This window comes from Pseudoxanthomonas sp. USHLN014 (assembly GCF_037153335.1).
GTDB classification, from domain to species: Bacteria; Pseudomonadota; Gammaproteobacteria; order Xanthomonadales; family Xanthomonadaceae; genus Pseudoxanthomonas_A; species Pseudoxanthomonas_A winnipegensis.
Genome location: NZ_JBBCKO010000012.1, coordinates 1 through 54121, shown reverse-complemented (window position 1 = coordinate 54121; position 54121 = coordinate 1). Strand labels below are relative to the sequence as shown.

Below are 54121 nucleotides of genomic sequence, written 5' to 3'. Positions count from 1 at the left end.
TGTTCCACGCAGATCGCCGCCGACGGCACCTCGATCATCGCGCCGATCTGCACCTGCGCCGCGATTTCGTGGCCTTCCTTGACCAGCTGCCGGGCCAGGCGCTTGAGGCGCTTGCGCACGTCGAGCAGTTCCTCGCGGATGGCCACCATCGGCACCAGCACGCGCACCGGGCCGTAGCCCGAGGCGCGCAGGATGGCGCGCAGCTGGGTATCGAACACCTCGCCGTGCGCGCGCGAGAGGCGCACGCCGCGCAGGCCCAGCGCCGGGTTGGCCTCGCCGCGCAGGGCCAGGCCGGTGCGGTCGGCCTTGTCCGCGCCCAGGTCCAGGGTGCGGATGGTCACCGGCCGCCCGCTCATGCCCAGCACCACGTCGCGATAGGTGTGGAACTGTTCTTCCTCGCTGGGCAGCTCGGCACGCTGCAGGAACAGGAACTCGGTGCGGTACAGCCCGATCCCGGCCGCGCCCAGCGCATGGGCCTGGGCCACGTCCTCGCGCGATTCGGCGTTGGCGTGCAGCGCGATGTCCACGCCGTCGCGCGTACGGGTGGGCTTGCTGCGCAGGCGGCCTAGCTCGCGCTGTTCGCGCTTGAGAACCTTCAGGCGCTGGCGGAACTCGCGCAGGTCCGCGGCGGAGGGTTCCACCACCACCTCGCCGGTCTCGCCATCGACGATCAGCGCATCGCCGTCGTTGATCTTGGCCAGCGCCGCGCTGCAGCCCACCACCAGCGGCATGTGCAGGCTGCGCGCCAGGATGGCGCTGTGCGAGAGCGGGCTGCCGGTGGAGGTGACCACCGCCACCACGCCCTGGGCCTGCAGCTGCGCCAGTTCGGAAGGGGCGACCGTATCGCTGACCAGGATCTCGCCGGCCAGGCCTTCCGGATCGATGGCGCGGCTGTGCAGATGGGCATGGATGCGCCCGATCACATGGTCCAGATCGTCCATGCGGCTTTTCAGGTAGGCGTCGTCCATGTCGCGGAACACGGCCGCCAGGCGGTCGCGCTGCAGGCGCAGGGCGTAGTCGGCGCCGTAGCGGCCCTTGCGGATCAGGTCGTCCAGGCCCTGCAGCAGCTCCGGGTCGTCCAGCAGCAGGGCGTGCAGGTCGAGGAATTCGCCGACCTCGCGCGCCAGCGCGCCGTGCAGGCGCGTGCGCAGCTCGCGCATTTCCGCCCGCGCCGCGTCGATGGCGCCGTGCAGGCGGCCCAGCTCCTCATCGACCTCGCGCGCGCGGATGCGCTGCTCGGCCACGTCCAGCGCGTGCGGCAGGCGCACGCGCGCGCGACCCAGGGCACTGCCGCGCGAAGCCCCGTGGCCCGGCAGCAGTTTCCTCATCAGGCGTCCTCGTCGAAGCGCCGTTCGAACAGATCGACGATGGCCTGCATGCACGCGGCCTCGTCCTCGCCGTCGGTGCGCACGGTGACCTGGGTGCCCTTGCCGGCGGCCAGCAGCATCACGCCCATGATGCTCTTGGCGTTGACCTGGCGCCCCTTGGCGGCCAGGGTCACGTGGCTGCGGAAGGGCGAGACCACCTGGACCAGCTTGGCGGTGGCGCGCGCATGCAGCCCTAAGGCGTTGGAGACGGTGAGTTCGCGCTCAAGCATCGTCGAGGATGGCTCCATTTCGTGAGCCGGCCGCCGCGGTGGCCGGGAGTTCGTCCAGTCCCTGTTCGGGGTAGTTCATCACCCGCAGCAGCATCGGCAGGCTCAGCGCCGAGACGCGCCGTACCGGCGTGCCCAGGCGCGCCACGCGGGCGGCCAGGTTGCTGGGCGAGCCGCCGTAGACGTCGGTCAGCACCAGCACGCCTTCGCCGCCGTCCACGCGCCGCAGCGCGGCCGAGGCCTGCGGCAGCAGCGCGTCCAGGTCCGCGTCGAACGGCACCTCAAAGGCCTCGGCCTTCAACGGCAGGTTGCGCAGCATGCCGCCGGCCACCGCCAGGAGCGAGGGGCCGATGCCAGGATGGGTGATGAGCAGGACGCCACAGGTCATGGTGACAACATTAACAGGCTGATGCCGCGCGCATCGACCTGGGATCACGGTTTTCTCCGTCCCGCGATGCGCCGCAGCACGCGTTGGCGCACGCTTAGCGCGTCAGTCCAGTTCGCGATGGAAGGTGGCGACCTGGTCCCAGCCCTGGGTGCGGGCGTGTTCGGCCAGTCGCTCGGTGAGGAAGACCGAGCGGTGCTTGCCGCCGGTGCAGCCGAAGGCCACGGTCACGTAGCTGCGGGTCTCACCGCGCAGGCGCGGCAGCCAGGTGTCCAGGAATTCGCTGACCTGCTGCACATAGCGCTGCACGTCGTCCTGCGCCTCGAGGTATTCGCGCACCGGGGCGTCGCGGCCGGTCAGCGGGCGCAGCTCGGGCTGCCAGTGCGGGTTGGGCAGCACGCGCGCGTCGAACACGAAGTCCGCATCGGCCGGCACGCCGCGGCGGTAGGCGAAGGATTCGAACAGCAGCGAGGGCGCGTCGCGGCTGTCGAAGGCGAACTCGCCGACCACGCGGCGGCGCAGCTGGTGCACGTTGAGCTGGCTGGTGTCGATCACCAGGTCCGCCTCGAGCCGCAGCGGCTGGGTGACCTGGCGCTCGCGCGCGATCGCCTCGGGCAGCGATAGGCCGGTATGGCTCAGCGGGTGGCGTCGGCGCGTGTCCGAGTAGCGGCGCAGCAGCACCGCGTCCTCCGAGTCGAAGAACACCAGCTTGGCGTCCAGCCCCAGCCGTCCCACCGCCGCGCGCCACAGCGAGAGCCTGGACAGGTCGCTGTGGCGGTTGCGTACGTCGATGCCCACGGCGACCTTCTGCGGCAGCACATCCTCGCGCATCAGGCTGCGGATGAAGTCCGGCAGCAGCTCGATGGGCAGGTTGTCCACGCAGTAGTAGTCCAGATCCTCCAGCGTCTTGAGCGCCACCGACTTGCCCGAGCCGGACAGGCCGCTGACGATCAGCACGAACGGCGCCTGCGCCGGTTCGGCGGGCTTGGCGCCCTCGTCGGTCGGGGCCTGACTCATGGCGTGCTGCGCTCCAGCAGGTTGCTGTGGCGGGCGATGAACATCGCCGCCGGGTCGATGCCCTTGGTGCGCAGGATGTGCAGGCGCGTGGCCGCCTCGGTCAGCACCGCCAGGTTGCGGCCGGGCATCACCGGCAGGGTGATCAGCGGCACGTCCAGGTCCAGCACGTGGCGCGCGCCCGAGTCGCCGGTGAGGCGGTCGTAGCCGTGCACGCCGGGCTCGGTCATCGGCCGGGTCAGGTGCACGATCAGGCGCAGGTACTTGTTCTTCTTCACCGAGGTGTCGCCGAACATGTCGCGCACGTTGAGCACGCCCAGCCCGCGTACCTCCAGCAGGTCCTGCAGCAGTTCCGGACAGGTGCCGTCGAGCACGTCCGGCGCGATCTGGGTGAACTCGGGCGCGTCGTCGGCCACCAGGCGATGGCCGCGGGTCAGCAGTTCCAGCGCCAGCTCGCTCTTGCCCGAGCCGGCCTCGCCGGTGATCAGCACGCCGATGGAATAGATCTCCATGAACACGCCGTGCAGCGTCACCCGCGGCGCCAGCGTGCGCGCCATGTGGTAGGACAGGAAGTTGAGCAGCTCATGGCCGCGGCGCGGCGAGACCCACAGCGGGGTCTCGGTCTCCTCGGCGGTGGCGCGCAGGTCCTCGGGGCAGGACTGGTTCTTGCTGATCACCAGCGCCAGCGGCCGGTCGGCCATCATCTTCTCGATGGTCTCCCAGCGCTGGCGCGAATCCAGCCCGTCCAGCCAGGCCAGCTCCTCGGTGCCCAGGATCTGCACCTTGTTAGGATAGATCGCATTGAGGTAGCCGGCCAGCGAGGGCCGGCGCTTGACCTTGCCGGCGGTGTCGATCTGGCGCTTGCCGCCGGCCCGCCCGGCGATCCAGCGCAGGCCCAGCTTGTCCTTCATCTGCTCGAACAGCTCGCTGGCGGTGATGCTGGAATTCATGGCGTCGGGGAAAGCGGCATCGAAGCCCGATGATACGACGTGCCGGTGACACATCCACGCGCGCTGCCGCCCGGCGCGGCGCCATAACGCAGACGGCGGCCGAAGGGCCGCCGTCTGGTGAGGACGCATCGTGGCCGGGACAGGCTCAGTCGGCGTTCTCGCCGCGGCCGCGCTGGCGGTCGATCTGCTTGCGCTTGTGCTTGAGCACCAGCCGGTCCAGCTTGTCGGCCAGGATGTCGATCGCGGCGTACATGGTCTCCGCGCCGGCATCGGCGTGGAGGGTACGGCCGGAGAAGTTGATCGTGGCTTCGGCCACGTAGTCGGGCTTGGAGAACCCCAGTTGCGTGCGGCATTCGAGCGGCTGGTCGAAATGTCGTTCAAGGCGCTTGAGTTTCGTCTCGACGTAGTCACGCAGTGCCGGGGTGACTTCCATCGACTGGCCGTAGGTCTCGATTCGCATCGCATTGTCTCCTGCAGTGGTTGTTGCGTCGGTTGTTGGGACAAACCGGGCGGGCGTGGGGTTCCTTGCTGCTCCTGTGGTTGGCGGGGTTGGGTTCAAGTTCGCACCGGTCGGCCCGGTGTTCAAGCTGGCAGGTGGCAGGTGAACCTGCCGCCAATCTCAAGGATCAGCCCATCCGCACGCGCTCGTGCGAGGACAGGATGTCCATGGCCTCACGATACTTGGCCACCGTGCGCCTGGCCACCGGCACGCCTGACGATTTCAACAGGTCGGCCAGCTTGGCGTCGGACAGCGGCTTGCGCGGGTTTTCGGACTCGATCAGCTTGCGGATCATCGACTGGATGGCGGTGCTGGAGGCTTCCCCGCCGCCCTCGGTGCTCACCCCCGAGGCGAAGAACGCGCGCAGGGGCAGGGTGCCGCGCGGGGTGCGCACGTACTTGCGGGCGATGGCGCGCGAGACGGTGGACTCGTGCAGGCCGACCTCGCCGGCGACCTCGCGCAGGGTCAGTGGGCGCAGGGCGGCCTCGCCGAATTCCAGGAAGCCGGCCTGCTGGTGGATCAGGCAGCGGGTGACCTTGAGCAGGGTGTCGCCGCGGGCCTCCAGGCTCTTGAGCAGCCAGCGCGCCTCCTGCAGGTGGCCGCGCAGGTAGCCGGCATCCGACTCGCTGCACTGGCGGATCATCGACTCGTAGCCGCGGTGGATGGACACCCGCGGAAGATGCTGGCTGGCCAGGGCCGCGCGCCAGATGCCCTTCTGGCGCCAGACCACGCAGTCGGGCACCACATAGGTGTCCTGGCTGAGTTCGCCGATCTGCACGCCCGGCTTGGGATCCAGCGAGCGCAGCAGCGCCACGGCGTCCTCGACCTCGGCCTGGGGGCGCTTGAGCTCGCTGGCCAGGCCGGCCACGCCGCTGCGCGGCAGCTTCTCCAGCAGGGCGCCCTGGGCGATGGTCAGCGCCAGCGCACGGCCGGGCGTGTCGGCCGACAGCACGTCCAGCTGGAGGCACAGGCACTCGCCCAGCGAGCGCGCGCCGACCCCGACCGGATCGAAGCGCTGCAGCTGGCACAGCACCGCCTGGATCTCGTCCTCGCCGGCCACGACCTCCGGCCGCAGGGTCTGGGCGATCTCGGCCAGCTCGGTGCGCAGATAGCCGTCGTCATCGATGGCGTCGATCACCGCCGCGCCGATGCGCCGGTCGCGCAGGGACAGCTGCGACAGATGCAGCTGCCACAGCAGATGGTCCTGCAGGCTGTCGGTCTGGGCCACGCGCTCTGCCGCGCTGCCGAGGTTGTCGTCGTCGTCGAACGAGCCGCCGGACCCGCCGCCGCCCTCGTTGCTCCAGGGATTCTCGTCGGCCTGCCAGTCCTCGCGCTCGGGCTGGCGCTCTTCGGGCGGCTCGTCGGCGGGGGCGTGGTCGGCGTGGTCGACGCCGCCGGCCTGGGCATCGGGGCCGTCCTCGGCCCAGTCCAGCAGGGGGTTGGTCTCCACCGCCTCGGTGATCTCGGCCTCCAGTTCGGCCGCGGACATCTGCAACAGACGGATCGCCTGACGCAGCTGCGGCGTCATGACCAGTTGCTGGCCCAGCGATGTCTGGAGGCGTGGCTTCATTCGCGAACCGTCAGGATAGCGGACCGAACGCCTACCGCGTTCGCCACGCGCGCCTCACAGCCGGAAGGTCTCTCCCAGGTAGACGCGACGGACGTCCGCGTTGGCCAGCAGTTCGTCCGGAGCCCCCTGCGCCAGCACGCTGCCTTCGGCGAGGATATACGCCCGGTCGCAGATTCCCAAGGTTTCGCGGACGTTGTGGTCGGTGATCAGCACGCCGATGCCGCGGTCCTTGAGGTGGGTGATGATGCGCTGGATCTCGCCGACCGAGATCGGGTCCACGCCGGCGAAGGGCTCGTCCAGCAGCATCAGACGCGGCTTGGCGGCCAGGGCGCGGGCGATTTCCACGCGGCGGCGCTCGCCGCCGGACAGGCTGGCGCCAAACTGGTCGGCGACATGGCTGATCTGCAGCTCTTCCAGCAGCGAGGCCAGCTCGCGCTCGGCGCCGTCGCTGTCCAGGTCCTCGCGCAGCTCCAGCACCAGGCGGATGTTGTCGGCCACGGTCAGCTTGCGGAACACGGAGGGTTCCTGCGGCAGATAGCCCACGCCGAGCTTGGCGCGGCGGTACATCGGCTCGCTGGTGATGTCCTGGCCGTCCAGCACGATGTTGCCGGCGTCGGCCGAGACCAGTCCCACGATCATGTAGAAGCAGGTCGTCTTGCCGGCGCCGTTGGGGCCGAGCAGGCCGACCACCTCGCCCTGGTCGAGGGTCAGGCCGAATTCGCGCACCACCTCGCGCTGCTTGTAGCGCTTGCGCAGTCCCTGGGCCGACAGCATTACTTGGTCCCCGGCTTGGCGGGAGCGGGCGCGGCGCCCGCGGCGGGGGCCTTGTTCTTGGGCTGGATCACGGTGCGCACGCGGTTGCCGTCGCCGCCGCTCTGCATGTTGCCGGTCACGGTGTTGTAGACCATCTTCTCGCCCGCGTTGGTGCCGCGGGGGGAGGTGATCTTGTAGTTGCCGGTCAGGGTGATGATGTTGTTGGTGATGTCGTAGTCGATCCGGTCGGCGGTGGCATCGATGGGCGTGCCGTCATCGTTGATCTGGTGCAGCGTGGGCTGCTTGGTCTTGGTGCCGGTGAACACGCCGCGCGAGACTTCGCCGGCCTTGCGGTAGATCAGGCCCTTGTCGGCATGCACTTCCAGGGTGCCCTGCACGATGACCACGTTGCCGGTCAGCGTGCTGACGCCATCGTCGGCGAAGCTGATGTCGTTGGTGTCCGAGTCGATGGTCATCGGCTGGTCGCGGTCGGATTTCTTGGCCAGTGCGCCTCCCGCCACCACCAGCAGGCAGGCGGCCGCCAGCGCGGCCAGGCCAGTCTTATTGCGCGGATTTGGGCACATAGCGTGTTTTCACCTTGGACTTGAACTGGAATTGTTGGGTCTGTGAGTTGATGACGAAACCGGTGCCCTGCATGATCGCGCCGGGCTGGGTGAGCGTGGCCGGCTGGTCGGTGCTGGCGATGTGCTGATCGGGGAACACATCGAGCCGGCTGGTGGTGAATGTCGAGCGGGTCGCCGCCTCGGGCGGGCTGTTGCCGATCACATCCCCGGTCAGCACGGCCTTCTCGCCCTTGGCCGCCACCCAGGCGCTCTTGCTGCGCAGCTCCCAGTGGTGCCCGTCCTTGTCGGGCATCAGGAACAGCGGGGTGGTGATGCTGAAGGTCTCATCGCTGGCGGTGCGGTGCATTTCCGGGGCGCGCAAGGTCACGCCCTCGGTCCCGTCCTTGTTGAGGGTGACCATCTCGAAGTCGTGCATGATGTAGTCCGACTGCGCGGCCGGGCCACTGGTGTGCGGCTTCTTGCGATTGTTCCAGGCCGACCAGCCGAACAGCAGCAGCGCCACCAGCAGCGCCAGTCCCAGGCCCATGCGCCAGTTCATGCGGCGCCCTCCTGCAGCAGCCGCTCGACATGCCCTTGCGCGGCCAGCACCAGGTCGCAGGCCTGGCGCGCGGCGCCATGGCCGCCGCCGGCTGGGGTCGTCCAGTGCGCCAGCGGCGCCACCCAGGGATGGGCGTTGGCCGGCGCGACCGCCAGCCCAACCCGGCGCAGCGTGGTCAGGTCGGCCAGGTCGTCGCCCATGAACAGGACCTGCTCCAGGGCCAGGCCGCGCTCGGCGCACAGCCGCTCGACCAGGCCCAGCTTGTCCTTGACGCCCTGGTGCACGCCGATGCCCAGTTCGCGCGCGCGGTGCTCGACCACCTGGCCGCTGCGCGCGGTGACCAGCATCACCTCGATGCCATGCCGGCGCAGCAGCACCAGGCCCAGCCCGTCCTGCACGTGGAAAGTCTTGCCTTCACGGCCCTCGGCATCCAGGAACAGCCCGCCGTCGGTCAGTGTGCCGTCGACGTCGAAGCAGGCCAGGCGCACGCGCGCGGCGCGTTGCAGCAGGGCGTCGGTGACGTCGGGCAGGTGGGCATGGGCGGTCAAAACGGGGCGGTCCTTCATGAATAGGCGCAGGTGGCGTGGTTCTTACACCACGCGTGCACGCAACAGGTCGTGAACATTGAGCGCGCCGATCACGCGCTGCTCGGCGTCGACCACGATCAGGCCGCTGCCGATGTTGCGGGTTTCCAGCAGGCGCGCGGCCTCGGTGGCCAGCGCCTGCGGCCCGATGGTGACCGGGTGACGGGTCATCAGGCTGGCGATGGGCGTGGTGTGGATGTCCAGCCCGGCATTGTCCAGGGCGCGGCGCAGGTCTCCGTCTGTGAAGATGCCGCGCAGCACGCGCTGGTCGTCCACCACGGCGGTCATGCCCAGCCGCTTGCGGCTCATCTCCACCAGCGCCTGGGCCAGGGTGGCGTCCTGGGACACGGTCGGCACGTCCTCGCCGGTGTGCATGACATCGCTGATGTGCACCAACAGGCGCCGGCCCAGGCTGCCGGCCGGATGCGAGCGGGCGAAGTCCTCCGAGGTGAAACCGCGCGCCTCCAGCAGGGCCACGGCCAGCGCGTCGCCCATGGCCAGGGTGGCGGTGGTGCTGGAGGTCGGCGCCAGGTGCAGCGGGCAGGCCTCGGCCGGGACGCTGACATCCAGGTGCAGGTCGGCCTGGCGGGCCAGGGTCGAGGCCGGGCGCCCGGTCATGGCGATCACCAGGTTGCCCTGGCGGCGCAGGACCGGCAGCAGCATCAGGATCTCGTCGGACTCGCCGGAGTAGGAAATGGCCAGCACGATGTCCGCGTCGGTGATCATCCCCAGGTCGCCGTGACCGGCCTCGCTGGGGTGGACGAAGAAGGCCGGCGTGCCGGTGGAGGCCAGGGTCGCGGCGATCTTGCGCGCGATATGCCCCGACTTGCCCATGCCCATGGCCACCACTCGCCCGGCGCCGGCCAGCACCATCCGGCAGGCGGCCGAGAACGGGCCGTCGATGCGCTGGGCCAGCGCGGTCAGCGCGTCGGCCTCGATCTGCACCGCGCGACGGCCACTGGCGGCCAGGGCGGCATCGTCGACGGGAACGCTGTGCTGCGCGGTGGAAGGCATCGGTGGCGATGGCCTGGGCTTAGAATGGTCGGCCATTTTAGGAGGAAAGGCCGTTGGACGCCGAAACCATCCGTGAACTCATCCAGACGGGCCTGCCCGGCGCCCAGGCGCGCGTGCAGGGCGATGACGGCGTGCATTTCGAGGCCACCGTGGTCTGCGAGGCGTTCAAGGGCAAGCTGCCGCTGGCGCGCCACCGCATGGTCTACGCCACCCTGGGTGACCTGATGGGCGGCGCGATCCACGCCCTGCAACTCAAGACCGTCACCCCCGACGAAGCCGCCTAAGCGCGGTCGCGTTCCCTTTCGGACATCCCCAAGCTCCATGCAGAAGATCATCGTCACCGGTGGCGCGCCGCTCAACGGCGAAGTCACCATCTCCGGCGCCAAGAACGCCGTGCTGCCCATCCTGTGCGCCACGCTGCTGGCCGACGCGCCGGTGGAGATCACCAACGTCCCCAACCTGCACGATGTGGCCACCACGGTGAAGCTGCTGGGCGGCATCGGCGCCGGGGTCGAGATCGACGAGGGCGGCGACGGCGCGGGGCGCCGCATCACCATCGACCCGAGCACCGTGGACCGCTTCGTGGCTCCTTACGAGCTGGTGCGCACCATGCGCGCCTCGATCCTGGTGCTGGGCCCGCTGGTGGCGCGCCACGGCGCGGCGGTGGTGTCGCTGCCGGGCGGCTGCGCCATCGGCTCGCGTCCGGTCGATCAGCACATCAAGGGCCTGCAGGCGCTCGGCGCGCATATCACCGTCGAGAACGGCTACATCAAGGCGCGCGCGGCGCGGCTGAAGGGCACGCGCTTCGTGTTCGACATGGTCACCGTCACCGGCACCGAGAACGTGATGGCCGCCGCCACGCTGGCCGAAGGCACCACGGTGCTGGAGAACGCGGCGATGGAGCCGGAGGTCACCGACCTGGCCGACTGCCTCAACGCGCTGGGCGCGCGGATCGAAGGCGCGGGCACCTCGCGCATCGTCATCCATGGCGTCGAGCGCCTCGGCGGCGGTCGCCACGCCGTGGTGCCGGACCGCATCGAGACCGGCACCTTCCTGGTGGCCGCGGCGATGACCGGCGGCAGGATCACCGCGCGCAGCGCGCGTCCGGACACGCTGGAGGCGGTGCTGGACAAGCTCACCGAGGCCGGGGCGCACATCGAGACCACGGCCGACACGATCACCCTGGACATGCAGGGCAAGCGGCCCAGGGCGGTCGATCTGACCACCGCGCCGTACCCGGCGTTCCCGACCGACATGCAGGCCCAGTTCATGGCGCTCAACTGCGTGGCCGAGGGCGTGGGCGTGATCAACGAGACGATCTTCGAAAACCGCTTCATGCACGTCAACGAGCTGCTGCGCCTGGGCGCGGACATCCGCGTGGAAGGCCACACCGCCATCGTGCGCGGCGCCGCCCAGCTGTCCGGCGCCCCGGTCATGGCCACCGACCTGCGCGCCTCGGCCTCGCTGATCCTGGCCGGCCTGGTGGCCAGCGGCGAGACCACGATCGACCGTATCTACCACCTGGATCGCGGCTACGAGAACATCGAAGGCAAGCTCGGCGCGCTGGGCGCCACCATCAGGCGCGCGTCATGACGATGATCAAGCGCCGCACCGGAACGCCGGTGTTCTCGCGTCGGCGCCGTGCGCTGCTGACGCTGGTGGGGATCGCGCTGCTGGCGGTGGCGTGGATGGCCTGGATCGGCGCGGCCGGTCTGAGCGGCATCTCCAGCAAGGACATGGACTGGGACGGCAACGGCCAGGTCACCGGCCAGGAGATCGCCCAGTCCTATTACGCGGTCGTCGCGGAGAAGACCACCGAAGGCAATCGCACCTGCACCACCTACAAGTGGCGCAGCAGCGGCACGCAGATCCGCGTCGAATGCCGCACCGAGCTGCATCCGGCGCAAGCGGGCGAGGCGAAGAAGTAGGCGGCATGCGCGGCATCGCGCAGATGTCGCCGGCTTTAGTCGTTCCAAAAAAATGCGGGCGCCGCCACAAGGGCGGCTCCCACTTGTAGAGCGGAGCTTGCTCCGCTGCCTTTCGGCCGGATCGTCGGGAAGCCCTAGCGGAGCAAGCTCCGCTCTACAAGGAGGCCGCGCTCGATCTGAGAGACAGCTGCTCCCACGGGTTCGCTAGGAACTCCCGCTTCGGATCAGTTGAACGAGGTCAAGGTCAGGTCGTAGGAGTCCTGACCGTTCTCCCGCTGCAGCATGCGCGCCGGCACCGGCATGTCCGGCACCACCCACACGATCATCTGCTTCTTGCCCTCGGTCTGGCTGACCTTGGTCGCGGTGACCTGCTTGCCTGCGATGGTGATGGTGTCCTTGCCGGTGACCTGATAGCTCATCGGCGTGGCCTTGCCGTTCTCCAGCATGCGGTAGTTGAGCGTCTGCTTGCCGGCGTGCACGTCGCGCACGATGGCCAGGTTCACCAGCAGTGCGTCCATGTCGCCGGGCTCCAGCGCGACCGGGCCGCGGCGGTTGTCCTTGATGTCGCCGCTCCAGGTGGCCTGCTTGCTGGCCCAGTCGTAGGCGGTCTTCACCTGCTTGCTCTTGACCAGCACCAGCGAGGCATCGCTGGAGGACAGCGGACGGAACTGGCCGTCCTTCTCCTCGAAGGTGGTGGACTGGGTCAGGTTGACCAGCTGGTTGCGCACGTTCAGGTCGTACTTCCACTTGCCGGCGCCCTGGGCGGCCAGGGTCATCTGGCCGTTGCCCTGCATGCCCATGGCACTGGCCTGGTAGGTGGCGTTGAACGGCTGCAGGGCCAGGGCCGGCGCCGCGGCCAGGGCGAGCACGGCGATGGCGGCCAGCGCCTTGAGCGGGCGGATCGGGTTGGATGTCATGTCATTGCACTCCCTGGTAATCGATGAGGCGCAGGTCGATGGCGTCCTCGCCATCGTCGCGTTGCAGCATGCGCACGGGGGTGGGCACGCCGGAGGCGACCCAGAAGATCTGTTCGCGGTCGCCGCCGTTGGTGCGGGCCACGCGCATGGCGTCGTAGCTGAGTTCGCCGACCTGCACGATCTCGGTCTGCGGGGCGACCGCGTACTGGTACTGGCGCGCGCGGCCATTGTCGACCACGCGGTAGTCCAGCGCCGCGCCCGGCTTGGCGTCGCGCATGATCGCCAGGTCCAGCAGCAGCGAGCTCATGTCGCCGGCCTTCAGCGGCACCGGCGCGCGCCGATCCTTGTCGACCTTGCCTTCCCACTGCGCGGTATTGCTGCGCCAGTCGTAGCTGCCGGTCTGCTGCTTGTCGCCGAACACGGCCTTGCGCACCGTGCTCTGGCTCAGCGGCCGCAGCAGGATGCCGGCACCGGTGTCGGTGACGTCGAACACCGTGCTCTGCTGGATGTTCAGGCGCAGCAGGCTGGCCACGCCGCGCTCGCCGCGGATCTCCAGATCCAGCCGCCACTGGTTTCCCTCGCGGTGTACCACCTGCAGGGTGGCATCGCCGGCGCGCTTGCCCTTGTACCAGGCCTCGTAGGTGGCGGTGAACGGCGCCAGCGTCCAGGGCTGGGGGGCGTCCGGCGCGGCGCTGTCGGCAGCCGCTGGCGCGGCGGGCGGTGTTGCGTTGGGCGTCGCCGGCGCCTGCTGGGCCTGGGTTGCGGGCACGGCACAGGCGAGCAGCAGGATGCCGGTCAGCAGGATGGTCTTCACGGGGTCGCTTCGGGGTCGGGCATGCGCCGTTCGAGGGAATCTAGTGTCAGCGGCGTAAATCGCGGCTGACCATCGACGTGGGTCGTGCCATCACGTTCAGACAGGCGCCCGGCCACCGCCAGGCGCAGCACCGCGGGCAGCAGGCGGTGTTCGAGTTCCAGCACGCGCGAGGCGAGGCTCTCGGGCGTGTCGCCGGCCTCGACGGGCAGGCGCGCCTGGGCGATCAGGCTGCCGGCATCCAGCTCGGGAATGACGAAATGCACGCTGCAGCCATGTTCGGCATCGCCGGCGGCCAGCGCCGCGGCATGGGTGTGCAGGCCGCGGTGGCGCGGCAGCAGGGAGGGGTGGATGTTGAGCATGCGCCCGGCGAAGCGCGCGATCAGCGCCTCGCCCAGGATGCGCATATAGCCTGCGCACACGATCCAGTCGGCGCCGGAGGCGGCCAGGGCGTCGCCCAGCGCCTGCTCGTAGGCCTGACGGCTCTCGAAACTGGACGGCCTGGCCGACCAGCGCAGCTCCGCCGGCACGCGCATCAGCGCGCCGGCCTGCGGGCGGTCGGAGAAGACGCCGACCAGGCGCGCGTCCAGCCGACCTTGCGCGATCGCGTCGAGGATCGCCTGCAGGTTGCTGCCGCGCCCAGAGGCCAGCACCGCGATGCGGGGCAGGGTCATGCGCGGCGCCCGGAGCGAGGGCAGGGCAAGCGCCGGGCCGTCAGCCGATCCGCACGCGCTCGCCGGCGCCGGCGGCCACCACCTGGCCGATGCGCCAGTGGCCGATGCCGGCCTGGTCCAGGCTGGTCTCCAGCGCCGCGGCGCTGGCCGGATCGGCGATCAGCACGAAGCCGATGCCGCAGTTGAAGGTGCGCCACATCTCCGCGTCGGCCACCGCGCCGGCCTGCTGCAGCCACTGGAACAGCGGCGGCAGCGGCCAGGCGCTCGCGTCGATGTCCAGGCCCAGGCCGTCGGGCACGACGCGGATGATGTTCTCGGTCAGGCCGCCGCCGGTGATGTGGGCCATGGCGTGGATGGGCTTGCCCGCGCCCGCGCCATGGCTGCGCAGCAGCGCCAGCACCGGCTTGACGTACAGGGTGGTCGGCGCCATCAGCGCATCGATCAGCGGCACGCCGCCGATATCCAGCTCGGCCGGGCGACCGGCGCGGTCGTAGATGCGGCGGATCAGCGAATAGCCGTTGGAGTGCGCGCCCGAGGACGCCAGGCCGATCAGCACGTCGCCTTCGCCCACGGCGCTGCCGTCGAGCATCTCGGCCTTCTCGACCGCGCCGACGGTGAAACCGGCCAGGTCGTATTCGCCCGGGGCGTACATGTCGGGCATCTCCGCGGTCTCACCGCCGATCAGCGCGCAGCCGGACAGTTCGCAGCCCTTGGCGATGCCGCCGACCACGGCCACGGTGGTGTCCACGTCCAGCTTGCCGGTGGCGAAGTAGTCCAGGAAAAACAGCGGCTCGGCGCCCTGCACCAGCACGTCGTTGACGCACATGCCGACCAGGTCGATGCCGATGGTGTCGTGGCGGCCCAGTTCTTGTGCCAGCTTGAGCTTGGTGCCGACGCCGTCGGTGCCCGAGACCAGCACCGGCTCGCGGTACTTGCCGGACAGGTCGAACAGGGCGCCGAAGCCGCCCAGGCCACCCATCACCTCGGGCCGGAAGCTGCGCTTGACCAGGGGCTTGATCCGTTCGACCACGGCGTTGCCGGCGTCGATGTCCACCCCCGCGTCGCGGTAGGTCATGGGCGTGGCGGCGGGCGGGTTGGGCTGGGTCACAAGGCGGCCGGATCTGAGGGAGGCGGGGGCGCATTTTAAGGGAAGTGCGTCCCTCGGCGTGCGCGGCGTGAACGGGGCGTGCTGGCGGTGGCGGGCTGTTCGGGCAACAATCCGCACGATTCGCTGTTGACTTTAGGACGCTCGATGCGCCGTTTGCACGCCCTGGCCGCTGCTGCCGCCCTCCTCCTCTTCTGCGCACTTCCTGCCGTGGCGCAGGACGCGTTGCGCACCGAGGGCGACGTCGCCAAGGCCCAGGGCCTGTACGAGGCCGAGGTCACCGTGCCCAGCCAGAGCGAGGGCGACCGCAACGGCGGCCTGGCGCGCGCGCTCGGGCAGGTGCTGGGCAAGGTCAGCGGCGACCGCAACGCCGCCACGCGCCCCGGTGTGGCCGCCGAGCTGCGCAACGCCAAGAATTATCTGGACAGCTACGACTACCGCCAGGACCAGGGCACCTCGGCCACCGGCGCGCCGTCCTTCCGCACCACCCTGATCGCCCGCTTCGACCCGCAGAAGGTCGACGTGCTGGCCAGCGTGCTCGGCCTGCCGGTCTGGCCGCAGCCGCGCGCCAAGCCGGTGCTGTGGCTGGCCATCGACGACGGCTCGGGCCCGCGCCTGGTCGGCGTGCAGCAGTCCGGCGCGGCGCGCTCGGTGCTGGACCGCGCCGTGGACCGCGGCTACCGCCTGGGCCTGCCGCAGGGCACCGCGGCCGAGGCCGCGTTGGCCGCGGCGATCTGGCGCGGCGACACGGCGGCGGTGGCGAGCGCCTCGGCCCGCTATGCCCCGCCGATGCAGCTGATCGGCAAGCTCTACCGCGGCAAGTCCGGCTGGGTCGCCGACTGGACCTTCGTGGACAGCGGCAAGGTGCTGGCGACCTCGTCCAGCGACAACGCCGACGCCCGCCAGTCCATGGCCACCGGCGCCGACGTGGCCGCCGATGCGCTGGTCAAGCGTTATGCCAAGCAGGCCGTCGGCGGCCAGCCGGGCACCTACCGGATCCTCGTCAGCGGCATCCGCAGCGCCGAGGACTACGTGCGCCTGTCGGCGGCGCTGCAGCAGACGGCGGTGGTGCGCCGGATCGCGCCGGTGCGCGCGCAGGGCGATGTGCTTGAGCTGGACCTGGATCTGCTCAGCGGCGTGGAAGGCCTGCAGCGCATGCTCGGCCAGGATGGCCCGCTGGTCGGCGGCGACGGCAATCCGCCGCAGTTCTACCTCAAGTGACCCGCGCGCTGACGCCCAGGACGGTGCACCCATGATCATCGAGGACCCGCTGCAGGTCATCGCCCAGTTCCTGCGCCGGCTGCAGTGGGCGGCGCTGGCGGCCGCCCTGGTGTGGCTGCTGTGGATTCTCTCGCCTGTGCTGACCCCGTTCGCCTGCGCGGCGATCCTGGGCTGGATGGGCGATCCGCTGGTGGACCGGCTGGAGGCGCGCGGCTGGTCGCGCGGGATCTCGGTCACGGTGGTGTTCTTCGTGATGCTGCTGGCCATCACCGTGGTGCTGTTGCTGCTGGTGCCGACGATCCAGGACCAGATCTCCATCCTGGTGCGGTCGCTGCCGCGCTATCAGCAGTGGTTCTACCAGGTGGCCCTGCCGTGGATCGAGGGCCGCTTCAACGTGCGCGTGGCCGAATACCTGGACTTCACCCACATCTGGGGGCTGCTGCGCAGCAACTGGGAGCGGGCCGGCGGGGTGGCCTATACCCTGTGGGGCTATGTGTCGCGCTCGGGCTTCGCGCTGTTCGGCTGGATGGCCAACCTGGTGCTGATCCCGGTCATCGCCTTCTTCTTCCTGCGCGACTGGGACCTGATCGTCGGCCGCGTGGCGGCGATGGTGCCGCGCAACCAGATCGGCGTGGTCAGCCGGCTGGCGGGCGAGTCCAGCGAGGTGCTGGGCGGCTTCCTCAAGGGCCAGCTGCTGGTGATGATCATCCTGGGCGTGCTCTACGGCGCCGGGCTGTGGGCGGTGGGCCTGGACCTTGGCATCCTGATCGGCCTGATCGCCGGCCTGCTGACCTTCGTGCCGTATCTGGGGCCGACCAGCGGCGTGGCGATGGGCCTGATCGCCGCGCTGATGCAGTACGGCGACGTCAAGCACCTGGTGCTGGTGTCGGTGGTATTCGCGGTGGGGCAGGTGATCGAGAGCTATGTGCTGACGCCCAAGCTGGTCGGCGATCGCATTGGCCTGCACCCGGTGGCGGTGATCTTCGCCGTGCTGGCCTGCGGCCAGCTGTTCGGCTTCCTGGGCATGCTGCTGGCGCTGCCGATCGCCGCGGTGGCCAATGTGCTGCTGCGCTATGCGCACGAGCGCTATACCCACAGCCAGCTCTATGCCGGCGGGCAGCCGACCATCCTGCTCGATCCACAGCGCACACCGGTCGACGGCCTGCATCCACCGCAGGATCCCTCCTCGCCATGAGCGTGCCGCAGTTGCCGCTGGCGCTGCGGACCCCGTCTGATCAGCGCTTCGAAAGCTTCATCGGCGCGCCGGCCGGCGCGCTGGCGCAGCTGCAGGCCCTGGCGCGCGCGCCCGAGGCCGACTGGCTCTACGTCGCGGCCGCGCACGGCGCCGGCAAGACCCACCTGGCCCTGGCGGCCTGCGCGGCGGCCGGCGAGAGCGGGCGCGAAGCCGCGTATCTGCCGCTGAAGGCGGCGGCCGGCCACCTGCAGCAGGCGCTCGACGGCTTGGAGCGCCATGCCCTGGTGGCGCTGGACGGGCTGGAGGCCATCGCCGGAGATCGCGCCGATGAGATCGCGCTGTTCGACTTCCACAACCGCGCGCGTGCGGCCGGCATCGGCCTGCTCTACACCGCCGCCGATGTGCCCGATGCGATCGGCCTGGTCCTGCCCGACCTGCGCTCGCGCCTGGCGCAGTGCGCGCGCATCGTGCTGCGCCTGCTGGACGATGCCGGGCGCGCGGCGCTGCTGCGCGATCGCGCGGCCCGGCGCGGGCTGGTGCTGGAGGACGCGGCGGTGGACTGGATGCTGACCCGCACCGTGCGCGAACCGGCGCAGCTGGTCGATCTGATCGAACGCTTGGATCGTGCCTCGCTGGCGGCCAAGCGGCGGGTGACCGTGCCCTTCCTGCGGCAGGTGCTGGCGGAGGAGTAGGGCCTGCGGTCGCGCTTGGCCTGGAGCACACCTGTGGGCGCAACTGTCTGCTCCGATCACGTCGCGGCCTCCGCTCTACAGGTGGGGCCGCCGTTGTGGCCATTGGCCAATGGCGGCGATGGGCGCTACTTCGAAAGCTCCATCGCCGTTGTGGCGGCTCCCACGCCCTCGGCGCGCAGCCGCGCGTCCAGTTCGGCCAGACGCTGCGGTGTGCCCACGTCGGTCCAGCGTCCGGCATGGTGATGCCCGGTGACCATGCCGCGCGCCATCGCCGCGCGCAGCAGGGGCGCCAGCGGGAAGCGGGGCGGCTGTGCGTCCAGTCCGGGATTGGGTTCGGCCGTTTCGAACGCCGCGCGCCAGTCGCGCAGGATCTCGGGGCGATACACGCCGATGCCCGAATAGGTGAAGTTCTGCGCATCGTCGCGGCGCGGCTGCAGGCGATGCCCGTCGCTGAAACAGAAGTCGCCGCGCGGATGGTGCGGCGGGTTGTCGATCATCACCAGATGCGCGTCACCGGCCGGCGCGCGCGGCAGCGTGGCGAAGTCCAGGTCGGTCCACACATCGCCATTGACCGCCAGGAACGGCGCCTCGCCCAGCAGTGGCAGCGCGTGCAGCATGCCGCCGCCGGTCTCCAGCGGGACCGGGCCTTCGTGCGAGAAGGCGATCCGCACGCCGAAGGCGCTGCCATCGCCCAGCGCGCGCGGGAACTGGTCGGCCAGCCAGCTGAGGTTGATGACGACGTCGGTCACGCCGATCGCGGCCAGCTTGCGCAGATGCCAGACGACCAGCGACGCGCCGCCCACCTCGAGCAGCGGTTTGGGTGTGTGGTCGGTCAGCGGCCGCATCCGCTCGCCCAGACCGGCGCAGAAGATCAGCGCCTTCATGCGCTGCGCGCCGCCAGGGCCGGGCGGATGCGCTGGTCCAGCAGCTGCTGCAGCGGCTGCAGCTGCGGATGGCGCGGCAGCACCTGATCAAGATAGGTAATGAAGCGCGGCAGGTCCGGCAGGTACTGCGACTTGCCATCGCGGTAGTGCAGGCGGCAGAAGATGCCGAGGATCTTGAGGTGGCGCTGGATGCCCATCCAGTCGGCATCGCGCAGGAAGGTCTGCGCCGAGGCCGGCACCGGCACGCCGACCTGCAGCGCCCGCGCGTGGTAGCGCAGCAGCCACTCGTCCACGCGTTCGAGCGGCCAGCTCAGGAAGGCGTCCTTGAACAGGCTCACCGCGTCGTAGGCGACCGGCCCGCGCACGCAGTCCTGGAAATCCAGCACCGCCGGGCCCGGCATTACCGGCATCAGATTGCGTGGCATGAAGTCGCGATGGGTCAGCACCTTCTGCTGGCCCAGGGCGTTGTCCATCAGGCGGCGCTGGACCAGCTCCAGGCCGTCGCTGGCGTCGCAGTCCAGTTCGATGCCCAGATGCCGGCGCAGGAACCATTCCTCGAACAGCCCGGCATCGCGCTGCAGCAGCGCCTCGCCGAACACGCCCGTGCCTTCCGGCGGTGCGATCGCCTGCAGCATCAGCAGCTGGTCGAAGGCGGCGTCGAACCAGGCATCGGCCTGCGCCGGATCGCGCGACAGCAACTGCGCCAGGGTCGGCTGGCCGAGGTCTTCCAGCAGCAGGAAGCCGGCGTCCACATCGCGCGCCAGGATTCTCGGCACGCGCACGCCGCCGTCTTCCAGCAGCGCGTGCCAGGACAGCCACGGGCGCACGTCCTCCAGCCCGGGTGGGGAGTCCATCACGATCAGCGATTCGGCCGCGCCCTGGGTGCGCCAATAGCTGCGCTGGCCGGCGTCCACACTGGCCCGCTGCAGTGACAGAGCGGGCGCATTCAGTGTGATGCGCGCCCAGGAAAGTCGCTGGTCCGCGCGTGCGTGTGGGCTCGAAGGCGAGGACGCCTCGTTCATGGAACGTGCCGCATTCAGGTCGGGGTGCGCAGGGTACACTGAGCCCGATATCCCCCACGGAAGAGACTCTGACACCATGAGCAAACTGCAACCCGTCCTGTTGTCGGGCGGCTCCGGCACACGCCTGTGGCCCCTGTCGCGCGAAGCCTATCCCAAGCAGTTCCTGCCGCTGGGAGACGAAAAGACGATGGTGCAGGCGACCTGGCTGCGGGTCGAACCGTTGACCTCGCTGCCGCCGCTGGTGGTGGCCAACGAAGGGCACCGGTTCCTGGTGGCCGAACAGCTGCGCGAGATCCGCGCGCCGCAGCCGCGCATCCTGCTCGAGCCGGTCGCGCGCAATACCGCGCCGGCCATCGCCGCCGCGGCGCTGTGCGCGCTGGAGGACGGGCAGGACCCGCTGCTGCTGGTGCTGCCCTCCGACCATGTGATCACCAACCCCGAAGCCTTCCGCAACGCGGTCGAGCAGGCCAGCCCGGCCGCCGAGGCCGGCGCGCTGGTGACCTTCGGCGTGGTGCCCAGCCATGCCGAGACCGGCTTCGGCTATATCCAGGCCGGCGGCGGCCAGGGCGTGCAGCCGGTGCTGCGCTTCGTCGAGAAGCCCGACGCGGACACCGCGGCCCAGTATCTGGCCGAGGGCGGCTACTACTGGAACAGCGGCATGTTCCTGTTCAAGGCCAGCCGCTACGTCGAGGAGCTGGAGAAGTTCAACCCGCAGATGGTCTCGGCGGTGCGCGAGTCGCTGGCCAAGGCCAAGCGCGACGGCGACTTCATTCGCCTGGACAAGGATGCCTTCACTGCCTCGCCGTCCGATTCGATCGACTACGCGGTGATGGAGAAGACCGCCGACGCCAAGGTGCTGCCGCTGGACGTGGGCTGGAACGACGTCGGCTCGTGGTCGGCGCTGTGGGACGTGACCGAGAAGGACGCCAACGGCAATGCGGTCGAGGGCGACGTGATCACCGTGGACACGCGCAACAGCTACGTCTACGCCGAAAGCCTGGTCGCGCTGGTCGGCCTGGACGATGTGGTGGTAGTGGAGACCGACGATTCGATCCTGGTGGCCAAGAAGGACCGCGTGCAGGACGTCAAGAAGGTCGTGGCCCAGCTCAAGCACGACGAGCGCAGCCAGGCGGTCCTGCATCGCAAGGTCTATCGCCCCTGGGGTGCGTACGACTCGATCGACATGGGCGCGCGCTTCCAGGTCAAGCGCATCACCGTCAACCCGGGCGCGACGCTGAGCCTGCAGATGCATCACCACCGCGCCGAGCACTGGATTGTGGTGAGCGGCACGGCCGAGGTCACGCGCGGTGACGAGGTGATCCTGCTGACCGAGAACCAGAGCACCTATATCCCGCTGGGCGTGACCCACCGGCTGAAGAATCCCGGCCGCCTGCCGCTGGAGCTGATCGAGGTCCAGTCCGGCAGCTACCTGGGCGAGGACGACATCGTCCGCTTCGAGGACCAGTACGGCCGCACCTGAGCCGCCGCTGCGGCATAGCCAATAAGTCGAAGGCCCGCCCCACAGGCGGGCCTTCGGCGTTTATAACGTTCGACTGCCCTCGCGCTGCGCTCACGGCCCAGGCCGTCAGCATGGCCCAAGCCGTCCGGCGCCAAGGCGCGAAGGCGATCCATTTCCCCCTCATCACAGCGAGGCCCGCATGAGCGTACCGACCGCCACCACCGCCGATCCGATGGCGCAGAGCCACCACAGCCTGAAACGCTCGATCTCCAACACGCTCAAAGGCTCGGCCGGCAACCTGGTCGAGTGGTACGACGTCTACGTCTATTCGGTCTTCGCGACCTACTTCGAGTCCAAGTTCTTCTCCGCCGGCGACAAGAACGCCACGCTGTACGTGTGGGCGATCTTCGCGGTGACCTTCCTGATGCGTCCGATCGGCGCCTGGTTCTTCGGCCGCTTCGCCGACCGCCACGGCCGCCGTGCCTCGCTGACGCTGTCGGTGACGCTGATGGCGATCTGCTCGTTCGGCATCGCCATCGTGCCGACCGCCGCGACCATCGGCGTGTGGGCGGCGGTGTTCCTGGTGCTGGCGCGTCTGCTGCAGGGCTTTGCCACCGGCGGTGAATACGGGGCCAGCGCCACCTACATGTCCGAGGCGGCCGTGCCGGGGCATCGCGGCCTGTTGTCCTCGTTCCATTACGTCACCCTGGTGGGCGGCCATGTGCTGGCCCAGCTGACGCTGTTCCTGCTGCTGACCTTCTTCACCCGCGAGCACGTGGTGGAGTGGGGCTGGCGCGTGGGCTTCGCCATCGGTGGCGTGTCGGCGATCGTGGTGTTCTGGCTGCGCCGCACGATGGACGAGTCGCTGTCCAGCGCCGCCATCGAGGACGCCAAGTCCGGCGCGGCGCGCAAGTCCGGCTCGCTGCGCGAACTGTTCGTCAACCAGTGGCGCCCGCTGCTGCTGTGCTTCCTGATCACGGCGGGCGGCACGCTGGCCTTCTACACCTATTCGGTGACCGGCCCGAAGATGATCCAGACCGCCTTCGCCGGCGACGACATCATGAAGGGCACCACGCTCAACCTGGCGGCGCTGACGGTGCTGATGCTGCTGCAGCCGCTCGGCGGCTGGCTGTCCGACCGCATCGGCCGCAAGAGTCTGCTGGTGTTCTTCGGCGTGGGCAGCGTCTGCTACACCTGGTACCTGATCACCGCGCTGCCGCAGCAGACCACGTTCGGCGCGGCCTTCGCCATCCTGGTGATCGGCTTCGTGATCCTCACCGGCTATACCTCGATCAACGCGGTGGTGAAGGCCGAACTGTTCCCGACCTACATCCGCGCCCTGGGCGTGGGCCTGGGCTACGCGCTGGCCAACTCGGTCTTCGGCGGCACCGCGCCGATGCTGTACCAGTGGGCCAAGGGCGCCAAGCAGATGGACGCCTTCATCATCTACGCCACGGTGGTGATGTTCATCTCGCTGCTGGTGTACATCTTCTTCCTGAAGAACAAGGGCGAGAACTGGCTCGACCACGAGCACGCGATGCACGCGCGCCACGGCAAGCGCTGATCGCGACAGGCTCAGAAGAAAAAAGGAAGGCCATCCGCGAGGATGGCCTTCCTGGTTTTCAGGGCCTGCCGTGCCGTGGACTCAGCGGCGGGTGAACAGACTGGTCAGCCCCAGGATCACTACCGCGCCGAGCAGGGCGCCGAAGAAGCCGGCGGGTTCGCCGGCCGCATACCAGCCCATCTGCCGGCCGAACCAGCCGGCCAGCACCGCGCCGACGATGCCGAGGCCAATGGTCAGCAGGCAGCCCATGCGCGCGCTGTGGGGCGTGATTAGCCGTGCCAGCAGGCCGACCACGAAGCCGACCAGGATGATGTAGAGCCAGCTCTCGCTGCCGAACAGTCCGCTCATGCGCATGCTCTCGGGGATGATCGGCGCAGCCTAGCACCGCCACTTGGGGCGAAAAATGGCGGCGGAGGGCAGGCCGCCGACGCGCGTTCCTCCGCGTTCATGCCTCGCCTCAGCAGCAGCCGTGCTCGCCGTGCGCCTCGCCGCCGGCCACCGCCGCGGTGCCGCTGGTCAGGCCGGCCACGCTGGCGGCGTGGTGCGCGGCCAGCACATGCGACACGCAGGCCGTCACCCGCTTGCCCATCGGGATGTGCAGGAACTCGTTGGGCCCGTGCGCGTTGGAATGCGGCCCCAGCACGCCGGTGATCATGAACTGCGCGCCGGGGAACTTCTCGCCCAGCATGCCCATGAACGGGATGGTGCCGCCTTCGCCCATGTACATCGCCGGCTTGCCGAAGGCCGCCTGCGAGGCGTCCTCGATGGCCTGGGTCAGCCACGGCGACTGCGGCGGCGCGTTCCAGCCCGTGGAAGACTTCTCCAGCTTCAGCTCGACGTGGGCGCCATTGGGCGGATCGCGCAACAGCACCTCGTCCAGGATCTCGCCGGCGCGCTTGCCGTCCAACGTGGGCGGCAGGCGCAGGGAGATCTTCACCGAGGTCTGCGGGCGCAGCACGTTGCCGGCCGAGGCCAGCGGCGGCAGGCCGTCGGCACCGGTGATCGACAGCGCCGGGCGCCAGGTGCGGTTGAGCACCAGCTCGGTCAGGTCGTCGGACATCGGCGTCATGCCGTCCAGGAACGGGAACTTGTCGTAGACCTCATCGCCCAGTACCTGGGCCACCTTGCCGGCCTGCTCCAGACGCTCGGGCGGGATCTCCACGAACAGTTCCTCCACGCGGATCCTGCCGGTGGTCTCGTCCTCCAGGCGCGAGAGCAGCTGGCGCAGCAGGCGGAAGCTGGACGGCACGATGCCCGAGGCATCGCCCGAGTGCACGCCTTCGCTGAGCACCTCGACGGTGAAGTTGCCGCCGGCCATGCCGCGCAGCGAGGTCGTGCACCACAGCTGCTCGTAGTTGCCGCAGCCCGAATCCAGGCACACCACCAGCGAGGGCCGGCCGATGCGCTCGGCCAGGTGGTCGACGTAGGCGGGCAGGTCGTAGCTGCCCGACTCCTCGCAGGCCTCGATCAGGATCACGCAGCGCGCATGCGGCAGGCCTTGTTCCTGCAGCGCCATGATCGCCGCCAGCGAGCCGTAGATCGCGTAGCCGTCGTCGGCGCCGCCGCGGCCGAAGAGCTTGTCGCCCTTGAGCACCGGCTTCCAGGGCCCCAGGTCCTCGTCCCAGCCGGTCATCTCCGGCTGCTTGTCCAGGTGGCCGTACAGCAGCACGCAGTCTTCGCCGGTCCCCGCGCCGCTGGCCGGGATGTCCAGGAAGATCAGCGGCGTGCGGCCTTCCAGCTGGATCACCTCCACCTGCAGGCCGGCGATGGGCTGCGCGCGCGCCCACGTCTCCATCAGCGTCACGGCCTTGGCCATGTGGCCGTTGGCGACCCAGTCGGCGTCGAACATCGGCGACTTGTTGGGGATGCGGATGTATTCGACCAGCTGCGGGACGATCTGTGCGTCCCACAGCTGCCCGACGAAACGGTCAAGGCGTGCGGTATCCATGGCGCTCAAGCTTTGAAATGAACGCCTATGGTACCCCCGCCGCTTCCGGTACCCGATCGGGCCGGCCTGGGGGGTAGGACTTTTCCTACACGCCGACGGGGTGTTGCCCGGCAGCCGTGGAGGCGCTGCGCCGATATCGTGGCGGTGCGAGGAGGGAGGAGACTGGCTGCACCGGTAAGGCGTAGGGAACCGCCCCGGCACAACCATCCTCATCGCACAAGGAGTGTCGCCATGAAACCCGTTTCGATCCTGATCAAATCGCTGATCCTGTCGCTGGCCTTGTCGGCCGGCGCCTTCGCCGCCGAAAGCCGCGTCAACATCAACACGGCCGATGCGGCCGCCCTGGACGCCACGCTGTTGAACGTGGGCGCCAGCAAGGCGCAGGCCATCGTCGACTACCGCAAGGCCAACGGCCCGTTCAAGAGCGCCGAGGAGCTGGCGATGGTCAAGGGCATCGGCCTGAAGACGGTGGAGAAGAATCGCGATCGGATCGAGGTGGGTCGCTCGGCGGCCGCACCGAAGAGGCCTTCCGCCGCGGCTGCACCGGCCAAGCCGGTCACCCGCCGCTAGAAGGCAAGCATGGTCACGGGGCGAAGCGGTGCCGGATGCATCGCTTCGGTCTGACGGGCAGGACGCTGCGTGACAGGCATGGACGCCGACAAGGACGTAGCCCGTTGACGAGGGCAGGGCAGGACGCCAGCAAGCTGGGCACGATGCCGACAGGGATGTACCGCCGCCCGGGTGCGCCGCACGCACCCGGGCGGTTTCCTTTTCTGCGTGCCGAAAATGGCCAGGGCCTGCAGTCCCAAGGCAGCGCACGCTCTAGACTGGCGCCCCTGTCCACGCTCCCTGCGGCCATGCCGACCAGTCGCGTCATTCCCGCCAACGAGTACCGCCGCGAACGCTGGCGCAACCAGCTCGGCTGGACGCGCCAGATCGCCACCGGCGGGCGCGACGACCAGGACTGGGACTGGCGCCTGTCCATCGCCGAGATCGAGCGCGACGCGCCGTTCTCGCCGTTCCCGGGCATCGAGCGTGAGCTGGTGCTGCTGCGCGGCCAGGGCCTGCGGCTGTGCTTCGAGGGCGGTGAGCAGGTCACCCTGCACCCGCCGCACGACCGGCTGCGCTTCAGCGGCGCACGCGGGGTGCGCGGCGAGCTGCTCGACGGACCCACGCACGACTTCAACCTGATGTGGCGCCCGGAGGCGCTGCAGGCCGAGCTGCTGCTGCGGCCGCTGGTCGGGCCGATGCTGTTCTTCGCCGATGCGCGCACGCATTGGGCGATCCATCTGATCGGCGGGCAGGCGCGTTTCGACGCGGCCAGCGGCCTGCCGCCGCTGTGGAGCGGCGACAGTGCCCTGCTGTATGGCGCGCCGGGCCGCACGCGCTATGCGCTGGAGGGCGGCGGTGAGCTGATCGCGGTGAAGTTCACCACGCGCGACGCGTCCGACGATCCTCAGTAGACGTCGCGGCGATAGCGCCCCTGCAGGCGCAGCGACTCGACCGTCTCATCTCCGAGCGTCTCACGCAGGACTGCATCCACGCCCGGGGCCATGCCGTCCAGGCTGCCGCAGACGTAGAGCGCCGCGCCGTCGCGCACCCAGGCCTGCAGGGGCTCCCCCGCGGCGCGAAGCGCGTCCTGCACGTAATGGTGTCCGCCCGGGTCGCGCGAGAACGCCAGGTCTACCCGCTCGAGCCAGCCATCGTCCTGCCAGACCACCAGATCCTCGCGGTAATGCAGGTCATGGTCGCGCTGACGCTCCCCGAACAGCAGCCAGTTGCGGCGCGCGCCCTGCGCGATGCGGGCCTTGAGCAGCGCGCGCAGGCCGGCGATGCCGGTGCCGTTGCCGATCAGGATCAGCGGCACGTCCGCCGCGGGCGGATGGAAGTTGGGATTGGTGCGCAGTCGCAGCGCGATCGGTGCGCCGATCGGGGCGTGATCGCATAGCCAGCCGCTGGCCAGGCCCGGACTGCCGTCGGGGCGCTGCATGCGGCGCAGCAGCAGGTGCAGCGCGCCGTCGGCGGGCAGCGAGGCGATGGAGTACTCGCGGTGCGGCAGCGGCGCCAACGCCTCGATCAACGCCTGCGGACCAATGCCGGGGTCTACGCTGTCGGGCAGCTGGCGCGAGGCGAGCGCGTCGGCCAGGGCGGTGTCCTGGTCGTCCACGCGCACCTGCGCGCCGCCGTCCACGCCGTGTGCATGCAGCCAGGCCGCGACCGTGGCCGGTGCATGGCGGGGGCCGATCTCGACCAGGTCGCCGGCCTGCCAGTCCGGCATCGGCTCCGGCGGCGTCAGGGCCAGGTGATAGACCGGCCCGCCGACGCTGCCGGGGTTGCGCAACGCGCGCTCGGTCAGGGTCCAGGCCTGGTAACGCGGCGCGCTCCAGTCGCGCAGGTCCGCATCGCCGGTCAGCAGCGAGAGGTGATGCTGCCAGTGGCGCAGCGCCGCCTCGTCGGCGTTGTCGACCTCGACCCGGTCGAACAGCGGCCGCGCGCCATGCGTGCGCAGCCACGCATCCAGCTGCCGGCCGAAGGCGCAGAACTGCGCATAGGTCGCATCGCCCAACGCCAGCACGGCGTACTGCAGGTCCGCCAGGGCGGCCGGCCGCGCCAGCACGTCGCGCACGAAGCCCAGCGCCGGCTCCGGCGGATCGCCTTCGCCGGTGGTGCTGACCACGAACAGCGCGCGCCGGTAGCGGGCCAGCCGCGCGCCATCCAGCGCGGCCAGGTCGAGCAGGTGCACCGGCGTGCCGGCCTGCTCCAGCGACTGCGCGGTGCGCTGCGCCAGCTGCAGCGCGAAGCCTGTCTGACTCGCATATGCGACGAGCACCGTGTCGGTGCCGATGGCGCTGGCCGGCGCGGCCGGCGTGCGCCGCGTGCGCCACAGGATCCAGCCGGTGAAGCCGACATACGCCGCCAGGCTGGCACCGGCCCAGAGCCAGCGCGACGGACGCGGCGCGCCTGGCCACCAGGTGCCCGGCTGCCAGGCGAACAGCGCCGCCGCCAGCGCCGCCAGCAGCGCGAGCACCAGGGCATTGCCCCAGGCGGCGCGCGGTATCGCAGGACGCGGTAGGGCGCTCATGCCGCCAGCGCGGCCTCGAACTGCGGCGTCATGTGCTCGCTGGCGCCGTGCGCGCCGCGCACCACGAAGCGCGCCGCCAACCCATGCGCACGCGCGAACGCCAGTCCTGCCTCCCATCCCATCACCGTCAGCGCGGTGGCCCAGGCGTCGGCCTCCATCGCCGTGGCGGCCAGCACGCTGACCGCGGCCGCGGCCTGTTCGACCGGACGGCCGCGGCGCGGGTCGAGGGTGTGCGAATAGCGCGTGCCGTCCTGTTCGAAGCGGTGCCAGCGATCGCCCGAGGTCGCCACCGCGCAGGCCTTGAGCGCCAGCACGCGCGGCGGCAGGCCGCCGTCCTCGTCGGCACCGGTCTCGACCAGCACGCGCCAGGGCGTGCCGTCCGGCTTGCGACCGCGACCGGCCAGCTCGCCGCCGACTTCCACCAGCGCATCGCGCAGGCCGCGCGCGTGCAGTGTGTCCAGCAGCAGATCGACCGCGTAGCCCTTGGCGATGGCCGACAGGTCCAGCTGCGCGCCGCCGGGCTGCAGCAGCTGCGCCCCCTGCGCGCGCCATTCCAGGTCGCGCCAGCCGGGGCGCTGGCGCACCTGCTGCAGGGCGTGATCGGCGGGGCGGCCAGGCAGGCCCGCGCCGGCGCCGAATCCCCAGGCCTGGACCAGCGCGCCGCAGGCCGGATCGAAGGCGCCGTCGCTGGCGCGTGCGATGCGCAGCGCCGCCTCCATCACCGTGGCGAACTCGGCCGGCAGCGTATGCCAGGTCCCGGCCGCGGCGCGGTTGAAGCGGCTCAGGTCCGAGCCCGCCTCCCAGGTACTCATCTGCGCGACCACGCGGTCCAGCTGCGCCTGCAGCGCATCGTGCAGGCGATGCAGGCCGGCGCCGGCCGCGACCACCACGCGCGCCGACCAGGTCGTGCCCATGGTCTGTCCACCCAGGCGGGCCAGTTCGAGGGGAGAGGCGACGGCGGCAACCATGCGTAGGCGGGGACTCGGGACACACAGGGCGTAGGCGCATCCGCGCCATGCGCCCATCGCGGCTTACTGCGGCATCACTTCCAGTGTCGCCACGTAGTTGAGACGGCGCTGCTTGGCCTGCGGCAGCGAGGTCTTGTCGTCCTCGCTGCTGGCGTTGAGCCAGTACATGCCCGCGTCCGGCCAGGTCACGGAGAAGGCGCCCTGCGCGTCGGTCTTGGCCTTGATCTCTTCCTGCGCGTTGCGATAGCGGGTGCCGCCGCGGATCACGGTGACCTCCACGTTCGGCGCCGGCTTGCCGTCCAGCACCAGCTTGAAGCTGGCCGCCTCGCCGGCGACCAGATCGCTGGGCGCGGTCACCGGCACCAGTTCCAGGCCCTCGCCGCTGGGCTTGAGCGCGGTGGCGGTGGGGGCGCCATGGGTGACGAAGGTCTCCACGCGCGAGGCCATCTGCGAGACCTGCAGGTTCTTGGCGTCCTTCGGCACCTCGGCGGCGAACTTGGCCGCGTCGCCGCGCCAGCGCTTGCGCTGGCCATCGGCGGTCTCGTAGCTGGCGAACAGTCCGTTGCTGACCGAGGCGATGCGGTAGGTGCCTTCCTGCTTGAGCTCCACGTCGAACACGCTGCGGTACTTGCCGGTGGAGGCGTTCTCCGGCTTGACGGTCGAGCCGTCCGGCGCGGTGATCACCAGATCGTCCAAGCGCATCGGCACGTGTTCGAAATAGAACAGGTCGTTGGACACCGCCGCATCCACGCTCACCCACGGATCGTTGCCCGAGAAGGTCGTGCCCGAGGGCAGCAGCCACTGCTTGTGCGCGGCGGCGGAGAAGGAGGTGACGGCGGCGGCCAGGGCCAGCGCCAGGGTGAGGGAACGCTTCATGCGGGATGCTCCGGTTGCGTGTGCGAAGAACGACGGCGGATCGGGGATCAGGGCTTGATCGTCAGCGAGACCGTGCCCAGTTCGGAGGCGCCCTGCGCCTTGCCCGACTGCGTGGCGGTGGCCGGCCAGGTGAAGGGGATCTTGAGCAGCTCGCGGCCGCCGACCTCGCGCGCGGCCTCGACCACCAGCGTGTAGCTGCCCGGAGCGAGGCCGGACAGCTGCGGGCTGCCGCCGGCGAAGTCCAGCGTCTGCACACCGGCCGGGCGGGTGGGGCCGGTCACGCCGTCGATCGGCAGGTCCAGGCTGCGGCCGGACTTGCGCCACCACTGGCGCAGGTCGGGCAGCCACTTGGTGCCGTGGCCTTCCTTGGTGTCGGTGTTCTGGTACCAGACCGCCAGGTTGGACGCGGCCTTGCCGTCGGCGCCTTCCACGTACACCGCCACGTAGGGGCGGTGGTACTCGGCGACGTTGAGCTTGGGGATCTCGACCTTGACCTGCATGGTGGCGGCGGACGCCGGCACGGTCAGCAGGCCGCTGAGCGCGAAGGTCAGGGTGATCGGGACGGTCTTGGTCATGGCACGCAAGTCCTGTGGGGAAGGTCAGTGAATGAAGATCAGCGCCAGCAGCAGCGGCACCAGCAGCCCCAGGCCGACCATCGGCCAGGTCATGCGGCGCTGGCCGGCATGCAGCTGCAGCAACAGCAGGCCGGTGATGCAGAACACCAGGCAGGCCACCGCGAACAGATCCAGGAACCAGCTCCAGGCCGTGCCCGCGTTGCGGCCCTTGTGCAGGTCGTTGAACAGCGAGATCCAGCCGCGGCGCGTGGATTCGTATTCGATCGCGCCGCTGGCGCGGTCCAGGCTGAGCCAGGCATCGCCACCGGGGCGCGGCAGGGAGACATAGACCTCATCGGCCGACCACTCGCCCTGCCGCCCGGACAGGCTGATGTCCAGCTCGCCTTCGATCCAGTCGCCGACCACGCGCGGCAGCGGCGCATTGCCGTCCTCGCGCGTGCCCAGGGCCTGGCGCAGCGCCGGCGGCAGGGTGGCGCTGCGATGCACGATCTGCGGCTTGGCCTCGATGCTGGCCGCGTGGTTGAGGGTGATGCCGGTGGCGGCGAACAGCAGCATGCCGATCAGGCAGATCGCCGAACTGATCCAGTGCCACTGATGCAGCGTGCGCAGCCAGAAGCCGCGGCGTTGCTGCGTGGAGAGCGGGTCGGCGGCCTGGGCCAAGTGGGGATGTTCCGTTGCAGCGGGAGAGGCGAAATGCGCGCGGCATTACACCACGAATGAGAATCGGTCTCAATTAAATCCCGCGCCGCGCCGATGACCTTCCGGCCAGCGTGCAGTCCACTCAGACCTCGGCCCAGCCGCGCAGCAGGTTGTGATACACGCCGGTCAGCTGGACGATCGCCTGCGCATCGCCGCCGCTGGCGGTCAGCCGCTGGATGGCGGTGTCCATCTCCAGCAGCAGCCGGCGCCGGCCTTCGTCGCGGACCATGCTCTGCACCCAGAAGAACGAGGCCAGCCGCGCGCCGCGCGTGACCGGGGTGACCTTGTGCAGGCTGCTGGAGGGATACAGGATCAGGTCGCCGGCCGGCAGCTTGACCTCGTGTTCGCCGTAGGTGTCGCTGATGATCAGCTCGCCGCCGTCGTATTCGTCCGGCTCGCACAGGAACAGCGTGCACGACAGGTCCGAGCGCACCTGCTGGCGCGGCTGCCCCGGGCGATCCACGGCCATCACCGAACCATCGACGTGGAAGCCGTACTCCCCGCCACCGGTGTAGCGGTTGAAGCGCGGCGGCAGCGTGCGCAGGGGCAGGGCGGCGGCGAAGTACAGCGCGTTGCGCTCCAGCGCGGCCAGCACCTGCTGGCCCAGCTGCTCGCGCAGCGGCGAGGCGTCGGGCAGCTGCTGGTTGCGTTTGACCTTCGCGCCCTGCGCGCCGACGGTCTCGCGGCCGTCGGTCCACTCGGCCGTTTCCAGCGCCTGCCGCATGTGGCGGACCTGGTCCGCATCGAGGATCTGTGGGATATGCAGCAGCATGGAAGGATTCCCTACAACGACGCACGGGAAGGCGTGCCTTCCCGTGCTGGAGTGCCGGTCGCCCGGCGGTCCTGTGCCATCAGACCAGCGGCGTCAGGCCTGGCCCGTCAGAAGCGGAAGTCCGCGCTGAGCAGGAAGGTGCGCGGCGTGCCCGGAGTGTAGCGGTAGCCGCTCTTGTTGATCGCCGCCACGTAGTCCTTGTCGAACAGGTTGTAGCCGTTCAGGCGCAGGCTGAAGTTGCGCGAGACGTCGTAGGACACCACCGCGTCGTACACCGTGTAGGACTTGGCGTACTTGGGCGTGCCCACCGCGCCGTCGCTGCCGCGGTGCATCTGGCCCGAGTAGCGCACGCCGCCGCCGATGGTCAGGCCGAACGGGAAGCGATAGCTGGTCCAGCTGGTGAAGGCGTCGTCCGGGGTGTAGCTCAGGTTGGGCGTGCCGTCGGCGCTGATCGACGGGCCCTCGGTGACCTTGGTCGACATGGAGGTATAGCCGGCCGAGACGCTCCAGTTGTCGGTGATGTTGCCCACCGCCGAGAGCTCCACGCCCTTGACCTTCTTCTCGCCGGTCTGGGTCGGATGCCCGAACTCGTCCAGCGCGTTGGCGTTGATCTCGTTGGTCACATCGGTCTGGAACAGCGCCAGATTCAGCGCCAGGTTGTCCAGCACGGCCCACTTGGTGCCGACCTCGAAGGTCCTGGCCTTCTGCGGATCGGCGTTGATGCTGTTGGCCGCGCCGTCGGCCGCGGCCAGGGCGAAGTTGGCCCCGCCCGGCGGCTGCTGCGACAGCGCCCAGTTGGCGTACAGGCTGACCGCATCGCCGGCCTTGTAGACCGCGCCGAGCTTCCAGTTGAACAGCGTATCGCTGGTGTCGGTGTCCACCGTGGTCACGCCGCTGCCGACCGGCGCGCCGTTGCACGGCACCGCGTTGCGGCCGGTGCCGTTGTTGCAGATGGCGCTGGCCAGGTACTCGGTCTTGTAATGGTCCAAGCGCACGCCGCCGGTCAGCAGGACGTTCTCGCCGAACTTGAGCGTGTCGAACGCGTACACCGAGGCGGTGTCGGTCTTGCCGTAGCTGCCGGTGCCGTTGTGGTACCAGGCCAGCGTGCCGACGGCATTCCAGTCCGGGTTGTAGAGGTTGGCCGCCGGCAGGCTGCCGGTGGTGCCGAAGTTGCGGTTGAACTGCTCCTCGCGGGTCAGCTCCAGGCCGGTGCTCAGGTTGTGCACGACCGCGCCGGTGGCGAAGTCCGCGCGCAGGTTGAGCTGGTCGGTGATGATCTTGTTGCGCTGGTCCTTGAAGGTCGGCAGGCTGCGCGCGACCGTGTAGGTGGACAGGTCGCCCGGATTGGTCCACTTGATGTTGCCGGCCAGGGGATTGGCCGCCGTGCCGCCGGTGGTCATGAAGGCGCTGAGCAGGTAGTCCTGCGTCGTCTCGCCCCAGCGCGCGGTGTTGGTCAGCTTGAGCGTGTCGGAGAAGTCGTGCTCGAGGATGAAGGTCGCCTGCTTGGCTTCCACATCGTCGTGGTCCAGGCGCGTGCCGTAGAAGTTCTCCGGATCGACCGGGTGGCCGGCCAGCTGCGCCAGGCCCGGCTGCGGCGTCCAGCCCGGCAGGCCGATGGTCGGCACGAAGCCGTCCGGCACGTTCTCCTGTTTGACGTAGTACAGGTTCAGCCATGCGCGCGTGGCGCCGTCCAGGTTGAAGCCCAGCGAGGGCGCCAGGCCCCAGCGCTTGTTCTCCACGTGGTCGCGGCCGGGCACATCGCTGTCCTGCCACATCGCGTTGAGGCGCAGTGCCAGGCCGCCGGCCAGCGTCTGGCTCCAGTCGGCCGTGCCGCGGCGCTGATCGTCGGTGCCGCCGGAGAGCGTGCCGGAGACCGCATCGTGCAGGGTGGCGCGCTTGCTGACCATGTTGATCGCGCCGGTCGGCGCGCTGCGGCCGTTGTCGGTGCCCGCCGGTCCCTTCTCGACCTCGATCTGATCGATGTTGAACACATCGCGCGAAATCGAACCCAGGTCGCGCACGCCGTCGACGAAGATGCTGCTGGAGCTGTCGAAGCCGCGCATGTAGATGGCGTCGCCGGTGTTGGTGCTGCCGTTTTCGCCGGCATAGAACGCGCCCACGCCGGGCGAGTTGCGCAGGGCCTCGGTCAGGGTGGTGGCGCCCTGCTGGTTGAACAGGTCGCTGGTGATCACCTGGATGGTCTGCGGCGTGTCCTGCAGCGGCTGGGTGAACTTGGGCGAAGCCACGGCCTTGGCCTGGATGCGCGAGCCGTGCACGTCGATCTTGTCCAGGGTGCGCGCGTCGCCGCGGTGATGGCGCTGGCCATCGTGCTCGTCCCGGTCGTGGTCGCGCTGCTGGTCGGCGGACGCGCCCGGCGCGTCGATCCCGTCGGTCGCCAGGGCGGTGCCCGGCAGGGCCAGCGCCAGCGAGGTGGCCAGGGCGGCGGCGGTCAGCGGGCGGGCGCCCGGAAGGTGCTTGCGGGAACGGATGTGCGACATGTCAGCGGTGCTTCCAATGAAGTGAAGATTGGTTCCCCCATTGGCGACGGCTGACGGGAGTGCGGGGCCACACGCGACCAGGCCCCCAAGACCAACCGGGGAGCGACGGCATCGCGTGAGGCGGAAGGCGGCCCGGGCCAGGCCGGGCACGCATTCCTTAATGGGTCGTGATTGTAATGAGAACGATTTTTATTCACAACCGTTCAGCTCGGTTTGTCGCGCGATGTGAGCTGCATCCCCCCGCGTGAGGCCGTCGACGCGGACTTCAGCGAGCGACTAGGCGATCCGCAGTTCCGAGGCGAGCAGGTCCAGGATGGTGTGGACCTTGGGCAGCAACTGCCGGCCGACGGGCCAGACTAGATTCAGCGGCAGGCCATCGGTCGTGTAACCCGGCAGGATCGGCACCAGCGCGCCGGAGGCCAGGTCCTCGCGCACTAGCCAGGTCGCCAGCTGCGCGATGCCGCAGCCGGCCTTGACCGCGGCGACCTGGGCCTCGCCGCTGCCTACGACGATCCGGCCCTCCATGGTCCGTCGCTCCACGGCGCCGGCGTCGTGCGCGATCAGCCAGGGGCTGGTGGAGCCGTCGGCCTTGCCGTACAGCACCGTGTCGTGGCGGGACAGGTCCGCCAGCGACGCCGGCGCCCCGCTGCGCGCCAGGTACTCGGGCGAGGCGCAGAAGATCAGGCGCTCGCTGCCGAGGTAGCGGTGCCCCAGCGACGCCGGCCAGTGATCCGGACCGCCGATGCGGACGGCGACGTCGATGCCTTCCTCCAGCAGGTCGACGAAGCGGTCAGTCAACGAGACATGCGGGCGCAGGTGCGGATGCTGCTGCGCGAACCGCAGCAGCAGCGGCCAGACCTGCAGCCGGCCGAACGCCGCCGGCGAATCCAGCCGCAGGCGGCCCACCGGCTCATGGCGCTGGGCCGCCAGGACGGCTTCTGCCTCCTCCAGGTCGGTGAGCACGCGCACGCAGGTGCGATAGAACGCCGTGCCGGCGTCCGTCAGCGCCAGCCGGCGCGTGGTGCGCTCGAACAGGCGGCTGCCCAGCCGGTCTTCCAGGCGCGCCACGCTCTTGCTGACGGCCGAATTGGTCAGGTTCAAACGCTCGGCGGCCGCGGTGAAGCTGCCTGCGTCGGCGGTCGCAACGAAGGCTTCGATGCCCTTGAGGCGCTCGGAAGGAATCATCTGCCGTGCCCTGATTATGGAAATTGAGTCCATATTAGGTTGAAAAATGATCCGGGATTGGAATCTGGTTCGCCAATAAGCTGGCAGGCCCACGTCTGGTACCCGGAGCCTCATCTCCATGTCTTCCCTGTCCGCGCCGAACGCGGCCGTCCCGGCCGGTCGCGGCGGTCTGTCGATCGTCATCCTCGCGGTGGCCGCCTTCGTCATCGTCACCACCGAGTACCTGATCGTCGGGCTGCTGCCGGCGCTCGCCCGCGACCTGGAGATCTCGATTTCCGCCGCCGGTCAGCTCGTGACGCTGTTCGCCTTCACGGTGATGCTGTTCGGCCCGGTGCTGACCGCGCTGCTCTCGCATGTCGAACGCAAGCGGCTGTTCGTCGTCATCCTGCTGATCTTCGCGGCGTCCAACGCCCTGGCGGCGATCGCGCCCAATGTGTGGGTGCTGGCGGTGGCGCGGTTCATTCCGGCGCTGGCGCTGCCGGTGTTCTGGGGCACGGCCAGCGAGACGGCCGGACAGATCGTCGGGCCGCAACGCGCGGGCCGTGCCGTGTCGCAGGTGTATCTGGGCATCTCCGCCGCGCTGCTGTTCGGGATTCCGCTGGGCACGCTTGCCGCCGATGCGATCGGCTGGCGCGGCACTTTCTGGATCCTGGCCGGGCTGTCGCTGCTGATGGCCTTGGCCCTGACCGTCTTCATGCCGAGGGTGGCCAGGCCCGAACGGCTGCGCCTGGCCGAACAGACCCGCATCCTCAAGGACCCGTTCTTCGTCGCCAACGTCGTGCTGTCGGTCGTCGTGTTCACGGCGATGTTCACCGCCTACACCTATCTGGCCGACCTGCTGGAGCGCATCGCCGGGGTGGCGCCGGCGCACGTGGGCTGGTGGCTGATGGGCTTCGGCGCGATCGGCCTGCTCGGCAACTGGCTGGGCGGGCGCCTGGTCGATCGCAGTCCGCTGGGCGCGACCGCGGCCTTCGCGCTGCTGCTCGGCGTGGGCATGGCGACCAGCGTGCCGCTGGCGGGCTCCGCTGGGCTGCTGGCGGGCGCGCTCGCGCTGTGGGGTATTGCCTACACCGCGCTATTCCCCATCTGCCAGGTGCGGGTGATGCAGTCCGCGTCGCATGCGCAGGCGCTGGCCGGCACCTTGAACGTCTCGGCCGCCAACGCCGGGACCGGGCTGGGCGCGGTCATCGGCGGACTGGTGATCCCGCAATGGGGGCTGGGCAGCATCGGCTATGTCGCCACCGGCATCGCCGTCGTGGCGATCCTCATGGTGGCGGTGGTCGCGCGTCTGCGGGAGCGATGATCGGCTCCGGTGCGGGCCGGCGAAACGCGGGGCCAACATCACGGTGCAATGAAAAGGCCGGCGCATGGCCGGCCAGGGGCGGTGCAGAACCCTGGAGCGGTCAGTCGCGGTCGTCGCGCGACCACACGCCGCCGTGTTCCACCTTGACCGGGAACTTGGGCACCGGCGCATAGGCCGGCCCGCACAGCGGCACGCCTTCGCGGATATCGAAGCGCGCGCCGTGCAGCACGCACTCGATGCTGCCGGTCTCGGCGTCGAAGGTGCCCGCCGCCGAAAGCTCGAATTCGGCATGGCTGCAGCGGTCCTCCAGCGCGTAGAGGTCGCCGTCCAGGTTGAACACCACGATCGGCGTGCCGGTGACCTCGTCGAAGCCGCTGCGCATCTCGCCCGGCAGCAGCTCCTCGGTGGCGCAGACGAAGGTCCAAGTCTCGCTCACGGCCGGCTCCTAGACAAGGGATTTCTCCAGCACCTCGAAGCGCAGGTCGTCGCGCAGCGGCGTGCCGAAGCGCGCATCGCCGTACGGGAAGGGCTTGAAGGTGCCGGTGCGCACGTAGCCGCGGCGCTCGTAGAAGGCGATCAGGCTCTGGCGCACATCGATCACGCTCATGCGCATCACCTCCACGCCCAGTTCCTGGCGGGCGATGCGCTCGGCCTCGACCATCACGTCCTTGCCGATGCCGGCGCCCTGCAGGGTGGGGCGCACCGAGAACATGCCGAAATAGCCGGCATCGCCCTCGCGCGCCACGTGCGCGCAGGCGACCAGCGCGTCGTCGCGATAGGCCAGCAGCACGCGGCTGTCGGCGCGGCTGAGGTCGCCGGCCAGCACTTCGCGATCGATGCGCTGGCCGTCGAGCAGGTCGGCCTCGGTGGTCCAGCCGGCGCGGCTGGCCTGCCCGCGATAGGCCGAGGTCACCAGTGCGGTGATCGCCTCGATGTCGTCCAGGGTGGCGTTGCGGAAGGTCAGTGTGGTCATCGGCCCATTGTAAAAGGCCGGCGGCTTCGTGGGAGCCGCCATGGCGGCGATGGGGGCTCTACCGGTAGAGCCACTCGCCGCCACGGCGGCTCCCACCTATAGAGCGGAGCTCGCTCCGCTGGGGCCTTCCCCACGCACCGAACGAAGCGCAGCGGAGTCTCCCAAAGGGGATTACCACAAGCTCCAGGCCGCTGGGAGATTCGAGGAGAGAGTCACCCCAGCAGCGTGCGGGCCTTCTTCAGCGCGGCCACGAAGGCTTCGATCTCCTCGTGGGTGTTGTAGAAGGCCAGCGAGGCGCGCAGGGTGGCCGCGACGCCGAAGTACTGCAGCAGCGGGTGGGCGCAGTGCTGGCCCGAGCGCACGGCGACGCCTTCCAGGTCCAGCAGCGTGGCCAGGTCGTGCGCGTGGGCGCCGTCGATCAGGAACGACACCACCGCGGCCTTGTCCGGCGCGGTGCCGAAGATGCGCAGGCCTTCGATGCGCTGCAGTTCCTCGGTCAGATGCGCCAGCAGCTGCGCCTCGCGCGCGCGGATCGCGGCCATGCCGACGCCGTCGAGATAGTTCAGCGCCGCGCCCAGGCCGACGAAGCCGGCGATATTGGGCGTGCCGGCCTCGAACTTGTGCGGCACCTCGTTGAAGGTGGTCTTCTCGAAGCTGACCTCCTTGATCATCTCGCCGCCGCCGATGAAGGGCGGCATGGCCTCCAGCAGCTCCCGGCGCGCCCACAGCGCGCCGGTGCCGGTAGGGCCGCAGATCTTATGGCCGGTGACCGCGTAGAAGTCGCAGCCGATCGAGGCCACATCCAGCGGCATGTGCGGCGCGGCCTGTGAGCCGTCCACGACCGTGACGATCCCGGCCTTGCGCGCGGCCTTGCAGATCTCGCGCACCGGGTTGACCGTGCCCAGCACATTGGACACGTGGGCCACCGCCAGCAGCTTCACCTGCGGGGTCATGGCCTTGTACAGCGCGTCCAGGTCCAGCTGTCCATCGGGCAGGATCTCGGCCACCTGGATCGTCGCGCCGGTGCGCTGGGCGATCAGCTGCCACGGCACGATGTTGGCGTGGTGCTCCATGCGCGAGACCAGGATCACATCGCCGGGCTTGAGCGTGGGCAACGCCCAGGAATACGCCACCAGGTTGAGCGCGAAGGTGGTGCCGCTGCACAGGATCAGCTCGTCGCCGCGCACGCCCAGGAAGCGCGCCAGCGTCTTGCGCGCGCCCTCGTAGGCGTCGGTGGCCTCGGTGCCCAGCGCGTGCACGGCGCGGCTGACGTTGGCGTTCTGGCGGCGGTAGAAACCATCCACCGCGGCGATTACTTCCACCGGCTTCTGCGCGGTGTTGGCGTTGTCGAAATAGATCAGCGGCTTGTCGTTGACCGCCCGCGTCAGCAGCGGGAAGTCCATGCGGATGCGGTCCCAGTCCACGCCCTGGGCCTGGCCGGACTCTTCCGGACGCACGCCGGCGCTGCCGCTGTTCTCGTGCATGCTCATGCGGCGCCCGCCTGGCGCAGCGCCAGGTCGAGGATGGCGGTCAGCTGGCCGATCAGCGCGTCGTCCTCGAGCACGGCCAGCGGCTCGCGGCAGAAGGCGGCGGTCAGCAGGCGTTGCGCGTCGGCCTGCGGCAGGCCGCGCGAGCGCAGGTAGAACAGCGCATTGGCGTCGAGCCGGCCGACGGTGGCGCCGTGCGCGGCCTGCACTTCGTCGGCATGGATCTCAAGCACCGGCTGGGTGTCGATCTCGGCGGTGTCGGACAGCAGCAGATTCTTGTTGGACAGGCGCGCGTCGGTGCCGTCGGCGCCCTCGCGGATCAGGATGCCGCCATGGAACACGGCGCGGCCGCGGCCGGCGCCCAGCCCGCGCCAGGTCAGGCCGCAGCTGGTGTCGCGCGCGATATGGTCGATGCCCAGTCGCGTATCGACGTGGCGGCGCCCGCCGGCGAGCAGCACGCCGTTGGCGTCCAGGCGCGCGTTCTCGCCTTCCAGGCGCACGTTGAGCTCGTGCCGCGACAGCGCGGCGCCCAGCTCCAGGTCCACGCGCGTGTAGCGCGCATCGCGCGCCAGCACCGCGTCGGTGCGCAGCAGGCTGGTGGCCTTGTCCGATTCGTGCTGGGCACGGGCGTGGACCAGCTGTGCGCCCCGCGCCAGATGGACATGGGTCAGCGCATTGGCCAGGTGCGCGTGCTCGCCGGCGCCGAGGTGGTGTTCGACCACGCGCAGGCGCGCGCCGGCGCGCAGTTCGATCAGGTTGCGCAGATGCCAGGCGCGGTCGACATGCGCATCCCGCGCAGGCGCACCCACGTCCAGGTTCGGGCTGTCCGATTCCGTCGCGCCGATGAAGACCAGCTGCAGCGCCGTGTCCGCCTGCACGCCGGCCTCGACGCGCAGCAGCACGCCTTCGCTGGCCAGCGCGGCGTTGAGCCGGGCGAAGACCTCGTCGTTGCGTTCGAAGCGGCGCGCCAGGAAGCGCGCAGCGTCGCTGCCCTCGGCCAGGGCCTCGGACAGGCGCTGCACGCTGACGCCTTCGTCCAGGCCCGCCAGGTCGGACAGCGCCTGGGCGTGGCGACCGTTGACGAACACCAGGCGCGGGGCGGGGATATGCGCCAGCAGCGCGGCATCGACCCGCGGCGCGGCGTCCACCGGCACGAAGCGGCGGCGCTCCAGCGCCCGCAGCGAGGTGTACTTCCAGGCCTCGTCGCGCTGGCTCGGCAGGCCGGCGGCCAGGGCGTCGTCCAGCACCGCGCGGCGCGTGGCATCGCCCTCGAAGGCGGACGCCAGAGAGTCCAGCAGCGTGCTCATGCCGCGGCTTCCGGCGCCACGCGGTCCTTAAGCCATGCGTAGCCGTGGGCTTCCAGCTCCAGCGCCAGCTCCGGCCCGCCGGTCTGCACGATCCTGCCGTCGGCCAGCACGTGCACCACGTCCGGCTTGATGTAGTCCAGCAGGCGCTGGTAGTGGGTGATGACCAGGAACGAGCGCCCCGCGCTGCGCAGCGCGTTGACGCCCTCGGCCACGGCCTTGAGCGCGTCGATGTCCAGGCCCGAATCGGTCTCGTCCAGGATCGCCAACTTCGGCTCCAGCACGGCCAGCTGGAAGATCTCGTTGCGCTTCTTCTCACCGCCGGAGAAGCCCTCGTTGACGCCGCGATGCAGCAGCTCGTCCTTCAGGTGCAGCACGGCCAGCTTCTCGCGCACCAGCTTGAGGAACTGCATCGAGTCCAGCTCGGATTCGCCGCGCGCCTTGCGCTGGGCGTTGAGCGCGGCGCGCAGGAAGTAGGTGTTGTTCACGCCCGGGATCTCGACCGGATACTGGAAGGCCAAGAACACGCCGGCCGCGGCGCGCTCTTCCGGTTCCAGCGCCAGCAGGTCGGCGCCTTCGAACTGCACGCTGCCTTCGGTGACCTCATAGCCCTCGCGGCCGGCCAGGATGTTGCCCAGCGTGGACTTGCCCGCGCCATTGGGGCCCATGATGGCGTGCACCTGGCCCGGCTTCACCTCCAGCGAGAGGCCTTTGAGGATGTCCTTGCCGGCAACGGCGGCGTGGAGGTTGTCGATCTTGAGCATGGGGATTGGGGATTCGGGATTGGGGATTCGTAAAAGCGGAAGGCAGGCGGGATGCGGGGGAGCGGGAGGCGATCGCCGATCCCGAATCTCCAATCCCGAATCCCGGCTCGACGGGCGTCAGCCCACCGAGCCTTCCAGCGACACTTCCAGCAGCTTCTTGGCTTCCACGGCGAATTCCATGGGCAGCTCGCGGAAGACCTGCTTGCAGAAGCCGTCGACGATCATCGACACGGCGTCTTCCTCACTGATGCCGCGGGCGCGGCAGTAGAACAGCTGGTCGTCGCTGATCTTGGAGGTGGTGGCCTCGTGCTCGACGGTGGCGCCGGGGTTCTTCACCTCGATATAGGGGAAGGTGTGGGCGCCGCACTGCTTGCCGATCAGCAGGCTGTCGCACTGGGTGTAGTTGCGCGCGCCCTCGGCCGAGCGGTCCACGCGCACCAGGCCGCGGTAGGTGTTCTGGCCGCGGCCGGCGCTGATGCCCTTGGAGACGATCTTGGACTTGGTGTTGCGGCCCACGTGGATCATCTTGGTGCCGGTGTCGGCCTGCTGGCGATGGTGGGTCAGCGCGACCGAGTGGAACTCGCCCACCGAGTCGTCTCCCAGCAGCACGCAGGAGGGGTACTTCCAGGTGATGGCCGAACCGGTCTCCACCTGGGTCCAGGTCACCTTGCTGCGCGCGCCCCGGCACTCGGCGCGCTTGGTCACGAAGTTGTAGATGCCGCCGCGGCCCTGTTCGTCGCCCGGGTACCAGTTCTGCACGGTCGAATACTTGATCTCGGCATCTTCCAGCGCGACCAGCTCGACCACCGCGGCGTGCAGCTGGTTCTCATCGCGCATCGGCGCGGTGCAGCCTTCCAGATAGGAGACGTAGGCCTTGTCCTCGCACACGATCAGGGTGCGCTCGAACTGGCCGGTGTGGCCGGCATTGATGCGGAAATAGGTGCTCAGCTCCATCGGGCAGCGCACGCCCTTGGGGATGAACACGAAGCTGCCATCGGAGAACACCGCCGAGTTCAGCGCGGCGAAGTAGTTGTCGCCGACCGGCACGACCGAGCCCAGGTACTGCTTGACCAGCTCCGGATGCTCCTTGATGGCTTCGGACATCGAACAGAAGATGATGCCCTTCTCGGCCAGCTCCTTGCGGAAGGTGGTGCCGACCGAGACCGAGTCGAACACCGCGTCCACCGCCACGCCGGCCAGCTTGGCGCGCTCATGCAGTGGCACACCCAGCTTGTCGTAGGTGTCCAGCAGCTCCTGGGGCACCTCGTCCAGCGACTTGTACTTGGGGCCCTTGGGCGCGGAGTAATAGCTCAGCGCCTGGAAATCGATCGGCGCGATCTTCAGCTTGGCCCAGTGCGGCACCGGCATGGTCAGCCAGTGGCGATAGGCGGCCAGCCGCCAGTCGGTCATCCACTGCGGCTCGTCCTTCTTGGCCGACAGCGCGCGGACGATGTCCTCGCTCAGGCCGGGCGGCAGCGAGTCGGACTCGATCTCGGTGATGAAGCCGGCCTCGTAGCGGCGGCCGAGCTGTTCGACGATCTCGGCGTTGCGGACGGGGGTGGTGGGAACCTGGGTTGCTTCGGTGGCCATGGGGGCTGCCTACAGTTCAGTTGTCCACGCGCACGGCGATGGGGCGGCGGCGCGTATCGGGAGTGGGGGAGGGGGCGGCCGGCTGCAGCATCTGCGCCAGCGTCATGCCGCGCAGCGCGTCGGCCACCACGTCGTTGATCAGCCGCCAGTTGGCGCGCACGCCGCAGCGCTGGGCGATGCCGCACTGGCTGTCGTGCTGGCTGCATTCGGTGATCGCCAGCGGCCCTTCCATGGCCTCGATGATCTGCACCAGGCTGATGTCGCCGGCCGCATGGGCCAGCCGGTAGCCGCCGTGCACGCCGCGCAGGCCTTCGACCAGCCCGGCCTGGGCCAGCGGCTTGAGCACCTTGCTGACGGTGGTGGCTTCCAGGCCCGAGGCCTCGGCCAGTTCCGTGGCGCTGAGCACTTCGCCGCTGCGGTTGGCCAGGACGGTCAACAGGACGGTGGCGTAATCGGTGAGCTTGGTGACGCGCAGCATGGTGGCGGGGGCGCCCACGCAGGGGCGACGGATGAAATTGGACCGAAATTGTACGCTTTCCCGGTGCGCGACTCAAACCCCAGACCGCGTGAACCAATGGGCGCGTACAGCTTGGCTGCACCATGGAAGCCGAGTGGTCCGGGACCGCGGCACCGTCGATGCCGGAGCCCCAGCGCAAGGCGGCGCCTTGCGGCGGATGGATCAGGACTTCTTCCAACTCGAAGGCATCAAGCAGCGCCTTGCCCCCTCCCTTTCGCCGCAGGCGAAGGGGAGGGCCGGGGTGGGATGCTTTTTTGCTCTTGCTTCTGTGGCTTGACCGGTAAAGCCCCGACCCCTCCCCATCCCTCCCCTTCGCCTATGGCGAAAGGGAGAGGGCCTCAAGTCGAGGCCCTCCCGTCACTGATCGCGCTCTGCGCATGGGCAAGGGTCTCGAACGTCCTCGCAAACCGAAGTCCTGTGACCTGATGCGTGCGGCAGCGGGCCGGCGGGCAGTGGCCGCGACGAGCGAGGCAGGACGCCGAGCGCCCGAATCAGGGCAGGATGCCCTGATTGAGGGAAAAGCGGCCGCTGCCCGCCGGACCGCTGCCCTTCCGAAGCAGGCGCACTCGCCCCACCGCAGCAGGTGCACTTACACGCAGCAATCTGGAATCGGAAGAAGAGCCAAAACAACAGCTGCCCATTCGCGTGACGCACGGACCTCCGTGTCCTGTGCCGTCCGCGAGAAAGTCGCTGGGTTCCCGCGTTCGCTGGAACGACGAGCTTGGGCTCGGCGACGACGCTTGTAAGGGCCTCGCACCGACGGGTGAAGGCCATCCCGAGCAGCGCTGCTGCGCAGACGATCGACATGCAGTGGCACGAACTGCTGCGCGAGGCGACAATGCGGGACGACCCTCTTCATGGATGCCTCGATGCCGCGCAAGATCGCCACCCGCAAGTCCGCCATCCATGGCAACGGCATGTTCGCCGTGGCCCCGATCAAGAAAGGGGAGCGGCTGATCGAGTACCGCGGCGAGCTGCGCACGCACGCGCAGGTGGATGCCGACGAAGGCGGCGATGTCGAGAGCGGCCATACCTTCCTGTTCACGCTCAATGATGAATACGTCATCGACGGCGCCCGCGGCGGCAACAGCGCCCGCTGGATCAACCACAGCTGCAATCCCAACTGCGAGGCCCTGATCGAAGAGGCCGAGGGCGACGACCGTACCAAGGACAAGGTGTTCATCGAGGCCATCCGCGCCATCAAGCCCGGCGAAGAGCTGACCTACAACTACGGCATCACCCTGGGCGAGCGGCACACGCCGCGGCTGAAGAAGATCTGGGCCTGCCGCTGCGGCTCGAAGAACTGCACCGGGACCATGCTCCAGCCCAAGCGCTGAGGCAGTCCGCGCGCGGGCCGCACGGCCGCGCGCGAAGCGGCGCATGCAACGCGCCATGGCCGTGGATGCACGCGGCGGACAAAAGGTTGCAATGACCAATGCCAGTCGGCACGCGCTGACAAGCTTCCCAACATACGCACCCGAAGGCGGCCATCGGCCCCTCAGGCTCAGAAGGAAGCAGGACCATGCGTGGCTCGGTATTGGCGACAAGCGTGTCGATGGCTTTGGCGGTGCCCGCCGGCGCGGTGCAGATCGATGGCCGGATCGATCCGGCGGAATGGGCCGGCGCCCAGCACATCACCGACTTTCGCCAGGTGCAGCCGCTGACCGGCGCGCCCGGCAGCCAACCCACCGGGGCCTGGATCCTGGCCACTCCCGAGGGCCTGGCGGTGGCGGTGCGTGCGGTGCAGCCGCCCGGCGTGCCGCGCACCCTGCAGAAGGTGCGGCGCGACTTCAAGGACCAGGTCGACCGGGTCAACCTGATGGTGGACTTCGACGGCGACGGGCGCACCGGCTACAACTTCGTGGTGTCCTCCACCGACGGCATCAATGACGCGGTGGTCACCAACGAGAACCACTTCAACACCGACTGGGACGGCCACTGGCAGCACGCGGTCAGCGCGGACGAGCAGAGCTGGTCGGTGGAGATGCTGATCCCCTGGTACATCGCGCCGATGCACAAGGCCAGTGGCGGCAAGCGGCGGATGAAGCTCTACCTGGACCGCGTGATCGGCGCAACCGGCGAGCGCGCCGCCTGGCCGGTGGCCAGCTTCGAGCGGCCGCGCTTCCTGTCCGACTTCGCGGTCGTGGAGGTCACCGACTACCAGCAGTCGCTGCTGGCGGTGACCCCGTACATCTCGGGCCTGTACGACAACGTGCACGGCGGCACCGATGTACAGGGCGGGGTGGACGTGTTCTGGAAGCCCAGCGGCCAGTTCCAGATGACCGCCACACTCAACCCGGACTTCGGCCAGGTCGAAAGCGACGACCTGGTGGTCAACTTCGACGCCACCGAGACCTATGTCAGCGACAAGCGCCCGTTCTTCACCGAGAACCAGGGGCTGTTCGAGTTCACCACGCCGTCCGATTTCAGCCAGCTGCTGTACACCCGGCGCATCGGCGGGCCTTCCGACGACGGGCGCGGCGCGGCCGACATCAACGCCGCGGTCAAGGTCAACGGCAGCCTGGGCGCGACCAAGTACGGCGTGTTCGTGGCCGAGGAGGACGGCGAGGCCGGGCGCAGCTTCCGCGCGCTGCGGCTGGTGCGCGACTTCAGCACGCAGAACCTGGGCCTGATGCTGACCCAGGTCGAGCGCCCGTGGCTGGATCGCGAGGCGACCGTGCTGGGCGTGGACCACAACTGGCGCCCCAACGCGCGCTGGAACGTGCGCACGCGCCTGCTCGGCAGCCAGATCAGACAGGCCGGCCAGACCACGCGCGATGGCGGCGGCACGCTGTGGGCCGACTACGAGATGGACCACGGCTGGCGCCAGCAGTGGATCGCCATGCACTTCGGCAGCGATCTGCAGCTCAACGACGCCGGCTACCTGTCGCAGAACAGCCTCAACTACGGCCATTGGGAAGTGCGCAAGCGCTTCCCCGAACAGCCGGCCCAGTCGCGCTATGCCTCCAAGGACTGGCGCTGGCGCATCAGCCAGGTCAACAACGACCACGGCGAGATGCTCGACCGGCAGCTGCGCATCAGCCGCCAGGGCGAGCTGCGCGACGGCAGCGAGGAGTTCATCCAGGTCAACTTCAACGATGCCGGCGTGGACGACCTGCTCACGCGCGGCCACGGCTCGGTGCAGCAGCCCTTCAATACCCAGCTGGTCTACGAATACAGCCGCCCGCGCAAGGGACGCTGGGCGCACGAGGTGGAGCTTTGGGCGCGGCGCGGCAGCATCACCGACGCAGGCGCGCTCAACTACAGCGCGGACTACACGGCGACCTATTTCGTCAACGACGACTTCAGCCTCTACCTGGGCGGCTATGCGGATCATTCACCGGCCTGGTCGATCTGGCAGCGCGACAACCTGGTCGGCCTGTACAACGGCCGCGAATGGCATCTCAACGCCGGCCTGACCTGGAACCTGGCCAACCGCCAGGAGCTGCGCGTGAAGCTGCAGGCGCTGGCCATCGAGGCGCAGGCCAAGGGCGCTTACCGCGTGCTGGCCAACACCCAGCCGCTGCGCACCGACGAGGCCGTGCAGGACTTCAGCGTGCGCAACCTGGGCTTCCAGGTGCGCTACCGCTACGAGGTCGCCCCGATGTCGGACTTGTACATTGTCTACGCGCGCGGCGGCTACCAGGAGACCGATCGCAGCGATCCGGTCGGCCGCCTGCTGGGCGATGCGCTGCGCCTGCGCGAGGACGAGCAGCTGCTGGTCAAGTTCAGCTACCGCTTCACGCTGTAGCCAGGAGGCAGGTCCGGAGGCATTGCCCTTTCGACCAACGCTGAAGGGCCCGCGCCTGCGGCACACTGGCGGCCCGTTCCCTGCGAGGTTGCCCCGTGACCCAGTCCCTCCAAGGCCAGGTGGCCGTCATCACCGGCGCGGCCAGCGGCATCGGCAAGGCCCTGGCGCAGACCCTGGCCCGGGCGGGGGCGCGCGTGGCCATCGCCGATCTCAACCAGGCAGGTGCGCAGGCCACCGCCGCGCAGATCCAGGCCGAGGGCGGCCAGGCGCTGGGCGTGGCGATGGACGTCACAGACGAAGCGGCGGTCGATGCCGGCATCGACCGGGTCGTGCAGGAACTGGGTCCCGTGGACATCCTGGTCGCCAATGCCGGCGTGCAGATCGTGCATCCGATCCAGGACTTTCCCTTCGCGGAATGGAAGAAGCTGCTGGCCATCCACCTGGACGGCGCCTTCCTCACCACCAAGGCCGTACTGCCGGGCATGTATGCGCGCAAGCGCGGCACGGTGATCTACATGGGCTCGGCCCATTCGCACGAGGCCTCGCCGCTGAAGTCGGCCTATGTGACCGCCAAGCATGGCCTGCTCGGCCTGTCGCGCACGCTGGCCAAGGAGGGCGGGCCGCATGGGGTGCGCAGCCATGTGATCTGCCCGGGCTTCGTGCGCACGCCACTGGTGGAGAAGCAGATCCCGGAGCAGGCCGCCAGCCTCGGCATCAGCGAGGAAGAAGTGATCAAGCGCGTGATGCTGGGCAATACGGTCGATGCCACCTTCACCACGGTCGAGGACGTGGCCGCGATGGTGAAGTTCCTGTGCGAGTACCCGAGCAATGCGCTGACCGGGCAGAGCTTCCTGGTCAGCCATGGCTGGCATATGAGCTGAATGGGGCGCGTGTTCGCGTCGCGTCGAGACATCGCCACCAGGAAACGACAGGCCTCAAATGGCGCGGCGCCGAAGATGGGGTTCCTTTCTTCAACGGAGCCTTCCCTCATGACCACGCTCACTGGCAAGACCATCGCCGTGCTCGCCACCGATGGATTCGAACAGTCCGAACTCACCGAGCCCAAGCGTCGCCTGGAGGAAATGGGCGCCAAGGTCGAGGTGATCTCGCTCAAGGGCAAGGACAGCATCCGCGGCTGGGACCAGAAGGACTGGGGCGAGTCGGTCAAGGTCGACAAGCAGCTGGACCAGGCCAAGCCGTCCGATTACGACGCGCTGGTGCTGCCGGGTGGCGTGATCAACCCGGACACGCTGCGCCGCGAGTCGTCCGCGCTGGACTTCATCAAGGCCGTGGCCGCCGACGACAAGCCGGTGGCGGCAATCTGCCATGGCCCCTGGCTGCTGGCGGAGACTGGGTTGGCCAAGGGTCGCAAGCTGACTTCATGGAGTTCGCTCAAGACCGACCTGTCCAATGCGGGCAGCACCTGGGAAGACCGCGAGGTGGTGGTCGACGGCAACATCATCACCAGCCGCAATCCCGACGATATCCCGGCCTTCAGCAAGGCGATCGCGGAAGCTCTTGCGAACTGACAGCTCGAAATCGAGAAGAAAACGGGGCGCGGCCTTCGGGCCGCGCGCCCGTCTGTAGAGCGGAGCTCGCTCCGCTGGGGCCTTCCTAGGATCCGGCCGAAATGCAGCGGAGCAAGCTCCGCTCTACAACGAGGTCGCGACGCAATTAAAGAAGATAGCTGGCTCGCACGATGAGGCGATCAGCGTCCATCTTCCCTACCGAGGCTCGTAGCCTTCCAGATCCGCTGAATCCAGATGCCAGGCCCGGTCCTTCGCCGGTGCGCCGTCCGCCATCACTGCACGCAAGGTGAAGTTGCCCCTGTAATGCCGCGTACTGCCATCGGCCTGCAACGCAGTAAGGTCGACCGGCACCTGGATATAGCGCGAGCCAGCAGCGCCCTCCGCATCGAAGGCCTGGCCGACACGCGCCTCGACCTGGCGGGTCTTGGCATAGCCCTTGGCGAAGACATCGAACGGCTGTCGGCTGGCGGCACCGTCCCGGCTCCAGAGCGCATAGGCGGCCGCGTAGTCGCCCGCGTTGATCGCCGCGTAGTACCGACGCACGGTGTCTTGCGCGCTTTGTGCGGTCGGTTCTCCAGGGATAGCGACTTCCGCGGCCTGCATCGGCGGCGGTTCTGCCAGCGCGTCTTCGGTCTGCGAATCGCTCGGCACCGACGCCGGCGGCGTGGCGGGCGTCGGCGCGCTGGTGGCGGGAGGGGCGTCGCCAGACCGCGCCTGCCGATTCTTGCCCGGATCGCAGGCGGTCAGCGTCGCGATTCCGGCCGCGAGCAGGCCGAGCATCAGCATACGCACGCGCGTTGGGTCAGGGCGCATCGCTCAGATCCGGCATGCCCACGGGCTGGTCGAACTGGACCACGATGCGGCCATCGCGCACGCGCGCGGACTGCACGCGCACGTCGCCCAGGCTGGCCAGCAACTTGGGATCCAGGCGGTACAGCGGCTCGCTGCGGGCGTAGTCCTGCAGGAACAGGCTGACCAGCTGGCGATCGCGTTCGTGCAGTTCGCCGCCGTTGGTGGCCGCGACGCGATCCACGGTGGGCGCGTCCAGGTACAGCGTCATCGCCTGCGGGTCGTAGCGCAGGCCGCTGCTCAGCCAGACCCGGCCCAGCGGATTGCCGCTGGCGCTGGCGTCGAACTGCATCTGGACCCGGTCGCTGCCCGGCGGAATACGCAGCTGCGGATTGCTGGCGGTCATTGAGACCAGTCCGCCCAGCGCCTGGAAATCTCGCGGGAACTCATGCTCGAGAAAGCCCTGCACCTGTGTCGCGCTGACGGACAGCTCGTTGGAAGGCGCTTGGCTGGAGGACTGCGCCTGGGCCCACGACGCGGCCGTGATCGGTGCGATCACCAGGGCCGTGGCGACGAGGGCGGCGCGCATGCGGTGGGCGAGGAGAGCCTGCATGGAAACGTCCGAGAGAGGCGGCTGGAGGCCAGGCACACCTTAAGCACATCGGGTGAACCGGGCCTCAATCGAGCTGTGGGCGGATCGAGGCGCTGGAAAGCGTCCAGCCGTCGTTACCGATCTTGCGGCGCAGGCGGTACCAGCCGTCCCAGTGCTGCACACGGCCCTGCGCATCGGCGACCTGCAGATGCACGGGGATTTCCAGGCTGCGCGACGGGTACTGATCCGGGTCCAGCGGCTTGGGCGCGTCGCTGTTGATGCGCATGGTGCGCGGGCCGAGCGCGCGCAGCGCGGCATCGTCGGGCACCGGCGCGGGCTTGCCGCCGGTCCATTGCGCATCGGCCTGGTCCAGCCGGCCCGAGGCGATGTCGGCCAGGTAGGCGTGGAGCACGCCGGCGGCTTCGAGCAGGTGGGCCTGCTGCTGCGCGTCCAGGGCCTGGCGCTTGGCCAGCGCGGCCTGATCGTCCGGGCGCGTGCCGGCCTGCGGCAGCGCGGCGGTGGTGGCCAGCTCGGCCTGCGGCTCGGGCTTGCGGCTGCAGGAACAGTTGCCCAGCAACAGACACAGCAGCAAGGGCAGCAGCAGGCGCATGGCGGGGTCGGGCAGTGGCGGTGGCGCGCAGTGTACGCGCGGCCTGCGCTAGCGGTTGGGGTCGATCCCGGCGATGAAGCGGTCCAGCGCCGGCTCCAGCGGTGCGAACGGGTCCTCCTGCGCATCGCGATGGCGATGGGCCAGATCGCGCAGCACGTGGCTGGCCACCAGGGTGGCGGCGCGCTCGTCCGCGCTGAGCTGACGGTGACGCTGCGACTGGTGCATCAGGCGCAGCCAGTCCTGGCTGGCGCGATGTTCGAATTCGATGCTGCAGCGGTCGCGGCACGGGTAGCCGTCGTCTTCGACTGGCGTGATGGTGATGCGATAGCGGTGCGGGCGAGGGTCCTGCATGGCGGTCACGAGGCGAAGTGCGAGTGGCCAAGGTAGGTATCCGCGCGCCGTCGCGCGAGCCGATGGGGCGCGACTCAGTGTTCCGGCGGGCGCCAGGCGCGCAATGCCGGCAGCGGATCGCGCGCGCCCTCGGCCCCGTAGATGCCGTAGTGCAGGTGCGGCGGCGTGCCGCGCGCGTTGCCGGTGGTGCCGACGAAACCGAGCAGGTCGCCGGGCAGGACGCTGCGTCCTTCACGCAATCCGGGCGCCCAGTCGTCCAGGTGCGCGTAGTAGTAGCGCTCGCGTCCTGGTCCGAGCACCCACACCTGGCGCCCGCCCAGGCCGCCATCGCGAATCGAGACGATTACACCCGGTGTGGCGCTGCGCACCGGCGTGCCGCGCGCGGCGAAGATGTCCACGCCGGCATGGGTGCGGTCGCGCCCGCGCGGCGCGCCGAAGGTGGCGGCGATGCGCGTGGCGCGCACGCCTTCGACCGGGACCGGCAGCGCCTGTGCCGGCGGCATGCGCGTCACGCGCCAGAGCATGCGCGGGGTCTGCATGAAGGGCTGGTTCCACGCCCAGCCCGCGGCCCAGGCCAGCAGGGCCAGCGCGACCAGCCAGAGCAGGGCGCGGCGCAGGCGGCGAGCGGGCGTGGTGACGGACGGTGCGTGCATGTGCCTTAAGCGTGGCGTGCCGCCGATGAGCCTGCGGTCAAGGCGCGCGATGCGAGACGGTCGTTCGGGCTGCGCCTTGTCCGCGATGCGGGAAGCCCGGAAACGACTCGGGACGGCCAAGGCCGTCCCGAGCAGTGAAACCGGTGGCGCCTTCAGGAATCAGGCGGCCGCCGAATCCTTCAGCGTCTTCATGAAGGTAGCCTTGAGCTTGGTCGAAGCCGGCTTGGCGGCGAACCACTGCTCTTCCTTGGTGAAGGGGTTGATGCCCTTGCGCTTCGGCTTGGCAGGCACGCTGACGGTCTTGATCTTCAGCAGGCCCGGCAGGGTGAACGTGCCCGCGCCCTTCTTGCTCACCGAGCCCTGGATGGCCGACTGCAGCGCAGCCATGACAGCGCGCACGTCCTTCGGAGCCACGCCACTGGATTCGGCGATGTGGGCGACCAGACCGGACTTGGTCAGGGCTTCCTTGATCGGCTTGGGAGCAGCCGGTTTGGCGGCGGTCTTGGCGGCCTTCTTCGGCGCTACCTTCTTGGTGGTCTTTGCCATATGTGTCCTGTGTACCGTGTTGGTGGATGTACTGGCCGAACGGTCGGCCTGCGGAATGTAGGGCAAGGCGCGGGCCCAGCCAAGAGGAATTCGGCTTTTTTCGCGGTTTTTTCGTGTTTTCTCGACCAAAGGCGCGTGGGCGAGCTTCCGGTGACGCTTTTGAAGGTGTCGAGCCCCAGTGTGGAAGCCGCCATGGCGGCGATGCGGCCTTGCCGATAAACCCCATCGCCGCCATGGCGGCTCCCACAAAAGAAGCGGGCGATGGTCGGGGGAAACAACGTCTCGCGTGTTTTTGCCGCACTGCGCGATGGCCTGCGCGCGGCCGGCACGGTGCGCTTACATCGTGGCGCTTAGGCTGCGGGTTCCTTTCAAGCACACAGGAGCACATCGCATGGGTATCTCGCGTCCGGCCACCGCACACTGGGAAGGCGACCTGAAGTCGGGCAAGGGCAAGCTGTCCACGCCGCAGAGCGGGCTGCTGTCCGACACGCCTTACGGTTTCAACAGCCGCTTCGGTGCCGAGAAGGGCACCAGTCCCGAGGAACTGATCGCCGCCGCGCACGCCGGCTGCTTCACCATGGCCCTGTCCAATCTGCTGACCGAGGCCGGCTCGCCGCCGACCTCGCTGGACACGCGCGCCGAAGTGGACCTGTCCATGGACGGTGGTCCGGCGCTTTCGCACATCCGCCTGAAGGTCAAGGGCGTGGTGCCGGGCATCGACGCGGCCAAGTTCAAGGAGATCGCCGAGAACGCCAAGGAGAACTGTCCGGTGTCCAAGGCGCTCAAGGCGGTGCCGGTGAGCCTGGAGACCGAGTTCGCCGGCTGAGTCTGTCTGGCGTTCCAGAGAAGGGCCTGTCGCGCGGTTGAACGCGCGGCAGGCCGCCGGCCGGGTTCAGGACCGGCTCACCGCGGCGGCTCGACGATGCGCGCATGCGCCGATCCGGCGCCGGAGACCGCCCACATGATCCGCTCCACGCTCGGCCTGTTCCTGATCGGTGTGACCTGCATCGCGCCGGCGTCTGCCCAGTCGCGCTATGCGGATTACTACGCGCAGCGCTATGGCGATGGCTACGCCTCCAACAGCCGCGACTATTACGACGGCCGCGACAGCGGCAATTACGACTATGCGCGCGTGGTGCGGGTCGATCCCATCATCGCCGCGCCGCCGCCTCCGCAGCAGCAGTGCTATTACCGCGATGCCGACGATGCCTATGCGCGCGGCGGCGATTACTACGATGGCAATGGTCAGCGCCAGGCCACGCCGGGCGGCCGCATCGCGGCGACCATCGCCGGCGGTGTGCTCGGTGCGGTCGTCGGCAGCCGCTTCGGCGGCGGGACGGGCCGGGTGATCGGCACCGCGGTGGGCACCGCCGCCGGTACCGCGGCCGGTCAGTCGGTCTACGACAACTCGCACACCGAACGCGGCACGGTGCGCGTCTGCGAGCCGGTGTCCGACCAGCGTTACGAAGGCGAGGTGGAGGGTTACAACGTCACCTACGAATATGCCGGTCGGACCTATCAGACCCGCACTGCCTATAACCCGGGCGATCGCATTCGCGTGCGTGTGGATGTGGTGGCCGCGCAGAACTGAAAAGCGCTGGATCGACATCTGCAGGCGAAAGGGGCCCCTGTGGCCCCTTTTGGTTTTTGGGTGGTCGCTGGACCAAGTAATTGAGGCGGTGTGTGCTTCGGCTTCGGAGGGGCAGCGGTCCGGCGGGCGGGGGCCGCTTATCCCTCGATCAGGGCATCCTGCCCTGACTCGGGCGCTCGGCGTCCTGCCTCGCTAGGCGCGGCCCCCGCCC

General features: G+C 69.4%; 57 protein-coding genes and 1 pseudogene (1 of these 58 cut by a window edge). 17 read left to right on the top strand and 41 right to left on the bottom strand.

The features are described from left to right. From ptsP to WFQ05_RS18130, 12 genes are all read right to left on the bottom strand, one after another. On the bottom strand, positions 1-1328 hold the 5' portion of the coding sequence (gene ptsP / locus WFQ05_RS18185) for a phosphoenolpyruvate--protein phosphotransferase (RefSeq protein WP_337054822.1). It extends 403 nt beyond the left edge of the window; the window shows 1328 of its 1731 coding nt (coding positions 1-1328); its start codon is at positions 1326-1328; its stop codon lies off the left edge, out of view. Continuing rightward, on the bottom strand, positions 1328-1597 hold the full coding sequence (locus WFQ05_RS18180) for an HPr family phosphocarrier protein (protein ID WP_130521006.1): 270 nt from the start codon (positions 1595-1597) through the stop codon (positions 1328-1330). The genes ptsP and WFQ05_RS18180 overlap by 1 nt, the downstream gene beginning before the upstream one ends. Continuing rightward, the gene (locus WFQ05_RS18175) at positions 1590-1982 is read right to left on the bottom strand and encodes a PTS fructose IIA subunit family protein (protein WP_130521004.1); all 393 of its coding nucleotides are present in this window, start codon (positions 1980-1982) and stop codon (positions 1590-1592) included. The genes WFQ05_RS18180 and WFQ05_RS18175 overlap by 8 nt, the downstream gene beginning before the upstream one ends. Before the next feature lie 102 nt (positions 1983-2084). Then, on the bottom strand, positions 2085-2996 hold the full coding sequence (gene rapZ / locus WFQ05_RS18170) for an RNase adapter RapZ (RefSeq protein WP_337054821.1): 912 nt from the start codon (positions 2994-2996) through the stop codon (positions 2085-2087). After that, positions 2993-3943: an HPr(Ser) kinase/phosphatase gene (gene hprK / locus WFQ05_RS18165; protein WP_130521000.1), complete on the bottom strand. Its 951-nt coding sequence runs from the start codon at positions 3941-3943 to the stop codon at positions 2993-2995. The genes rapZ and hprK overlap by 4 nt, the downstream gene beginning before the upstream one ends. Positions 3944-4088: 145 nt before the next feature. After that, positions 4089-4403, bottom strand: coding sequence for a ribosome-associated translation inhibitor RaiA (raiA, locus tag WFQ05_RS18160; protein ID WP_130520998.1), 315 nt, complete (start codon positions 4401-4403; stop codon positions 4089-4091). A 166-nt stretch (positions 4404-4569) separates the two neighbouring features. Beyond that, positions 4570-6012, bottom strand: coding sequence for an RNA polymerase factor sigma-54 (locus WFQ05_RS18155; protein ID WP_337054819.1), 1443 nt, complete (start codon positions 6010-6012; stop codon positions 4570-4572). A gap of 54 nt (positions 6013-6066) precedes the next feature. Further along, positions 6067-6786 carry an LPS export ABC transporter ATP-binding protein gene (lptB, locus tag WFQ05_RS18150; protein ID WP_130522985.1) on the bottom strand — a complete coding sequence of 240 codons (720 nt, stop codon included), beginning with the start codon at positions 6784-6786 and terminating at the stop codon, positions 6067-6069. Next, positions 6786-7349, bottom strand: a complete 564-nt coding sequence (gene lptA / locus WFQ05_RS18145) for a lipopolysaccharide transport periplasmic protein LptA (RefSeq protein ID WP_130522984.1) — start codon at positions 7347-7349, stop codon at positions 6786-6788. Before lptA ends, lptB begins: the two co-directional genes overlap by 1 nt. Continuing rightward, positions 7327-7887, bottom strand: coding sequence for an LPS export ABC transporter periplasmic protein LptC (gene lptC, locus WFQ05_RS18140; protein WP_130522983.1), 561 nt, complete (start codon positions 7885-7887; stop codon positions 7327-7329). The genes lptA and lptC overlap by 23 nt, the downstream gene beginning before the upstream one ends. Next, a complete protein-coding gene (locus WFQ05_RS18135; RefSeq protein WP_228257951.1) occupies positions 7884-8435 on the bottom strand; it encodes an HAD-IIIA family hydrolase in 552 nt (183 codons plus the stop codon). Before WFQ05_RS18135 ends, lptC begins: the two co-directional genes overlap by 4 nt. A 42-nt stretch (positions 8436-8477) precedes the next feature. After that, positions 8478-9485, bottom strand: coding sequence for a KpsF/GutQ family sugar-phosphate isomerase (locus WFQ05_RS18130; protein WP_337054818.1), 1008 nt, complete (start codon positions 9483-9485; stop codon positions 8478-8480). Positions 9486-9538: 53 nt separating this feature from the next. On the opposite strand from WFQ05_RS18130, the gene WFQ05_RS18125 reads away from it, so the two are divergent. The 3 genes from WFQ05_RS18125 to WFQ05_RS18115 are packed head-to-tail and all read left to right on the top strand — an operon-like array spanning position 9539 to position 11413. After that, positions 9539-9769: a BolA/IbaG family iron-sulfur metabolism protein gene (locus WFQ05_RS18125; protein WP_130520984.1), complete on the top strand. Its 231-nt coding sequence runs from the start codon at positions 9539-9541 to the stop codon at positions 9767-9769. A gap of 37 nt (positions 9770-9806) precedes the next feature. Further along, positions 9807-11078, top strand: coding sequence for a UDP-N-acetylglucosamine 1-carboxyvinyltransferase (murA, locus tag WFQ05_RS18120; RefSeq protein ID WP_337054817.1), 1272 nt, complete (start codon positions 9807-9809; stop codon positions 11076-11078). Further along, entirely contained in the window at positions 11075-11413 is a 339-nt protein-coding gene (locus WFQ05_RS18115; protein WP_130520979.1) for a hypothetical protein, read from the top strand. The genes murA and WFQ05_RS18115 overlap by 4 nt, the downstream gene beginning before the upstream one ends. Before the next feature lie 224 nt (positions 11414-11637). On the opposite strand, the gene WFQ05_RS18110 is transcribed toward WFQ05_RS18115, so the two are convergent. From WFQ05_RS18110 to purM, 4 genes are read right to left on the bottom strand one after another with little or no spacing between them, the layout of a single operon-like run. Continuing rightward, on the bottom strand, positions 11638-12330 hold the full coding sequence (locus tag WFQ05_RS18110; protein WP_130522979.1) for a DUF3108 domain-containing protein: 693 nt from the start codon (positions 12328-12330) through the stop codon (positions 11638-11640). Between the two features lies 1 nt (position 12331). Then, positions 12332-13144 carry a DUF3108 domain-containing protein gene (locus WFQ05_RS18105; protein WP_306991243.1) on the bottom strand — a complete coding sequence of 271 codons (813 nt, stop codon included), beginning with the start codon at positions 13142-13144 and terminating at the stop codon, positions 12332-12334. After that, on the bottom strand, positions 13141-13815 hold the full coding sequence (gene purN, locus WFQ05_RS18100) for a phosphoribosylglycinamide formyltransferase (protein WP_337054814.1): 675 nt from the start codon (positions 13813-13815) through the stop codon (positions 13141-13143). The genes WFQ05_RS18105 and purN overlap by 4 nt, the downstream gene beginning before the upstream one ends. A gap of 40 nt (positions 13816-13855) precedes the next feature. Then, the gene (gene purM, locus WFQ05_RS18095; RefSeq protein WP_130531859.1) at positions 13856-14890 is read right to left on the bottom strand and encodes a phosphoribosylformylglycinamidine cyclo-ligase; all 1035 of its coding nucleotides are present in this window, start codon (positions 14888-14890) and stop codon (positions 13856-13858) included. Positions 14891-15067: 177 nt separating this feature from the next. Here purM and WFQ05_RS18090 point away from each other — a divergent pair. The 3 genes and pseudogenes from WFQ05_RS18090 to hda all read left to right on the top strand — a co-directional run. Next, positions 15068-16102: pseudogene (locus WFQ05_RS18090) on the top strand (DUF2066 domain-containing protein); the annotation flags it as partial. Between the two features lie 70 nt (positions 16103-16172). After that, complete coding sequence (locus WFQ05_RS18085; protein ID WP_130522976.1) at positions 16173-17336, top strand: AI-2E family transporter; 1164 nt, start codon at positions 16173-16175, stop codon at positions 17334-17336. After that, entirely contained in the window at positions 17333-18028 is a 696-nt protein-coding gene (hda, locus tag WFQ05_RS18080; RefSeq protein WP_337054813.1) for a DnaA regulatory inactivator Hda, read from the top strand. The genes WFQ05_RS18085 and hda overlap by 4 nt, the downstream gene beginning before the upstream one ends. A 125-nt stretch (positions 18029-18153) precedes the next feature. Here hda and murU read toward each other — a convergent pair whose 3' ends face one another. Together murU and WFQ05_RS18070 are read right to left on the bottom strand one after the other, a co-directional pair. Beyond that, the gene (murU, locus tag WFQ05_RS18075) at positions 18154-18912 is read right to left on the bottom strand and encodes an N-acetylmuramate alpha-1-phosphate uridylyltransferase MurU (RefSeq protein ID WP_337054812.1); all 759 of its coding nucleotides are present in this window, start codon (positions 18910-18912) and stop codon (positions 18154-18156) included. Continuing rightward, on the bottom strand, positions 18909-19934 hold the full coding sequence (locus tag WFQ05_RS18070) for a phosphotransferase (protein WP_337054811.1): 1026 nt from the start codon (positions 19932-19934) through the stop codon (positions 18909-18911). Before WFQ05_RS18070 ends, murU begins: the two co-directional genes overlap by 4 nt. A 76-nt stretch (positions 19935-20010) precedes the next feature. Between WFQ05_RS18070 and WFQ05_RS18065 the strand changes: the two genes are divergently transcribed. Together WFQ05_RS18065 and WFQ05_RS18060 are read left to right on the top strand one after the other, a co-directional pair. Further along, positions 20011-21414 (top strand): mannose-1-phosphate guanylyltransferase/mannose-6-phosphate isomerase, encoded by a 1404-nt coding sequence (locus WFQ05_RS18065; RefSeq protein ID WP_130522973.1) that lies wholly within the window; start codon positions 20011-20013, stop codon positions 21412-21414. A gap of 178 nt (positions 21415-21592) precedes the next feature. Further along, positions 21593-22957, top strand: coding sequence for an MFS transporter (locus WFQ05_RS18060; RefSeq protein WP_130520960.1), 1365 nt, complete (start codon positions 21593-21595; stop codon positions 22955-22957). 81 nt (positions 22958-23038) lie between these two features. Here the strand turns inward: WFQ05_RS18060 and WFQ05_RS18055 are convergent, their stop codons facing one another. Together WFQ05_RS18055 and WFQ05_RS18050 are read right to left on the bottom strand one after the other, a co-directional pair. Then, the gene (locus tag WFQ05_RS18055) at positions 23039-23305 is read right to left on the bottom strand and encodes a GlsB/YeaQ/YmgE family stress response membrane protein (RefSeq protein WP_130520958.1); all 267 of its coding nucleotides are present in this window, start codon (positions 23303-23305) and stop codon (positions 23039-23041) included. A gap of 109 nt (positions 23306-23414) precedes the next feature. After that, complete coding sequence (locus tag WFQ05_RS18050) at positions 23415-24905, bottom strand: M20 family metallopeptidase (protein ID WP_286574906.1); 1491 nt, start codon at positions 24903-24905, stop codon at positions 23415-23417. Between the two features lie 231 nt (positions 24906-25136). Between WFQ05_RS18050 and WFQ05_RS18045 the strand changes: the two genes are divergently transcribed. Further along, entirely contained in the window at positions 25137-25475 is a 339-nt protein-coding gene (locus tag WFQ05_RS18045; RefSeq protein WP_130522970.1) for a helix-hairpin-helix domain-containing protein, read from the top strand. 287 nt (positions 25476-25762) lie between these two features. After that, positions 25763-26368 carry a HutD family protein gene (locus tag WFQ05_RS18040; protein WP_337054810.1) on the top strand — a complete coding sequence of 202 codons (606 nt, stop codon included), beginning with the start codon at positions 25763-25765 and terminating at the stop codon, positions 26366-26368. Here WFQ05_RS18040 and WFQ05_RS18035 read toward each other — a convergent pair. The 8 genes from WFQ05_RS18035 to WFQ05_RS18000 form a co-directional block, all read right to left on the bottom strand. Further along, entirely contained in the window at positions 26362-27987 is a 1626-nt protein-coding gene (locus WFQ05_RS18035) for a sulfite reductase flavoprotein subunit alpha (RefSeq protein ID WP_337054809.1), read from the bottom strand. The genes WFQ05_RS18040 and WFQ05_RS18035 overlap by 7 nt on opposite strands. Then, positions 27984-28955 (bottom strand): FAD:protein FMN transferase, encoded by a 972-nt coding sequence (locus tag WFQ05_RS18030; RefSeq protein WP_337054808.1) that lies wholly within the window; start codon positions 28953-28955, stop codon positions 27984-27986. Before WFQ05_RS18030 ends, WFQ05_RS18035 begins: the two co-directional genes overlap by 4 nt. 63 nt (positions 28956-29018) lie before the next feature. Then, positions 29019-29831, bottom strand: a complete 813-nt coding sequence (locus WFQ05_RS18025) for a DUF4198 domain-containing protein (protein ID WP_337054807.1) — start codon at positions 29829-29831, stop codon at positions 29019-29021. A gap of 47 nt (positions 29832-29878) precedes the next feature. Continuing rightward, entirely contained in the window at positions 29879-30406 is a 528-nt protein-coding gene (locus tag WFQ05_RS18020; protein WP_337054806.1) for a DUF2271 domain-containing protein, read from the bottom strand. Between the two features lie 24 nt (positions 30407-30430). Further along, complete coding sequence (locus WFQ05_RS18015; protein WP_286574899.1) at positions 30431-31066, bottom strand: PepSY-associated TM helix domain-containing protein; 636 nt, start codon at positions 31064-31066, stop codon at positions 30431-30433. A gap of 121 nt (positions 31067-31187) precedes the next feature. Then, a complete protein-coding gene (locus tag WFQ05_RS18010; protein WP_337054805.1) occupies positions 31188-31877 on the bottom strand; it encodes a Fe2+-dependent dioxygenase in 690 nt (229 codons plus the stop codon). 107 nt (positions 31878-31984) lie between these two features. Then, entirely contained in the window at positions 31985-34375 is a 2391-nt protein-coding gene (locus tag WFQ05_RS18005; protein WP_337054804.1) for a catecholate siderophore receptor Fiu, read from the bottom strand. 276 nt (positions 34376-34651) lie between these two features. Continuing rightward, positions 34652-35560 carry a LysR family transcriptional regulator gene (locus tag WFQ05_RS18000; RefSeq protein ID WP_337054803.1) on the bottom strand — a complete coding sequence of 303 codons (909 nt, stop codon included), beginning with the start codon at positions 35558-35560 and terminating at the stop codon, positions 34652-34654. Between the two features lie 118 nt (positions 35561-35678). Between WFQ05_RS18000 and WFQ05_RS17995 the strand changes: the two genes are divergently transcribed. Further along, a complete protein-coding gene (locus tag WFQ05_RS17995; protein WP_337054802.1) occupies positions 35679-36863 on the top strand; it encodes an MFS transporter in 1185 nt (394 codons plus the stop codon). 100 nt (positions 36864-36963) lie between these two features. Here the strand turns inward: WFQ05_RS17995 and WFQ05_RS17990 are convergent, their stop codons facing one another. From WFQ05_RS17990 to WFQ05_RS17960, 7 genes are all read right to left on the bottom strand, one after another. After that, on the bottom strand, positions 36964-37299 hold the full coding sequence (locus tag WFQ05_RS17990) for a non-heme iron oxygenase ferredoxin subunit (protein WP_130520933.1): 336 nt from the start codon (positions 37297-37299) through the stop codon (positions 36964-36966). A 9-nt stretch (positions 37300-37308) separates the two neighbouring features. Continuing rightward, positions 37309-37836 carry a GNAT family N-acetyltransferase gene (locus tag WFQ05_RS17985; RefSeq protein ID WP_337054801.1) on the bottom strand — a complete coding sequence of 176 codons (528 nt, stop codon included), beginning with the start codon at positions 37834-37836 and terminating at the stop codon, positions 37309-37311. Positions 37837-38048: 212 nt separating this feature from the next. Next, a complete protein-coding gene (locus tag WFQ05_RS17980; protein WP_337054862.1) occupies positions 38049-39239 on the bottom strand; it encodes a cysteine desulfurase in 1191 nt (396 codons plus the stop codon). Positions 39240-39322: 83 nt separating this feature from the next. Continuing rightward, positions 39323-40630 (bottom strand): Fe-S cluster assembly protein SufD, encoded by a 1308-nt coding sequence (gene sufD / locus WFQ05_RS17975; protein ID WP_337054800.1) that lies wholly within the window; start codon positions 40628-40630, stop codon positions 39323-39325. After that, positions 40627-41391, bottom strand: coding sequence for a Fe-S cluster assembly ATPase SufC (gene sufC, locus WFQ05_RS17970; protein ID WP_130520927.1), 765 nt, complete (start codon positions 41389-41391; stop codon positions 40627-40629). Before sufC ends, sufD begins: the two co-directional genes overlap by 4 nt. Before the next feature lie 117 nt (positions 41392-41508). Then, a complete protein-coding gene (sufB, locus tag WFQ05_RS17965) occupies positions 41509-42981 on the bottom strand; it encodes a Fe-S cluster assembly protein SufB (RefSeq protein WP_130531741.1) in 1473 nt (490 codons plus the stop codon). 16 nt (positions 42982-42997) lie between these two features. Beyond that, positions 42998-43459 (bottom strand): SUF system Fe-S cluster assembly regulator, encoded by a 462-nt coding sequence (locus WFQ05_RS17960; RefSeq protein WP_130521192.1) that lies wholly within the window; start codon positions 43457-43459, stop codon positions 42998-43000. Positions 43460-44367: 908 nt separating this feature from the next. On the opposite strand from WFQ05_RS17960, the gene WFQ05_RS17955 reads away from it, so the two are divergent. The 4 genes from WFQ05_RS17955 to WFQ05_RS17940 all read left to right on the top strand — a co-directional run bounded on the left by WFQ05_RS17955 (position 44368) and on the right by WFQ05_RS17940 (position 48778). Further along, a complete protein-coding gene (locus WFQ05_RS17955) occupies positions 44368-44835 on the top strand; it encodes an SET domain-containing protein-lysine N-methyltransferase (protein ID WP_337054798.1) in 468 nt (155 codons plus the stop codon). Between the two features lie 218 nt (positions 44836-45053). Beyond that, positions 45054-47249, top strand: coding sequence for a DUF5916 domain-containing protein (locus WFQ05_RS17950; protein ID WP_337054861.1), 2196 nt, complete (start codon positions 45054-45056; stop codon positions 47247-47249). 95 nt (positions 47250-47344) lie between these two features. Continuing rightward, positions 47345-48130, top strand: a complete 786-nt coding sequence (locus tag WFQ05_RS17945) for a 3-hydroxybutyrate dehydrogenase (RefSeq protein WP_130531739.1) — start codon at positions 47345-47347, stop codon at positions 48128-48130. 108 nt (positions 48131-48238) lie between these two features. Beyond that, positions 48239-48778, top strand: a complete 540-nt coding sequence (locus WFQ05_RS17940; protein WP_337054797.1) for a type 1 glutamine amidotransferase domain-containing protein — start codon at positions 48239-48241, stop codon at positions 48776-48778. Positions 48779-48973: 195 nt separating this feature from the next. Here WFQ05_RS17940 and WFQ05_RS17935 read toward each other — a convergent pair whose 3' ends face one another. The 6 genes from WFQ05_RS17935 to WFQ05_RS17910 form a co-directional block, all read right to left on the bottom strand. Beyond that, entirely contained in the window at positions 48974-49564 is a 591-nt protein-coding gene (locus WFQ05_RS17935) for a hypothetical protein (RefSeq protein WP_337054796.1), read from the bottom strand. A 16-nt stretch (positions 49565-49580) separates the two neighbouring features. Next, the gene (locus tag WFQ05_RS17930; protein WP_131659365.1) at positions 49581-50180 is read right to left on the bottom strand and encodes a DUF1439 domain-containing protein; all 600 of its coding nucleotides are present in this window, start codon (positions 50178-50180) and stop codon (positions 49581-49583) included. 64 nt (positions 50181-50244) lie between these two features. Beyond that, positions 50245-50769 (bottom strand): hypothetical protein, encoded by a 525-nt coding sequence (locus tag WFQ05_RS17925; protein ID WP_337054795.1) that lies wholly within the window; start codon positions 50767-50769, stop codon positions 50245-50247. Positions 50770-50817: 48 nt separating this feature from the next. Then, entirely contained in the window at positions 50818-51120 is a 303-nt protein-coding gene (locus WFQ05_RS17920; RefSeq protein WP_337054794.1) for a DUF3861 family protein, read from the bottom strand. 74 nt (positions 51121-51194) lie between these two features. Next, the gene (locus tag WFQ05_RS17915; RefSeq protein WP_130522955.1) at positions 51195-51773 is read right to left on the bottom strand and encodes a M23 family metallopeptidase; all 579 of its coding nucleotides are present in this window, start codon (positions 51771-51773) and stop codon (positions 51195-51197) included. A 159-nt stretch (positions 51774-51932) separates the two neighbouring features. After that, positions 51933-52319 carry an HU family DNA-binding protein gene (locus WFQ05_RS17910; RefSeq protein ID WP_130520907.1) on the bottom strand — a complete coding sequence of 129 codons (387 nt, stop codon included), beginning with the start codon at positions 52317-52319 and terminating at the stop codon, positions 51933-51935. 391 nt (positions 52320-52710) lie between these two features. On the opposite strand from WFQ05_RS17910, the gene WFQ05_RS17905 reads away from it, so the two are divergent. Beyond that, positions 52711-53145 (top strand): OsmC family protein, encoded by a 435-nt coding sequence (locus WFQ05_RS17905; RefSeq protein ID WP_337054793.1) that lies wholly within the window; start codon positions 52711-52713, stop codon positions 53143-53145. A 135-nt stretch (positions 53146-53280) separates the two neighbouring features. Beyond that, complete coding sequence (locus tag WFQ05_RS17900) at positions 53281-53910, top strand: glycine zipper 2TM domain-containing protein (protein ID WP_130520902.1); 630 nt, start codon at positions 53281-53283, stop codon at positions 53908-53910. The last annotated feature ends 211 nt before the right edge of the window (positions 53911-54121 follow it).

Coding starts and splice junctions, on each gene's coding strand:
- WFQ05_RS18180 (WP_130521006.1), bottom strand. CDS start 1,597: ATGCTTGAGCGCGAACTCACCGTCTCCAACGCCTTAGGGCTGCATGCG.
- WFQ05_RS18175 (WP_130521004.1), bottom strand. CDS start 1,982: ATGACCTGTGGCGTCCTGCTCATCACCCATCCTGGCATCGGCCCCTCG.
- rapZ (WP_337054821.1), bottom strand. CDS start 2,996: ATGAGTCAGGCCCCGACCGACGAGGGCGCCAAGCCCGCCGAACCGGCG.
- hprK (WP_130521000.1), bottom strand. CDS start 3,943: ATGAATTCCAGCATCACCGCCAGCGAGCTGTTCGAGCAGATGAAGGAC.
- raiA (WP_130520998.1), bottom strand. CDS start 4,403: ATGCGAATCGAGACCTACGGCCAGTCGATGGAAGTCACCCCGGCACTG.
- WFQ05_RS18155 (WP_337054819.1), bottom strand. CDS start 6,012: ATGAAGCCACGCCTCCAGACATCGCTGGGCCAGCAACTGGTCATGACG.
- lptB (WP_130522985.1), bottom strand. CDS start 6,786: ATGCTGTCGGCCCAGGGACTGCGCAAGCGCTACAAGCAGCGCGAGGTG.
- lptA (WP_130522984.1), bottom strand. CDS start 7,349: ATGTGCCCAAATCCGCGCAATAAGACTGGCCTGGCCGCGCTGGCGGCC.
- lptC (WP_130522983.1), bottom strand. CDS start 7,887: ATGAACTGGCGCATGGGCCTGGGACTGGCGCTGCTGGTGGCGCTGCTG.
- WFQ05_RS18130 (WP_337054818.1), bottom strand. CDS start 9,485: ATGCCTTCCACCGCGCAGCACAGCGTTCCCGTCGACGATGCCGCCCTG.
- murA (WP_337054817.1), top strand. CDS start 9,807: ATGCAGAAGATCATCGTCACCGGTGGCGCGCCGCTCAACGGCGAAGTC.
- WFQ05_RS18115 (WP_130520979.1), top strand. CDS start 11,075: ATGACGATGATCAAGCGCCGCACCGGAACGCCGGTGTTCTCGCGTCGG.
- WFQ05_RS18110 (WP_130522979.1), bottom strand. CDS start 12,330: ATGACATCCAACCCGATCCGCCCGCTCAAGGCGCTGGCCGCCATCGCC.
- purN (WP_337054814.1), bottom strand. CDS start 13,815: ATGACCCTGCCCCGCATCGCGGTGCTGGCCTCTGGGCGCGGCAGCAAC.
- purM (WP_130531859.1), bottom strand. CDS start 14,890: ATGACCTACCGCGACGCGGGGGTGGACATCGACGCCGGCAACGCCGTG.
- WFQ05_RS18085 (WP_130522976.1), top strand. CDS start 16,173: ATGATCATCGAGGACCCGCTGCAGGTCATCGCCCAGTTCCTGCGCCGG.
- hda (WP_337054813.1), top strand. CDS start 17,333: ATGAGCGTGCCGCAGTTGCCGCTGGCGCTGCGGACCCCGTCTGATCAG.
- murU (WP_337054812.1), bottom strand. CDS start 18,912: ATGAAGGCGCTGATCTTCTGCGCCGGTCTGGGCGAGCGGATGCGGCCG.
- WFQ05_RS18070 (WP_337054811.1), bottom strand. CDS start 19,934: ATGAACGAGGCGTCCTCGCCTTCGAGCCCACACGCACGCGCGGACCAG.
- WFQ05_RS18065 (WP_130522973.1), top strand. CDS start 20,011: ATGAGCAAACTGCAACCCGTCCTGTTGTCGGGCGGCTCCGGCACACGC.
- WFQ05_RS18060 (WP_130520960.1), top strand. CDS start 21,593: ATGAGCGTACCGACCGCCACCACCGCCGATCCGATGGCGCAGAGCCAC.
- WFQ05_RS18055 (WP_130520958.1), bottom strand. CDS start 23,305: ATGAGCGGACTGTTCGGCAGCGAGAGCTGGCTCTACATCATCCTGGTC.
- WFQ05_RS18050 (WP_286574906.1), bottom strand. CDS start 24,905: ATGGATACCGCACGCCTTGACCGTTTCGTCGGGCAGCTGTGGGACGCA.
- WFQ05_RS18045 (WP_130522970.1), top strand. CDS start 25,137: ATGAAACCCGTTTCGATCCTGATCAAATCGCTGATCCTGTCGCTGGCC.
- WFQ05_RS18040 (WP_337054810.1), top strand. CDS start 25,763: ATGCCGACCAGTCGCGTCATTCCCGCCAACGAGTACCGCCGCGAACGC.
- WFQ05_RS18035 (WP_337054809.1), bottom strand. CDS start 27,987: ATGAGCGCCCTACCGCGTCCTGCGATACCGCGCGCCGCCTGGGGCAAT.
- WFQ05_RS18030 (WP_337054808.1), bottom strand. CDS start 28,955: ATGGTTGCCGCCGTCGCCTCTCCCCTCGAACTGGCCCGCCTGGGTGGA.
- WFQ05_RS18025 (WP_337054807.1), bottom strand. CDS start 29,831: ATGAAGCGTTCCCTCACCCTGGCGCTGGCCCTGGCCGCCGCCGTCACC.
- WFQ05_RS18020 (WP_337054806.1), bottom strand. CDS start 30,406: ATGACCAAGACCGTCCCGATCACCCTGACCTTCGCGCTCAGCGGCCTG.
- WFQ05_RS18010 (WP_337054805.1), bottom strand. CDS start 31,877: ATGCTGCTGCATATCCCACAGATCCTCGATGCGGACCAGGTCCGCCAC.
- WFQ05_RS18005 (WP_337054804.1), bottom strand. CDS start 34,375: ATGTCGCACATCCGTTCCCGCAAGCACCTTCCGGGCGCCCGCCCGCTG.
- WFQ05_RS18000 (WP_337054803.1), bottom strand. CDS start 35,560: ATGATTCCTTCCGAGCGCCTCAAGGGCATCGAAGCCTTCGTTGCGACC.
- WFQ05_RS17995 (WP_337054802.1), top strand. CDS start 35,679: ATGTCTTCCCTGTCCGCGCCGAACGCGGCCGTCCCGGCCGGTCGCGGC.
- WFQ05_RS17985 (WP_337054801.1), bottom strand. CDS start 37,836: ATGACCACACTGACCTTCCGCAACGCCACCCTGGACGACATCGAGGCG.
- WFQ05_RS17980 (WP_337054862.1), bottom strand. CDS start 39,239: ATGGACTTCCCGCTGCTGACGCGGGCGGTCAACGACAAGCCGCTGATC.
- sufD (WP_337054800.1), bottom strand. CDS start 40,630: ATGAGCACGCTGCTGGACTCTCTGGCGTCCGCCTTCGAGGGCGATGCC.
- sufC (WP_130520927.1), bottom strand. CDS start 41,391: ATGCTCAAGATCGACAACCTCCACGCCGCCGTTGCCGGCAAGGACATC.
- sufB (WP_130531741.1), bottom strand. CDS start 42,981: ATGGCCACCGAAGCAACCCAGGTTCCCACCACCCCCGTCCGCAACGCC.
- WFQ05_RS17960 (WP_130521192.1), bottom strand. CDS start 43,459: ATGCTGCGCGTCACCAAGCTCACCGATTACGCCACCGTCCTGTTGACC.
- WFQ05_RS17955 (WP_337054798.1), top strand. CDS start 44,368: ATGCCGCGCAAGATCGCCACCCGCAAGTCCGCCATCCATGGCAACGGC.
- WFQ05_RS17950 (WP_337054861.1), top strand. CDS start 45,054: ATGGCTTTGGCGGTGCCCGCCGGCGCGGTGCAGATCGATGGCCGGATC.
- WFQ05_RS17940 (WP_337054797.1), top strand. CDS start 48,239: ATGACCACGCTCACTGGCAAGACCATCGCCGTGCTCGCCACCGATGGA.
- WFQ05_RS17935 (WP_337054796.1), bottom strand. CDS start 49,564: ATGCTGATGCTCGGCCTGCTCGCGGCCGGAATCGCGACGCTGACCGCC.
- WFQ05_RS17930 (WP_131659365.1), bottom strand. CDS start 50,180: ATGCAGGCTCTCCTCGCCCACCGCATGCGCGCCGCCCTCGTCGCCACG.
- WFQ05_RS17925 (WP_337054795.1), bottom strand. CDS start 50,769: ATGCGCCTGCTGCTGCCCTTGCTGCTGTGTCTGTTGCTGGGCAACTGT.
- WFQ05_RS17920 (WP_337054794.1), bottom strand. CDS start 51,120: ATGCAGGACCCTCGCCCGCACCGCTATCGCATCACCATCACGCCAGTC.
- WFQ05_RS17915 (WP_130522955.1), bottom strand. CDS start 51,773: ATGCACGCACCGTCCGTCACCACGCCCGCTCGCCGCCTGCGCCGCGCC.
- WFQ05_RS17910 (WP_130520907.1), bottom strand. CDS start 52,319: ATGGCAAAGACCACCAAGAAGGTAGCGCCGAAGAAGGCCGCCAAGACC.
- WFQ05_RS17905 (WP_337054793.1), top strand. CDS start 52,711: ATGGGTATCTCGCGTCCGGCCACCGCACACTGGGAAGGCGACCTGAAG.
- WFQ05_RS17900 (WP_130520902.1), top strand. CDS start 53,281: ATGATCCGCTCCACGCTCGGCCTGTTCCTGATCGGTGTGACCTGCATC.